Raw genomic sequence first — 52224 nt, forward strand, 5'->3', positions numbered from 1 at the left:
AGGCGTTGAAGTGCGGCACATGGGACTCGTACCCGTGCAGATAGCGCTCGAGGACGACCGCGCCCCGGTGCATCACCAGGACGGCGTCGGTCTGCGCCGCGGCGAACAGGTCGGGCAGCCCGACCGGCCCCCTCGGCGAGGAGAACCGGAAGCCGTCGAGGCCGGTCTCGCGCACCGGCAAGGGCTGGGGCTGGCCGCGGCCGCGCCACACGCGGCGGCTCGGAACGGTCTCGCGCCCGGTGACCGCGTGGACGCGAACCCAGTCCGGATCGGTGTACCCGCGGGCCCAGCCGAGGTCGGCCAGGGACGGAATCGCTGCCATCTGCACCCCTAATTTATCGACAAGGTGAGAGATAACGTACATCGTGTCCGGAAATTGCTCCAGGGGTCCGGGTGGGCGTCGGTGGCGAGGGCGGGGTTGTGCATGTGATCATCTGACGGTCATTCCGAGACGGTGATCCCGTCCCGCGGGTGGTCCCGGACCGGCGGTGTCCGCTCCGGACGCGCGCGAGGGGGGAGTGGCCGTGCCGGGCTTCGAGGGGAGCGTGGGCATGCAGCCGCTGGCAGCGGACGATCCGCGGCAGGTGGGGGAGTACCGGCTGCTGCGGCAGCTCGGAGCGGGCGGGATGGGCCGGGTCTACCTCGGTCGGACCACCGGCGGGCGGACCGTCGCCGTCAAGGTGGTCCGTACCGACCTGGCCGGGGACCCCGAGTTCCGGGCCCGGTTCCGTCAGGAGGTGGCGGCCGCCCGGCGGGTCGGTGGCACCTGGACGCCGCCGGTCCTGGACGCGGACACCGAGGGCGGGCACCCCTGGGTGGCCACCGGTTACGTCGCCGGGCCCGCCCTCACCGCCGCCGTACGGGAGTTCGGGCCGATGCCCGAGCCGGTCGTGCGCACCCTCGGCGTCGGCCTCGCCGAGGCGCTCCGCCATGTGCACGGCCTCGGGCTGGTGCACCGGGACGTCAAGCCGTCGAACGTGCTGCTGACCCTGGACGGGCCGCGGCTGATCGACTTCGGCATCGCCCGCGCGCTGGACACCGGCACCGCGCTCACCCGGTCCGGCCAGGTGTTCGGCTCGCCGGGCTTCATGTCGCCGGAGCAGGCGCACGGTCTGCCCGCCGGGCCCGCCGGCGACGTCTTCTCGCTCGGCGCGGTGCTCGCGTACGCGGCGACCGGCACCATGCCGTTCGGCTCCGGGGTGAGCGCGCCCGTCCTGCTCTACCGGGTGCTGCACGAGGAACCCGACCTCTCCGGGCTGACCGGTCCGCTGCACTCCCTCGTCCGCGCCTGCCTGGCCAAGGACCCCGCCGCCCGCCCGACCCCGGCACAGCTGCGGGCCCTGCTGGACCCCGACGGCGCGGCCGCCGCCCGGCTGGGGCAGGGGGCCTGGCTGCCGCCGGCGCTGGCGGCGGCGGTCGGGCGCAGCGCGGTGCAGCTGTTGGACCTGGAGGGCGAGCGGGGCACCGGGGCGACGGCCCCGCCGGGCTTCGGGCCGCCGCTCCCGACCCCGGTTCCGACTACGCTCCCGACCCCACTCCCGATCCCACTCCCGACCCCGGTTCCGGGCTACGGGCCGTACCCGCCGCCGCAGCCGCACCCCCAGCCGCCGCGCGGCCGGCGGGGGTACGGCGTGCTGGCGGCCGTCCTGGTCGCGGTCCTGCTGCTGGGCGGCGGCGGATACCTGCTGGTCGAGCGGCTGCGGGAGAACGACCGCGAGGATTCCGGCCCCGCCGTCGCCGCCCCGTTCCTCGGGAAGTGGGTCGGCGAGGTCACGGCCGACAACGGGGACGTCACCACCGTCACCGTCACCATCGAGCAGTCGGCGCGGGACGAGGAGCGGAGCCGGATCCGCGCCGACACCCCGAGTACCGGCATCTGGTGCGAAGGCGCGTGGAAGCTCAGCTCGGTCGGGGAGAACCAGCTCTCCTACACGGCCCGGCAGACCGACTCCTCGCCCGGAGCGACCTGCATCACCGACCGGACGACCTACCGGCTGATCGTCATGCAGCCGGACGGCACCCTCCACTACAGCCCGGACCAGCTCAAGCCCGACAAATACGTCGTGCTGCGGAAGCTGGGCTGAGGCGCGCGGGCGATCCGGAACCGCCGGCCCCGTAGGCCCGTCATCCCCACGGGGGCCGTCCCAGCGTCGACACCCCTTTCGCCCTTCCCTCCGAGGTCCGAGGAGATCCATGGTCGACACCGTCAACTCACTGACCACCCGGCTTCACGACGTGCTGGTGGACCTCCTGACCAGGGGAGCCCCCGCGGCCGGCACCCGGGGCCTCCACGACGTCATCGCGCGCGCCGGGGCGCTCGGCCCCGACGGCGCCTGGCTCGCCGCCTCCGGCCGCGCGAGCCTCAGTGGGCTGGCGCTCGCGCAGGGGCAGACGGACCTCGCCCTGCTCCACCTCGAAGCCGCGGTCGCGGACGGCTTCAACGACTGCGTGGCGCTCCACATGCCCCTCATGCTCCCGCTGCACCGCGACCCCCGCTTCCAGGCCCTGTACCAGCGGCTGCGGATCACCCAGGCCGACCTCGACGAGTTCCACTGGCTGCACCAGGAGATACAGACCATGTCGCGGGAGGCCCAGAACGCGACCGTCGACAACATCGGCCGCCTCGACACCGGGGTGTCCATGCTCCCCAAGGCCCCCCTGCCCACCCGCGAACCGAACACCCCCGGCGTCCTGATCACCCGCCTCGACCTCGCCGCGATCCAGACCGCGCTCCAACAGGCGGCCATCAAGGCCGAGTTCCAGCGCAGCGCCGGCAACACCGCCCTCGACCTCATCGACGGCACCTGGGACCACCCCCGCGCCATGCGCGACGCCTGGTACGCCGACGACCTCGACACCCGCCGCCAACGAGCCGCCGAAGCCCGCGCCTTCATCCCCCACCCCGCCGCCACCACCCACCTCACCCCCTCCCCACCCCTCGGCTCCCTCCGCTACCCGGCCTGACCACCCCGGACACCCGCCCTCGCCGGCCGGGGGTGTCCAGGAGTGTCCGGGGGTGTCCGGGGTGGGGCTCGACCGGTTGTTCCCCGTTGTGGGGGGTGGTGGGGTTCGGGGGGTTCCCGGGGTCGGACCGGGGGCGGAGTCGAGTCTTTGGAGGACCACCATGCGATTCACCAGGACCGGGATGCGTGTCGCCGCCGCCGCGGTCGCCACGGTGGCGATGGGTGTGATCGGGATCGGGAACGCGTCGGCGGCTCAGACCGCCGAGGGGCAGTTCGTGTTCGGCACCGGCGGGTGTGTGGCGGTGGAGGACGTCCAGCTCATGAGCGACCACCACGACTACATGCGGGTCATCCCGACCGCCAACCCCGGCCACTGTCTGTTCGGCGTCTTCGACCGCAACGGCTGGCGGTGGCTGGGCGCGGCCGGCGCGACCCCCAGCAGCAACCCGTCGCAGTGGTACTACGACGGACCGGGCCAGAGCCTGGAGGCGTGTCTGATCGACACGGCCAACAACAACACCTGGGCCTGCGGTCCGATCAACTGAGCGAGGCGCGGTGCGGGCGGTGGGAGAGGGCCCTCGCGGGCCGCTCCCACCGCTCCGCCGCCGTCCACGGAGGAGGAGCACGGTGCGATCGACCAGGACCGCCCAGCGCGCGGCGGCCGTCACCCTCGCCGCGGCCGCCATCGGCCTGGGCGCCACGACCTCGGCCCAGGCCGTTCCGATCGGCGAGACGACCATCACCAACGGCGGCTGCGTGGTGCACACGACCGTCGTGAACGCCCAGCTGACCGTCCGGGCGGCCGTCGGCAACGACACCTGCGCCCTGGTCGTCAGCGACTCGGCCAGGACGACCTGGCTCACCTTCCCGGGTTCCGCCGGCGAGACCACGTGGTGGGTGCTCGCCGTGAACCCGAACGACAAGGTGACCGGCTGCCTGCTGAGCGGCTCGACCGGCCGTCAGGTGTGCGCCCCGCTCACCTGAGCAGCGAGTCGAGCAGGGCCCGGGCCTCGGCCGCCTCCGGGACGTTCAGCGCGGTGTGGATCCCGGCGGCCTGTTCGGCGTGGGTCCGGGCGGTGCCGGGCTCTCCCAGGCGCTGGTGGGTGCGCGCCAGCCCGATGTGGATGCGCCCGAGGTTGTACCGCTCACCGGTGTGCGGCAGGTACTCGAGCGCGGCCCGGTAGTGCCGCAGGGCGCTCGCCGGAGCGTCCATGGCCAGCAGGGCGTCGCCGAGCAGGGTGTGCGACTCGGCCTGGCCGAAGGTGTCACCGAGGTCCCGGTGCAGGTCCAGGGCCTCCTGGTACAGGTCGAGGGCCTCCGGATGGCGCCCCAGCCGCTGCTGGTGCTCGCCGTACTGGTTGAGCGCGATGGCCTGGCCGAGCCGGTTGCCGCCGCGCCGGTGGAACTCCAGCGCCTCGCGGTGGAAGTCCAGGGCCTCCGGGAGCTGTCCGAGCCTGGTGAGCGTCGGGCCCAGATTGATCAGCGCGATCGCCTCGACCGCCGGCTCGGGGATGTCCCGGCTGAGCCGCAGCGCCCTGCGCTGGTGGTCGAGGGCCTCCTCCAGACGCCCCATCCGGGTCAGGGTGAGGCCCAGGTTGGCCAGCACATGGGCCTCACCGCCGCGGTTGCCGGTGCCGCGCTGGAGCGCCAGGGCCCGGTGGAGGAGGTCGAGCGCCTGCGGGAAGTCGCCCAGCTGGTACTGGACCAGCCCCAGGTGCCGCAGCGCCGACGCCTCCCCGGCGGGGTCGCCGAGCCGCCGGGTGGCGTCCAGGGCGCGCAGGCCCAGCCCGAGCGCCTCATGGGCGGGCAGGTGGCGCTTGAGGTGGCGCCAGAGGATCGCCGGCAGGTCGGCCGCGTACTCCGGCAGGTCGGCGTCGGCGGCGTGGCGGACGAGGGCCGGCAGGTTGGCGTGCTCGCGGGCCAGCCAGTCCGCCGCGTCCGCCCGGTCGGCGAACACCACCGGGGTGGCGGCGGGCGCGGGCGGGCGCGGCCGGTGCCGCCGTTCCAGCGGGGCCAGCAGGTCCATCGCCGAGGCGGCGCCGTGCCGGTAGTGGTCGAACAGCCGCAGGAGCGCGGCCCGCCGCAGGGGTTCCGGCTCCTCCCGGGTGAGCAGTGCGCCGGCGAAGGTGCGCAGCAGGTCGTGGAAGGTGTACCGGAAGGCGGTGTGCTCGATCAGCAGGTGGTGGTCGTGCAGCGCCTCCAGGAGCTCCTCGGCCTCGTCCAGCGGCGCGTCGACCAGGGCGGCGAGGGCGTGCGGGGTGAGGTCCTCGCCGGGGTGCAGCACGGCCAGCCGGAACGCGCGCCGCCGCGCCGGGGTGAGGGAGTGGTAGGACTCCACGAAGGCCGCCGCGACGCTCCGGTCGTGGTGGGAGAGCTCGGTCCATAACCTCTGCGGACGCCGGATCCGCTGCAGCAGCTCGACGGGCGTCCAGGCGGGGTGGTGGGCCAGCCGGGCGGCGGCGATCCGCAGCGCCAGCGGCAGCCGTCCGCACCGGGCGACGATCTCGTCCACGGCGGCGGCATGGCCCGCGACCCGGTCCGGACCGGCGACCCGGGCGAACAGCTCCACGGCCTCGCCGTGGTCCAGCACGTCCAGGGAGACGCCGACCGCCCCGTCCAGTCCGGCCAGCCGGCGCCGGGACGTCACCAGCACCAGGCAGCGCGGGCCGCCGGGGATCAGCGGGCGGACCTGCCCGGCGTCGACGGCGTTGTCCAGTACCACCAGGTACCGTTTGCCCGCCGCCCGGCTGCGCCACAGCTGGGCGCGCTCCTCGGTGCGCGAGGGCAGCGCGCTCTCGCTGACGCCGACCGCCCGGAGCAGGTTCGCCAGTGCCGCGCCCGGTTCGAGCGGCCGCTGGCCCGGGGTGAAGCCGCGCAGGTCCACGAAGAGCTGCCCGTCGGGGAACCGGGCGGCGAGGGTGTGTCCGACGTGCACGGCGAGGGCGGTCTTGCCGACCCCGGCCATGCCGTCGATCGCCGAGATCACCAGCGGACGGGCCCGGGCGCCGCCCGGTCCGGCGGCCAGGGCCAGCAGCCGGTCCACCTCGCCGCGCCGTCCGGTGAAGTCCGGGACGGCGTACGGCAGCAGCCGGGGCACCACGGGGTCGGCCGGCTCGCCGCCGGGCCGCGGCTCCGGCTCCCCGCGCGCCGCGGAGAGCAGCCGGTCACGGTCGGCCGGGTCCAGCCCCAGGGCCGTGGCCAGCCGCGCCACCGACGACAGCCGGGGCCGGCGCCGCCCCGACTCCAGCACGCTGATCGCGTGCGCCGAGATGCCCGACCGTTCCGCGAGCTCCTCCTGCGTCCAGCCGGTCGAGTGCCGGTACTGGCGCAGCAGCGTTCCGAAGTCCCCCACCATGATCGCCTCCGGCGGTTGGTCATCCACGGCGCCCTCTGACCCTGGCGGGTCCCTGACAACAGATCATCCTAGAACGCCAAGCGAACGCCATGGAGTGATCAGTTGGTGTTGGTCAGGATGGTCCACGGCGAACGCGCCGCGATCGGCCGATCGAACCGTTCGGCCACATCGGCCGTATCGGCCACATCGGCCAAGGGGGGCACATGACCGAGCGACACCTGGGCGGGGAGCCGGACCGGTTACCGGCGAGGGGGGTTCCGGAGGCGCCGGAGGCGATGCCCGATCCGGGCGGAGCGACCACACCGCAGGAGTTCGTGGGCCGGCTCCGGGCGGTCAAGGCGTGGTGCGGCGATCCGTCGCTGCGCGAACTGGAGCGCCGCACCGGCCTGCCGCGCAGCACCCTCTCGGGGGACCTGAGCCCTCGCCGGAGCCGTCTGCCGCCGTTGGAACGGGTGCTGGCGCTCACCACCGCCCTCGGCGTGCCCGCCGAGGAACTCGCGCGCTGGCAGTCCGCCTGGCAGCGCATCCAGGTCCGACAGCGGTCCACCGAGCCGGCGGAACCGGCGCCGGCCGCCCCGCCGCCCGCCCCGCCCGCCGTCGAGCCGCCCGCACCCGAGGCGGCACCGCGGCCGTCCCGGGAACCGGAGCGGACGGGACGCCACCGGTTGGCGCGCCGGCGCCTGGTGCGGCCCGTCCTGTCGGCCGGCGGCGTGCTCGCCGGCGTCCTGCTGGCCCTGCCGCTGACCGCCACCCCGGTCCCCGGCGACCAGCCGCTCGTCCCGGCCGGCGCCCGGATCCCGGACGGGTGCGGCTACCTCGGCCGGATCAGCGACCATCTGGCCGCCGCCCCGCCGGACGCGGCCGCCACCACCGGCGAGTCGCTGCCGGTCAGGAGCCCGGTCGCCAAGGGGGACACCCTGATCGTCACGCTGGTCCTCGCCGGCGCCGGCGCCGGACCGATCACCGTGCGGGACACGGCCGGGAACCGCTACCGGGCCATCCGCGACGAGACCGCCGACGACACCCGGGTGACCGTCTTCGCGCTGTTCGACGCCAGGCCCCTGGACGCCCTGGACCAGATCACCTTCCTCTGGCCGAGTTCCAAGCACGACTACACCGCGGTCGACGACTTCCGCAGCGACCGCGCCGCCGCGCCGGCGAGCGGCCCGGGCACACCGGGCGACCGGCCGACCGGCGCGAGGGGAGGTGCGAAGCAGTGCTAGTTCCGGCGCCGTCCGGGTGGGCATCGGTCGGGCTCGCCCGCCGGGGCCGGCTGGGCGAACTCGCAGCGGACGGACCGGTTCAGGCCGAGCAGCCGCAGCACCCTGGCGGGCTGGCGGGGGACGCCGCGCAGGGACAGCCGGTTGCCCTTCGACAGCCGCCGGTTCACCTGGAGGAAGGCGTCGGCCCCGGTGCTGTCGCAGAAATCGACGCCGGACAGGTCCAGGACGAGCTCCCGGTCTCCGTCGTCCGCCAGCCCCAGGAGCTCCGGGACGAGGTCGGGCGCGGTGAGCATGTCCAGTTCGCCGCTCAGCCGTACCACCGTGGTGCGGGCCCGCCGGTCGCGGGTGACCGATCGGACCACGCCGTGCCCGACCGCGTCGGCGGCTGCGCCCACCACAACCTCCTGGGAGTCCCGTCGTCTCGTGCCGTACGGAATCGGAGTCAACCAACCGCCGGGCCGTCCGGGCGAGAACCGATGGGCCCCGGTCATGGGGCCGGTGGTCCCGTGATGGACGCCCCGGGACCATCGGGCGGGGGAACGGGACCGTTGGCCCCTGGGGCGGGCCGCGCGCCGATCCGAGGATCTTCTACGACGGGGTCAGGTGACCCGCCGACACGCGCTCCACGGTCCGACCCTCAGGAAGGGACCCACGATGAACCGACTGCAGACCCGGCCCGCCCCCGCCGTCACGGTGACGACCCGCGGTGAGGTGACGTCGGCCGCGCCCGACTACGCCCGGGCCAAGCTGCTCGCCGTCCTGGCGAAGCTCGACGAACCGGTCCTCGCCGTCCGGGTGAAGCTCACCCAGGAGCCCAACCACGCCGTGGCCAAGCCCTCGACGGCCCAGGCCACGCTCGACCTGAACGGCCGGCCGGTGCGGGCCCACGTCGCGGCCGCCACCATGCAGGAGGCCGTCGACCTGCTCCAGGACCGGCTGAACGCCAGGATCGCCCGAGTCCGGGCCCACCACCGGCACCACCGCCACGACGCCGAGCGGTCGGCCGCCGGGCGGGACCACCGGCCGCAGCGCCGCGACCTGGACGTGGAGGAGCGCCGCATCGTGCGGCACAAGAGCTACAGCCTCGCCCGGCAGACCACCTGGGCGGCGGTGTTCGAACTGGAGGCGATGGACTACGACTTCCACCTCTACACCGACACGGAGACGGGCTGCGACAGTGTCGTCCACCATGACGGGGCGACCGGGGCGTACCGGATCGCCTCGGCCGGAGCCGCGCCCGAGGCCGAGCCCGGCATCGAGGTGAGCGCCCACGCCGCGCCCGGACTGACCGTCGCCGACGCCGTCGCGCGGCTCGACCTGGGCGGCCTGCCGTTCGTCTTCTTCACCAACGCCGAGACCGGACGCGGCAACGTCCTGTACCACCGCTACGACGGTCACTACGGCGTCATCACGCCCGCCGACCAGTGACACCCGGGCCGGCGTTCGGGAACCTCCGCCGCGACGCGCCGCGAAGTGGGATGCTGTCCGAGGCCCGTGACGGTCGATCAGGTCGACGCGGCGGAGGCTGACGCCGGCGCCCCCGGCCGGGGGAGCCGGGGGAGCCGGGGGAGCCGGGGCGGTGGAAGGTGGGGGCGGACTCGATGGGCGCTCGTACGGGACCCGGGCCGGACGGACGCGGCACGGTGCTGCCCCCGTCGCCGCGGGTGTGGCTCGGGCTGACGGCGGCCCTCGGGGCGCTGGGGGTCCTGCTGCTCGCGCTCCGGTACGGCGGCGAGGGCGAGCCCGGCGCGGTGGACGCGCGGATCGGGTCGGTGGTGGACGGCGTGGGGACGCCGTGGCGGTACGCCGCGCTGGCCCTCGACGCCCTGGGCGAGCCGGTGGGGGCCGTGCTGCTGGTCTCGGCCCTGGTGACGGGCTGCCTGCTGCTGCGGCGGCCGCGCGCGGCGGTGTTCCTGCTCGCCGCCGTCGGCCTGACCGTGGGGACGGCGACGCTGCTCAAGCACCTGGTCGGGCGCACCATCCACGGTGACGGGAACCTGTCCTACCCGAGCGGGCACACCGCCTTCCTCACCGCGATCGCCCTGGTGGTGGCGATGGTCGCGGTCCGCCGTCGGAGGGGCGGCCGGCCGCTGGTGCTCGGCTCGGCGCTGCTGGCCGGCGGCCTGATGGGCTGGGCGGAGGTCGCCCTCGGCGCGCACTACCCGACCGACACCCTCGGTGGCTGGTGCACCGCGCTGGCGGTGACACCGGCCACCGGGTGGCTGGTCGACCGGACGTCCGGTCGGCAGGGGGCGCACTGACCCCGGGTCAGGCCGGACCGTCGGGCAGGACCGTCAGGCAGGACCGTCATGCCGGACCGTCAGGCCGGACCGTCAGGCAGGACCAGGCCGGACCGCTGAGCCGGACCGCTCACGCCAGGCGGCGGAAGACCGGCTTCACCGGCCGGCCGCCCAGCCAGGGGGTGGGGTCGCCGGCGTCCAGTGCCTTCCGGTACACCGCGCACGCCTGGGCCACCACGGCGACGGTGCGGTCGATGTCGGCGTCGTCGAGCGCGCTGCTCACCACGAACGACGGGGCCAGCACCCCGCCCATCAGGAGCTGGCGGAGGAACAGGGTGCGGTAGGGCTGCGACGGCTGCCGCTCCTCGTCGAGGGTGGCGAAGACCAGGTTGCTGGCCCGGCCCCGGACGACGACGTGGTCGCCGACACCCGCGGCGGCGGCGACCTCGCGGACACCGCCGGCCAGCCGCTCGCCGAGGGCGTGCAGCCGGGCGGTGACGCCCTCCTCGACGTAGGTGGTCTGCACGGCCATCGCGGCGGCCAGCGCGTGGGTCTCCGCGCCGTGGGTGGTGGAGAGCAGGAACACCCGGTCGCCGGAGTGGCGCAGCCCGCCGGGTTCCATCAGGTCCCGGCGCCCGGCCAGCGCGGAGACGGCGAACCCGTTGCCCAGCGCCTTGCCGAAGGTGGAGAGGTCGGGGACGACGCCGTACAGGCCCTGGGCGCCCGCCTCGGACCAGCGGAGGCCGGTGATCATCTCGTCGAAGACCAGGAGGCAGCCGTGCCGGTCGGCCAGCTCGCGCAGGCCGGCGAGGTAGCCGGGCGGCGGCTCGGTGTGGCCGGCGGGTTCGAGGATCAGGCAGGCGACCTCGCCCCGGTACCGGGTGAGCAGTTCCTCGGTGGCGGCCAGGTCGCCGAAGGGGAACGTCACGGTGAGCTCGGCGGTCGGGTCGGGGATGCCGGCGGACATCGGCGTGGTGACGATGAACCAGTCGTCGACGGAGAAGAACGGCTGGTCGTGGCAGACGGCCACCCGCGGGCGCCCGGTGACGGCACGGGCGAGGCGGACGGCGGCGGTGGTGACGTCGGAGCCGTTCTTCGCGAACTTCACCATCTCGGCGGTCGGGACCGTGGCCAGGAAGCGCTCCGCGGCCTCGATCTCCAGGACGGAGGGCCGGACGAAGTTGCTGCCGCGGTCGAGTTCCCGCCGCACCGCCTCGACCACGCGCGGGTGGGCGTGGCCGAGGCTGACCGACCGCAGGCCGGAGCCGTACTCGATGTACCGGTTGCCGTCGACGTCCCACACATGGGCGCCGCGGCCGTGGCTGATGACCGGGGCCAGGTTCTCGGGGTACTGGTCGTCGCCCTTGGCGTAGGTGTGGGCGCCGCCGGGGATCAGGGCGTGCAGCCGCTCGTTCGCCCGCCGCGACCGGGGAAGGGCGAACTCCTCGGTGCCCGGGGTGTCCGGGATGACCTGAGGGTCCGCGGGGACCTGGGTGTCCGGGGTGTCCGGGGTGTCCTGGTTCTCCTGGGTGTTCACGCCGGCCTCAGCTCTCCTCGGACCGGAGGACCTCGGCGAGGCTCGGCGCCTCCCGGTCCCGCTTGGACACCGACACGGCCGGCAGCGGCCAGGGGATGGCGAGTTCCGGGTCGTCGAAGGCGATCGTCACGTCCTCGGACGGGTCGTGCGGGCGGTCGATCCGGTAGGAGACGTCGGCGGTCCCGGTCAGCGCCTGGAAGCCGTGCGCGCACCCCGCCGGGATGTAGACGCTCACCTGGGTCTCGCCGGACAGCTCGAAGAAGGCCCGGCCGAGGTAGGTCGGCGAGTCCGGCCGCAGGTCCACGACGACGTCGAAGACCTCCCCGGAGGAGCAGCGCACCAGCTTGGCCTCGCCGGCGCCGGAGCGCAGGTGCAGGCCGCGCAGCACGCCCCGGACCGAGCGGGACACGCTGTGCTGGACGAAGGCGTTCGGGTCGAGGCCCACCGAGCGGATCACGTCGGCGTCGAAGGTGCGGCAGAAGAAGCCGCGTTCGTCGGCGTACGGTGTCGGTTCGAACAGGTATGCGCCGGCGATCGCCGGGACGTCGGTCACCTTCACGGGGCCTCCTAGGGGGCGTGGTCGTGGTTGCGGTCGTGGGAATGGTCGCGGCCGTGGCCGGTCGTCGGGAAGAGGGCCGCCGTCAGGGCGCTGAACTGTCCCTCCAGCTCCCGGCGGGCGGTCAGGTTCCGTTCGGCGAGGATCCGCCGCAGCTCCGCCGACTCCTTCTCCAGCGCCCGGAAGCGCTCGATCAGCAGGTCGGCGTCGACCTCGCGGGCCGGGTGGCAGTAGGCGCCCAGCCCCATCCGGGCCATCAGCGCCTCGCTCTTGGCCGCGTAGCTCAGGGCGAGCGTCGGCGTGCCGACCGTCAGCGCGCAGATCAGGTTGTGGTACCGGGTCGCCACCACGGTGTCGGCGGCCGCGGTCTCCTTCATCAGGTCGTCCAGCGAGGCCGGCGAGGCCGCGGTGAGCAGCGGCGAGTCCACGGCGTCGAGGATCGCGGTGACCACCGGCTCGTCGACGTCGTCGCCCCAGAGCAGCCGGACCGGTCGGCCCTCCTCGACCAGCGCGCGGACGAAGCGGGTCGTGCCGTCGAGGTAGCGCCGGTGGATCTCCGCCGCCCGGGCGCGGTCGTCGTTCCCGCCGTGGAAGGCCATCACGCCGACGCAGACCGACCCCGGCGCACCGCCTGGCCCGCCGGCCGGCGGCGTCGGCAGGGAGAAGGCGAGGTCCGGGTAGACCTCGTCCCGCCGGGTGTCCACGCCCATCGCCCGCATCGCGTCGCGGGACGGGGCGTCCCGGTACGACCGGTACGCGGCCAGCCGCGCCGACCAGCGCACCAGGGCCCGGGTGGGCCGGCTGCCGATCGTGGCGGCGCCGACGCTGACCAGCGCCACCTTGGTGCCGAACAGCCGGCCGGACGCGCAGAGCAGGAACAGCGCGTAGGGGAAGCCCCACGGCCGCAGCGGCAGGGTGGCCTCCAGGACGCCCATGCCCGGCACGATCACCACGTCGTGCCGGCGCACCCAGGCGGCGGTGCGGACGGCGTCGACGAGCTTGCCCAGCCCCTTCGTCGCGATCGCGCCCGTCCGCGAGGCGGTCCGGTACTCCCCGCGGTTCCAGTGCAGCCGGGTCGCGGGGATCCGGAACCGGCTGGTGACGGCCTCGGGTCCGCCGCACAGCGCGTCCACCACCGCCTCCGGGTGCTCGGCGCGCAGGTAGCGGAGCAGGGCCTCCAGCGAGCCGTCGTTGCCGAGGTTGCCGGAGCCGAGCAGGCCGAACACCCCGACCCGCGGCGGGGTTTCTCCGGATCTCATGCCCGCCTCCCCTCGCGGCCGGCGACCAGGTCGTCCACCGAGACGGCGAACCGGTCCGGGTCGACCGGGGCCCGGTCCTCGACCCGCTCGCCGCTGCCCGGCCGTACCCGGCTGGCCGCCCAGGCGGCGAGGTGGCGGTAGCACTCGCGCCGGTCGGCGGGGGAGAGCGGCACCCGCTGGATGGTCGCGACGAAGCCCCAGACGTACTCGGCGAGCAGCCGGGGCGTCGGGTGCAGCGGGCCCGCCCGGCGCGGGTCCAGGTTGACGCACCGGGAGCGCTTGGAGGGGTTCGCCCGCTCGGCGCGGGTGGGGTGGTCGCGGCGGAAGTACAGCAGCTCCGGCACCTGGTGGAAGCGCCCGCGCAGGCCGATCTCGGCGACGAAGGTGCGGTCCGCGTGGTGGTAGCTGTCCAGCGGCTTCACCCGGCGCAGCACCTCGGCCCGGATCACCCCGTAGAAGTCGTCGCCGCCGGGCTCGAACAGCATGCTGCGGAAGCGCTCCGGCGCGTGCGGGGAGGCGGTGGCGAGCCCGTACTCGTAGGGGACCTTCACCCGGCCGTCGCCGTCGACGACCGCCTGGTCGGCGTGCGCGAGGATGACGTCCGGCCGCTCGTCCAGCGCCTCCACGCAGCGCAGCAGCAGGTCCCGGGCGTACAGGTCGTCGTGCGAGGCCCACTTGAACAGCTCGCCCCGGCACTCGGTGAAGACGCGGTTGTGGTTCGGCGAGGCACCGATGTTCCGCGGCAGCCGCAGATAGCGGATGCGGGAGTCCCGCGCGGCGTAGCGGCGGCAGATGGACTCGGTCGCGTCGGTCGAGGCGTTGTCGGAGATGACCAGCTCGAAGTCCTCGAAGGTCTGGCCGAGCAGGGCGTCGAGCGATTCGGCGAGGTACTCCTCGCCGTTGTAGACGGGCAGCCCGATGCTCAACCGGGGTACGGCGGTCATGTCGTCCTCACTTCGGGGGTGTCGTCCTCGGTCTCGGGGACGGGATTCCGGTGGTGCTCGCGCAGGGCGGCCCGCAGTTGCTGCCACCACACGGCCGAGCCGCAGGCGGTGGCGGCGGCGACGCCCCAGGCGGAGCCGGCCGTGCCGGCCAGGGCGGCTCCGCCGAGCCCGCCGCCCAGGTAGCAGGCGGAGGCGAAGAGCTGGCAGCGCAGGCTGCGCCGGGCCGCGGCGAGGGCCCGCAGTCCGGCCGCCGCGCCGCTGCCGAGTCCGGCGCCGGCGACGCCGAGGGTGGCCGGCACGATCAGTTCCTTGGAGGAGTGCCAGACGTCGCCGAGCACGAGCTCGCCGAGCCGGTCCGGCATCAGCAGCAGCGCGCCGCCCCACAGCAGCGCGGCGACGGCCTGCCCGCCGCCCAGCCGCAGGCAGAACCGGCCGAGCCGGCGCGACGCCTGCCGCAGTACCCGGGCCGCCTCCGCCACGGTGACCAGGGACAGCCCCATCAGCAGGGCCAGGAAGGGGCCGAGCAGCAGTTCGGCGCCCCGGACCGTGCCCACCGCGCCGACCCCGACGATCGCGCCGAGCCCGTACGCCCGGAGCTGGCCGGCGCCGCTGAGGCTGACGTTCTCGGCCAGGTACCGGCTCCCGAGGTCGCGCTGCTCGCGCAGCCAGCCGCGGGCCGCGCTCACCCGGGGGCGGATGCCGGACTGGAGGAAGCCGTAGCCGGCGGCCACCGCCGCGGCGGCGCCCCAGGCCAGCAGGAAGGCGGCCACGCTGTTCACCCGGGCCGCCACCACCATGGCCGGGACGAGCGCGACGCCCTGCACCAGGTCGTTGGTGAACGCCTTGCGCCCGGCGCCGGCGGCGAAGAACGCGAACCGCCGGGAGTCCTGCAGCAGCAGCGCCGGCAGGGCCAGGCCGAGGCAGGCGAACGCGGGCCCGATCCGCCCGCCGAGGCCGAGTCCGACCAGCACGCAGCCGGCGCCGAGGGAGGAGCCGATGGCGAGCGCGGTCCCCGACGACCGGGCCGCCGCCGCCCGCCAGAGCGGCTCCGGCACACCGCTGAACCGCACCATCAGCGGGTCGGTGGCCAGTCCGCGGGCGATGTTGAGCACCAGGCCGTAGGTCAGCCAGGCCAGGCTGAACACGCCGAACGCGGTCACCCCCAGCGAGCGGGCCACGAAGGCGCCGACCGCGAAGTTGGTCATGCTGGAGACCGCCTGGTCGGCCAGTCCCCAGGACAGCCGGCCGGCGACGGCCCGGCCGGCGGACCGCCGGGGCCCGCCGGGCGGGTCCGCCGGTGTCGTGGTGCTCTCCTCCTCGGTGGTCATCGGCGTCAGGCCTTGATCAGTCCGGCGCCGTGCAGGGCGTCGGCCGCGACGGCGACGGTGTCGAACGGCAGCCCGGACCGCTCGGCGACGTCCAGCAGGCTGTGCTCGCCGTCGGAGAGGCTGAGCACCCAGAGCATGGCCAGCTGCGCCTGCTTGGCGTCGCTGCGCCCGCCCAGCGAGTCGTACAGCCCGCGCCGGCCCAGCTGCGGCTCGCCGTAGGGGCTGAGGTTGACGTACCGCCGGTTGCGGTCGAGCACCGCGAACGCCTCGCGGCAGACCGCGAGCGTGTCCGTCATCGCCTCCGGGGAGACGAAGTCCGGGTTGTCCGCCGAGGTGTGGTACTCGGGGTACCCGGCGTACGGCGTCCGGCTGAGCGAGCCGACGCCGAGGTCGAACCCGGGCGAGCAGTACTGCCGCTCGTCGTAGCCGTACGGCGTGAACTCGGTGATGTGGTGCGGCCGTTCGGAGCTGCGCAGGACGTGCCGCAGCACCCGGTCGATCTCCGCGTCGCCGCGCCGGCTCTGCTTGTACGTCAGCTCGCCCCGGTCGCCGGCGCAGGCCAGCACCAGCCCGTGCTTCACCCGCGCGACCCGGTCCGCGTTGCGGGCCAGCCAGGTGATCGCCCCGATGGTGCCGGGCGCGAAGATGAACCGGTAGGTGTAGTACGGCGTGCGCTCCGCCAGCTCCCGGGCCAGGAAGGTCGCCACGGCGACGCCGGCCAGGTTGTCGTTGGCCAGCGACGGGTGGCAGACGTGGCAGGAGACGATCACCTCGTCGGAGACCTGTCCGGGGACGACGTGCTCGGCGTAGGTGAGGTGGCCGTCGGCGAGCGTGGAGTCGATGCGCACCTCGTACTCGCCGTCCGGCATCGCGTCCAGGGTCTCCTGGGACAGGCAGAACCCCCATCGCGGCTGGTAGTAGCTGGTGCGGTACGGCACCCAGGTCGGGTGGTCGGGCAGGGTGTGCAGGTGCTCGCGCAGCTCGGCCAGCGGCATGGTCGCCGCCACCGGCACGCTGTAGCCGAGCACGTGCAGACTGGAGGCGGCGAAGTCGACGACCCGGTGGCCCGCGGCGTCGGCGATGTACGCGTCCCGGATGTTCCACTCCTGCGGCACCGTCCAGTCGAGCACCTGGGTCCCGGTCGGCACCTCGTGCACCCGCAGCGGGACGTACTCGTCGATGACGTCCAGGGTGGCCCGCACGCCGTCGCCGGTGATGCTCCGGCAGAGCGGGTACAGCCGCTCCACCAGCGCGTGCATCCGGTCGCCGACCGCGGTCATCGGCGCCACCGCAGGGTGTCGTCGACGGTGCCGGCCGCGGACGCCGAGCGCAGCACCGCCAGCCGGGTGAAGCGCTGCTCGAAGCCCTCCCGGGTGAGGCCGAACTCGCGGTAGGCGTCGGCGAGTTCGATCGCGCCGCGCTTCACCGTCCAGTCGCACTCGAAGCCGGGCAGCGCGGCGCGGAACCGGGAGAAGTCCACCCGGTAGGAGCGCGGGTCACTGCCGTTCTCCCCGGTGATCCGCACCTTCGCGCCGGACACCGCCTCGGCGACCTGCTCGGCGATCTCGGCGACGGTGACGTTGTTGGTCTCGCTGCCGATGTTGAACGCCCGGTCGTGCACCGCCTCGCGGGGCGCGGCCAGCGCGGCCGCGAAGGCCCGGGCGATGTCGGCGGCGTGCACCAGCGGGCGCCAGGGGGTGCCGTCGGAGAGCACCAGCACCTCGCCGGAGAGCAGCGCGTGGCCCACCAGGTTGTTCAGCACGATGTCGGCGCGCAGCCGGGGCGAGTAGCCGAAGGCGGTGGCGTTGCGCATGTACACCGGGCTGAAGTCGTCGTCGGACAGCTCGTGCAGGTCGTCCTCCACCCGTACCTTGGACTCCGCGTACGGCGTCACCGGGCGCAGCGGGGCGTCCTCGGCCACCAGCTCGTCGCCGCCGGCGGCGCCGTAGACGGAGCAGGTCGACGCGTACAGGAAGCGCCGTACCCCCGCCTCGCGGGCCAGCCGGGCCAGCCGCACGGAGGCGTGGTGGTTGATGTCGTAGGTGAGGTCCGGTGCCAGCGAGCCGAGCGGGTCGTTGGACAGCGCGGCCAGGTGGATCACCGCGTCGGCCCCGGCCACGTGCTCGGCCGTGACGTCGCGCAGGTCCACCCGGTGCCCGGCCGGGTCGGCGGGCACCGGGCCGAGGACGCAGTCCGCGAACAGGCCGGAGTCCAGCCCGACGACCTCGTGCCCGGCGGCCGCGAGGACCGGGGCCATCACGGTGCCCAGATAGCCCTGGTGCCCGGTCAGCAGTACGCGCAAGGTTCAACCCTCCAGATCGAGAACGAGTTTGGTGACGGCGAACGCCTCGGCGTAGCGCGCGTGGCATTCGATGCCGCGGATCCGGGCCAGCCCGAGGAAGGCCTCCCGGTCGTACCAGGGCCGGTGCCGCTGCGAGGGGTAGTGCTCCTGCAGCAGCCGCACCTTGCGCTCGGCGACCTCCTCGGACAGCGGCTGGTACGCCGTCGGACGGCCGAGGTCGGCGTCCCACTTGACGATCTCGTAGCCGAGCACCAGGTGGTCGCGGAACGCGGTGGTCACCAGCCGCGCCAGGCCGCGGTGGTCCTGGTGCGCGTCCTCGGTGCGCGGCGCGAGGACCAGTTGCGGCTCGGTGCGCCCGCGCAGCTCCTCGACCGCGGCCTTGGCCTCCTCCCAGTGCGCGGGCAGCCGGCCGTCCGGCAGCTTGAGCACCGTCAGGCGCAGGTCGGCGCCGGGGCAGAAGGCGGCGAGCGCGTCCCGCTCCTCCTGCTCCCGCTCGCCGCCGCCGCCGGAGAGCACCAGCGCGTCGACCCGCAGGCCCGGGCGGGCGAGGCACATGGTCAGCAGCGTGCCGCCGGCACCGATCGCGATGTCGTCGCAGTGCGCGCCCAGCGCGACGATCCGCTCCGGGCGCCCCGCCCCGAGCCGGATCACCCGGTCACCGTCCCGCCGCCGGCCGCGCCGTCCCGCTCCCAGACGGCCCACGGGCGGTCGCCCCGGGCGTAGGCCTCGTCCAGCGCGGCCCGTTCCTTCACGGTGTCGGTCGGCTTCCAGAAGCCGCGGTGCTGGTACGCCACCAGCCGCCCGCGCTTGGCCAGTTGGGTGCAGCCGTCGGCGACCAGGTCCCCGTTCTCCGGGATGTGGTCGAAGACCTCCTGGCGGAGCACGAAGTAGCCGCCGTTCTCCCACAGCGGCAGTTCGCTCACCGCGGTGATGCCCCCCACCAGGTTGTCCTGGCCCAGCTCCACGCAGTGGAACGAGGACTGCGGCGGCACCACCATCATCGACGCGCCGGCGTCGCGCCCGGCGAACGCGTCGATCATCGCCGGCAGCGGGGCGTCGGTCAGCACGTCGGCGTAGTTGGCGAGGAACATCTCGTCGCCGTCCAGGTGGTGGCGCACCCGGCGCAGCCGCTCGCCGATCGGCGACTCGATGCCGGTCTGGGCGAAGGTGATCGTCCAGGAGGCGATGTCGGTGGAGAGCAGTTCGGTCTTCCCGCCCCGCAGCACGAAGTCGTTGGACGTGGTCTCCTCGTAGTTGAGGAAGAAGTCCTTGATGTGGTGGGCCCCGTACCCGAGGCAGAGGATGAACTCGGTGTGCCCGAAGGACGCGTAGTAGCGCATCACGTGCCAGATCAGCGGCCGGGGGCCGACCATCGCCATCGGCTTGGGCACGTCGTCGGAGGCCCCGCTGCGCATCCGCAGCCCGTAACCGCCGCAGAACAGGACGACCTTCACGGCTTCACCTCGACGATGGTCAGTTCCGGGACGGGGAAGACCAGCCGGCCGCCCCACTCGTGGACGTAGGACAGCTGCTCGGTCAGCTCGGCCCGCAGGTTCCACGGCAGGACGAGGACGTAGTCCGGCCGGTCGGTGGCGATCTGCTCGGGCGGCAGGATCGGGATGCGGGTGCCGGGGGTGAACCTGCCGTGCTTGTAGGGGTTCCGGTCGACCGTGTACGGGAGCAGGTCGGGCCGGATGCCGCAGTGGTTGAGCAGGGTGTTGCCCTTGCCCGGGGCGCCGTAGCCGACCACCGTCTCGCCGCGCTCGGCCGCCTCGACCAGGAAGCGCAGCAGGTCCCGGCGCACCTTGGCGACGCGGGCGGAGAACTCGGTGTACCCGGACAGCTCCCGCAGCCCGGCGGCCTTCTCCCGGTCCAGCACCTCGGCCACCCGCCGGCTCGGCTCGCCGGCCGCCTCGGCGGGCCGGGCCCACAGCCGGATGGAACCGCCGTGGGTGGGCAGCAGTTCGACGTCCACGAGCACGAGTCCGCCGCTCTCCAGCGCCCGGGCGGCGGAGGCGACCGTGTAGTACTGGAAGTGCTCGTGGTAGATCGTGTCGTACTGGTTCTCCTCGATCAGGGTCAGCAGGTGCTGCACCTCGATGGAGACCCAGCCGTCGTCGGCCACCAGGGCGCGCAGCCCCCGGGTGAAGCCGATGACATCGGGGATGTGGGCGTACACGTTGTTGGCCACGACCAGGTCCGCCGGGCCGTGCTCGGCGCGGACGGCCGCGCCGGTGGCCGGGTCCAGGAACTCGGTGAGCGTGGGCACGCCCGCCTCCCGCGCGGCGGCGCCGACGTTCACCGACGGCTCGATGCCCAGGCAGCGGATGCCCCGGTCCACCACGTGCCGGAGCAGGTAGCCGTCGTTGCTCGCGACCTCGACCACGAAGGAGTCGGCCCCGAGGCCCGCCTTCGGCACGGCGTCGGCGACGAAGGCGCGCGCGTGCTCCACCCAGGAGGTCGAGTACGAGGAGAAGTACGCGTACTGGGTGAACGTCTCCTCCGGCGTGATCAGCGGCGGGATCTGCGCGAGCCAGCAGTCGGTGCAGACCCGCAGGTGCAGCGGGTACGTCGGCTCCGGCAGGTCCAGCTGGTCCGCGGCGAGGAAGCTCTCGCACGGCGGGGTCGCCCCCAGGTCGACGACGCTCCCCAGCGCCGTCGAGCCGCACAGTCGGCATCGTGTCATCTACTGCCCCCATTTCCTGCCCGCGCCGGTGTCCCGGCGCGGGCCAGCGTTGGTGTTCCCCACCGGCGGAGCGCCGTCGGCGCCGCCGGACCGACCCGCGATCGCGGTGCGGTACCCCTCCACCAGGCGTTCCAGCCCGACCGCCGGGCTGAAGGACTGGTCGTAACGGTGGCGGGCCGTGCGGCCCATCTCCCGGTTGGCGGCCGGATCGGCGGTGATCCGGCGCAGGCAGGACGCGAGCGAGTCCGCGTCGCCCGGCCGGTGCAGCAGGCCGCTCACCCCGTCCTCGACGAGCTCGACGAAGGCGCCGTGCCCGGCGGCGACCGCCGGGACCCCGGCCGCCATCGCCTCCGCGACCACCAGGCCGAAGGTCTCCTGGGACATCGAGGGGGCCACCACCGCGATCGAGCGCGCCACGGCCCGCCGGCACTCGGCCGGGTCGTACAGGCCGGCGTAGCGCACGTCGTCCCGGCCCGCCGCCCAGGCGGCCACCTCGGCCTCCATCGGCCCCGCGCCGGCGAGCACCAGCGGCACCCCCGGCCCGCCGTCCGCCGCGAGCGCGTCCCACGCGGCCATCAGCAGCCGCACGCCCTTGGACTCGGTGAGCCGGCCGAGGAAGAGCAGCTGCTCGCCGGCGCCCTCCCGGCGGGCACCCGGGTCCGGCACGAAGTTGTGCTTCACCAGCAGCCGTTCGGCCGGCATGCCGGAGCGCACCAGGATGTCGCGCTGGGTCGCGGAGATGCAGAAGAACCGCTCCACGCCGGACCACCACCGCCGCCGGTTGACCGTCATGCTGACCGCGAGCGGCACCGTCGCGAGCCGCGAGCCGCGGTAGCAGCCGTGCCGCACGGCGGGCAGCGCCGCCACCGTGCCGACGCACTCCTCGCACGGCCGGCCGTCCCGGTGCAGGGTGCCGGGCGGGCAGACCTGGGTGTAGTTGTGCAGCGTGGCGACGACCGGCACCCCGGCGTCGGCGCAGCCGGCGAGCACCGCCGGCGACAGCAGCGGGAAGACGTTGTGGACGTGCACCACGTCCGGGCGCTCGGCGCGCAGCCGGGCGGCGAGCTCGGTACGGACGGCCGGGTTCCACGGCACCAGCAGCGGCACCGCGACCTTGCCGGGCAGCGACCGGGCGGCGATGTCGTCGCTGCGCCGTTCGAACAGGTCGACCCGGTGGCCGGCCGCGCGCAGCAGCTCCACCTCCTCGTCGACGACCCTGTTCTCCCCGCTCGGCTGCGCCGAGGAGTAGCGGTTGTGCACCACGAGTACGTGCATGGTCAGGTCACCTCCCGGTTCCGGTCCCAGCGAGGGATGCGCCGGCGCAGGACCGCGGGCGTCCTCACGTGCGTCGTCGGCGTCGTCGGATGCGCCGACGGGGTCAGCAGGGGCGCCGTCGCGGGCGCGGGTGTGGCGAGCAGCGAGGCGGCCAGCGCCAGGTGCAGCAGGTACGGCGAGGCGTCGCCGAGCCCGGCCTCGGTGTACGAGGAGATCGCGACATAGCTGATCAGGAAGATCGCGCAGGCCCTCGGCAGCGAGGGCGGGCGCAGCAGCGCGATGCCGCCGAGCGCGAGGAGGACGGCCGCCACGAGCACGATGCCCAGCTGCCCCTGCTCGTTGTAGACGGCCAGCCAGCTGTTGTCGATCGGCAGCCCGCCGAACGACTTGTCGCCCAGACCCACCCCGAACACCCTCTCCGGGAGCGTGCGGGGCGCCGTCAGCAGGGCGTCCCAGACCTTGGCCCGGCCGGTGAGGTTGGAGAAGTTCTCCTTGCTCTGCCCGCGCATGAACCAGGCCTGCAGCGCGGAGGAGAACGCCACCGCGGCCACCGTGGCGCAGACCACCGCCCAGGCGAAGAACCGGCGGGCGGCGGCGCTGGTCAGCAGCAGCGAGCCGATCGCCAGCACCAGTCCGGCGAGCAGGCCGACCGTGGCCGTGCGGGTGTGGGTCATCGCGAGCAGCACGAGCGTCGGCACGATGATCACCGCCGCGCTGGTCCCGGTGGTCCGGCGGTCCAGCAGGAGCAGCACGGTCAGGCCGATGATCACCGCGGAGTACTGGCCGATCTGCGGCGGGGTGAGCGGCCACAGCGCGCCGACCAGGCGCCCGCCGTAGTACTCGGGCATCGCGGTGCCCGGGGAGATGACCAGGCCGGCGGCCACCAGCACCAGCACCCCGAAGTACATCCGGATGTGGATCCGGACGAACAGCAGGCTGCCGGTCCACCAGCGGCTGAGCAGCCACAGCGTGGCGATGAAGATCGTCAGCCGGGCGCAGCGGAACAGCGCGCCGACCCCGACCTCCAGGTGCAGGCTGGAGATCAGGCTGGGCACCAGCAGCAGGGTGAGCAGGAACAGGAAGGCGCTGGCCCGCACCCGCAGCCGCAGGTTGAGCAGGAGCGCCAGCGCGAACGCGGAGACCAGCGCGCCCATGGTGGCCATCTGGATGAGCGAGCGGGGCAGCCGGACGATGGTCTTCGCCCCGGCCGAGCCGAGCGTGTTGAGGCCCAGCAGCGCCCAGACGATCCAGACGGCCTTCGGCGTGCCGCGCACCGTGTCCGCGTCCATCTCAACCACCCGCCTGGGGGGCGAAGGTGCTGCCGGCGTCCTGGCCGTACGGCGGGCCCTGCCAGCGCACGGGGTCGAGCGGCCGGTCCGGGTCGTCGGCGATGAAGCTCCAGGGGCCGCGGTAGACGTTGTCGTGCCAGCGGTTGTCCTGCCGCAGGGTCAGCGCCTCGGCCACCAGCTTGCCCTTGTACGGCGACCAGTCCGGATAGGTGCCGTAGTTGGAGAGCACCGCCATCCGGCCGCACTCCACCGTGCAGCCGACCACGGCGGCGTCGAGGGCGAAGCGGTTGTCGTGGATGTCCACCCGCTGGGTCTTCCAGCGGCAGTCGGCGTAGAGCGGCGCGGTGTCGATCGCCGGCTTGGCGCAGCGCGCGGTGTCCTTCACCAGCGGCGTGCAGTAGCCGGTCGAGGTGTTGGCCGGGCTGTTGCAGAACCGGTCGGCGTTCTCCCACAGGGTGATCCCGGACCAGTTGTCCTCCAGCACGTTCCGGTAGATCTCGATCCGGTCGGTGCGGGCCGGGATCCGCGGCTCCCCGCCGGCCTCCGACAGGTAGACCGCCGCGTACGGGAAGTTGTCGCCGTCGGCGGCGTGCCGGCGGCCCTCGACCCAGGTGTTGCGCCGGATGGTGTTGTCCCGGACGACCGCGTTGTAACTGGTCTCGTACACCAGCGCGGCACCGTCGTTGGCCTCCAGCAGGTTGTTCTCGATGCGGAAGTCGTTGTTGTTGTTGTCCGCCCACAACCCGGGTCCGCGGTTGTCGTGCACCCAGTTGCCGCGGATGTCGGCGCCGTCGACGGCCCAGAACTTGATGCCGCCGCTGCAGCCGCAGCCCGGCCGGCGCCGCTCCCAGTCGTCGGTGTTGTTGCCGGTGATCTCGTTGCCCTCGACCAGCAGGCCCTTGATGGAGTCACCGGTCTGGTACGCGTTCATCCCGTACTGCCCGTTGCGGCGCAGGCAGCTGGCCCGCAGCTGCTGGTGGGCGCCGGCCATCAGCCCCGCGCCGGAGTTGTCCTGGATGGTGCTGTGCTCGATCACCCATCCGTCGGCCATGTCGTGGTTGACCACGCCCTCGTCGTGCGGCGCGGCGAAGCCCTGCACGGTCAGATGGCGGATGGTGACGTGCGGTGCGGTGCCGCTGAACGCGTAGTTGTTGGTCTTCCGGCCGTCGAGCACCGCGCCCGGCGCGCCGAGGAAGGTGTCCCCCTCCTTGGCCTCGACCTGGGCGTACCGGTCCGGTTCGAGGGTGTGGGTGCCCGGGAGGAGCCAGAAGGTGGTGTTCGGGGGGCTGTTCCTGGTCTTCGCGGCCAGGTCGCCGACCACCGCCGGGTCCACCGTGACCGCGCCCGCCGGAGCCGTCGCCGGCCCCGCCGCGGGATCGGCGCACACCCGGGCCACGGCGGCGGACGGCGTGGCGGTCGGCCTCGCCGGGGCGTCCGGCGTGCCCGTGCAGCCGGCCGCCACCAGCAGGGCCAGCGCCGGCGCCGCCAGCGCCGACGCGCCCCGGCGCCACCTCCTGATCCCCACGCCCGCCCCCCTAACCGTGGAAGCCGAGGACGGTGGTGAACCCCCGCGCGCCGTCGGCGAAGCCGGTGCCGACCAGTGTGGTGGCGGGTTCCTTGCGTCCGAAGCCGGGGGAGTACCAGCCGAGCGGCGGGTCGCTCTCGCCCCGGTGCGCCCGCCAGGACAGCTCCGCGGGCAGGTCGAGCACCGCCGAGCGGTCCTCGCCGTCCCGGGTCCAGCGCAGCTCCGCCCGGTTGCCCGTCAGGTCCGCGCCGATCGCCGGGCCGAGGTGGAACGCCAGGCGCACGGCCCGGCGCGGGCCGCTCACCTCGTCGGTGATCCGCAGTTCCCGGCTCGCGGCGGTCAGCTCCACCCGGCGGCGGTGCACCGCGTCCTGGTAGCCGTCGTGCTCGGCGCACCAGCGGGCCACCTCCCCGGAGGTGTCCGCGGCCAGGACCCGGGTGCGGGCGTGCCGGGTCCACAGGAACGGGCCGCCGGAGACGGACTGGTCGGCGTCGTCCAGCTGCAGGGTGTTGTGGCCCAGCGTCGAGCGGAAGTACCGCCGCCACTCGGGCTCCCCGTGGTAGCAGAACGTCCCCGGGTCGGCGAGCACGTCGACCCCGTCGTGCCGGACCTCCACGGACAGCGCGTCCGCGTGGGCGTGCGCGGCGATCGACAGGAAGCCGTGCGGACCGCCATCGCAGCGGCACCAGATCTCCTCCGGGCCCCGCAGGACGGTCAGGCCCGCGTCGGCGAAGTGGCCCGGCCGGGCGGCCGGGCGGCGCACCGTCCCGTCCTTCCCGTACGGCCGCAGCAGCGCGGCCAGCAGCGGGGTGCGCACATCGCCGCCGGTCACCGCCGGCCACCAGGCGAGCCGGCCGAACACGGCCTCCCCGGTGGCCAGCAGCGAGCCCCAGCGGTCGGTGCCGGCGCCGTCCAGCACCAGGCCGTGCCCGTCGTCCGCGTCCCCCTGGCGCGGCGGCCGCAGCCGGTTGTCCACGACGGCCGCGAGCGCGTCGGTCATCCGCAGCAGGACGAGCCGCACGGTGGTGGGGACCGGCACGGCGGCGGCGTCCGCCTCGGCCACCGCGGCCAGGCCGAGCTCCAGGACGAGTCCGTGGTACTCGGTGGCCAGCTCGCGGTTGAGGCCGGACGGGAAGGTGTTGGCGCGCAGGTGCCGCTCCAGCGACCGCAGCGCGGCCGTCCGCCAGCGCGGCGAGGAGGCGAACCAGTCGAACGCGCAGGCCGCGGCGAACTGCCCGGCGGCCTCGGCGATGACGTGGTTGTTCGCCGAGGACCCCCGGCTGGGGAAGGCGGCCAGCCAGCGCTGGTGGTGCCAGATCTGCTTCAGCGCCACCGGGTTGTCCTCGAACAGCCCGGCCGCGCCCGGCCAGCCGTCGAGCAGCCGGCGCACCCACACCCAGGACAGCAGCCGGATGCCCAGCTCGATGCCGCTGATCCAGTGCACGCCCTCCAGCGGCGGGTTGGCCGCCCACCAGGACCGCAGGTGCCCGGCCACCCGCTCGGCGTACCGCTCGTCCCCGGTGAGCGCGTAGGCGGCGGCGAGCACCGTCAGGTACTGGTGCCGGGACGGCTCCCAGATCTGCTTGATGTCCCCGACCGCCTCCTCGTCCCGGTACGGCACGTCGAAGGCGTAGCCGGCCGGCGCCCGGCGCCCGGTCTTCGGGTCGCGCCACCAGTCGGGGTCGGCCAGGTCGTCGCGCACCACCCCGAAGAACTCGGCGTGACCGTCCATCAGCCGGTCCGCCTCGGCGACCAGGCGCTTCACGGCGTCCGCCGGCACCGCGGCGAGGGCCCCGGCGGGCAGCACCGCGGTGAACCGGCCGCCGGCCGCGGGCGGGCAGTGCGGCGGCGCGGTGCGCCACCGCCGCCGGCGCACCGTGTCGCCCGCCCGGCCGGCGACCTCCTGCGGCCCCATCCGGGACAGCCGCCGCAGGTACCAGCCCGCGCTCATGGTCATCGCGCCCTCGCCAGCGTCACCGGCGCGCCGCCGGCCAGGGCGCTCTGCACGGCGAGGGTGGCCGCCGTGGTGGCGACCAGCGACTCCAGCGGCACCGGCATCGGCCCGCCGGTCCGCACCGCCTTGACGAACGCCGCCAGCTCGTTGGACTGGCCCTTGTCCCGGGCCTTGGGCAGCCGCGAGCTGACCCACCGCTTGCGGCCGTACACCGAGGCGCGGACGAAGTCGTCGAGTTTCAGCACCTTGCCGTCCGCGACCAGGTCCAGCGTCTCCTTGGGGAAGCCGGGCGCGCCGGTGGTGACGTACGCGAGGGTCGCGGTGGAGCCGTCCGGGTAGCGCAGCACGACCTGGAGGTCCTCGTTGCCGGCCGGGGCGACCGCGTACACCGAGACCGGGTCGGCCTCCAGCAGCCAGCTCGCCGTGTCGATGAAGTGCCCGCCCTCGCCCGCGAACCGGGAGCCCTCGGCGCCCTGCTGGAGGTACCAGCTGCCCTGCTGAAGCCGGCCCGCGTTGACCAGGTAGCGCAGGCTCGCCGGACCGGTCCGGGCGCCGAACCGCTTCCTGGCCTCCCGCAGCAGCGGCGCGAACCGGCGGTTGAAGCCCACCTGGAGCCGGTCGTTGCCGGACTCCTCCACCGCCGCGAGCACACCGGCCAGTTCGTCCTCGCCGAGGGCCAGCGGCTTCTCCACGAACACCGCCTTGCCGGCGAGCAGCGCCCGGCGGGTCAGGTCGGCGTGCGAGCTGTGCCGGGTGACCACGAACACCGCGTCGACCGACGGGTCCCCGAGCACGGCGTCGAGATCGGTGGTGGCCTGCGCGAAGCCGAACTTCCGCTGCGCGTTGGCGGCGGACAGCGCCGTCGTGGTGACGACCGTGGACAGCGTGACGCCCTCGCGCTGCGCCAGGTGCGGCAGCAGCATCGACGTCGCGTAGTTCCCGGCGCCGACGAACGCCAGCCGCACCGGCGCGCCGGCGGACCGCGCCGGGGCGGACGCCCGCGCGCCGTTCCGTGCCGCCGGAACGGCGGGCAGCGCGATGGACGGCGCCTGCGGCGCCTCGTCCGCCGGGGCCTCCGGGTAGCGGAACAGCACGGCCACGGCCTTCAGTTCGCCGTCCTTCAGCCGCCGGTACGTCTCGACGGCGTCGTCGAAGTCGGCGACGTGGGAGACCAGCGGCTCCACGTCGACGCGGCCGCGGGCGAGGAGGTCGAGGAAGCACGCCAGGTTGCGGCGCTCGGTCCAGCGCACATAGCCGATCGGGTAGTCCCGGCCCTCCAGCTCGTACTCCGGGTCGTAGCGCCCGGGGCCGTAGGAGCGGGAGAACCGGACGTCCAGCTCCTTCTCGTAGTACGCGTTCCACGGCAGGTCGAGGCGGCACTTGCCGATGTCGACCACCCGGCCGCGGTCCCGCGCCAGCTTGGCGGCCAGCTCGACGGGCTGGTTGCTGCCGCCGCCGGCGGCCAGGAAGACCTGGTCCACGCCATGGCCGCCGGTGAGTTCGGCGACGGCGGCCTCCACCGCCGAGGAGCCGGGATCGCCGCAGGCCGCGGCGCCCAGGCGCTCGGCGAGCTCGCAGCGCGCCGGGTCGGGGTCGGCCCCGACCACGCGCACCCCCGCCGCGGTGAGGAGCTGCACCACCAGCTGCCCGATCAGCCCGAGGCCGATGACCAGCGCCACCTCGCCGAGCTGCGGCTCGCCCTGGCGCACGCCCTGCAGCGCGATGGACCCGACGGTGCCGAAGGCCGCGTGCTGCGGCGCGAGGCCGTCCGGCACCGGGGTGTAGAGGTTCCTGGGCACCCAGTTCAGCTCGGCGTGCAGCGCGTGCTCGTTGCCGGCGCAGGCCACCAGGTCGCCGACCTTCACGTCGTCGATCCCGGCCCCGACCTGCTCGACCACCCCGCACAGCGAGTAGCCCAACGGCGTGTAGGAGTCCAGCTTGCCCATCACCTTGCGGTAGGTGGCGGGCAACCCGTTGACCGCCACGCTCTGCATGACCTTGGCCACCTGGTCCGGACGGGAGCGGGCCTTGCCCACCATCGACATGCCGGCCTCGGACACCTTCATGAGCTCGGTCCCGGTGGAGATCAGCGAGAAGGCGCTGCGGACCAGCACACCGCCCGGCTTGCACCCCGGCACCGGCACGTCGAGCACCGACAGCTCGCCGCTCTTGTAGTTCTGCACAACCTGTTTCACCGGAGAATCCCCTTGTTTCTATGCCGTCAGGTGAGCTCTGCGCCTGGTCACTGCGCCGTCGAGTGCGTGCTGTGGCCGGAGCGGGCGGTCGCGCCGCGGTACCAGTACTCGAGCGTCAGCACGTGCCACAGGTGCTTGGAGAAGTCCCGCTGCCCGGCGGCGTCCTCGGCGACCAGCCGGGCCAGCGCGTCGCGGCGCAGGAACCCGGAGCGGACCAGCTCGCCCTCGTTCACCACCTCGCGCACCAGCGGCGCCAGGTCCCGGCTCATCCAGGCCCGCAGCGGGGCGCTGAACAGGCCCTTGGGCCGGTACACGATCTCCCGTGGCAGGACCGAGGCGGCCGCCTCCTTGAGGACGGCCTTGCCCTGGCGTCCGACGATCTTGCGGTCACCGGGCACGGCGAACGCCGCCCGGACCACCTCGACGTCCACGTAGGGCACCCGCACCTCGGTCGAGGCGGCCATGCTCGACCGGTCGGTGTACGCGAGGTTCAGGCCCGGCAGGAACATCCGGGCGTCGCCCAGGCACATCCGGTTGACGAAGTCGTCGAGGTCGTTGTCCTGGTAGACGTCCGCGTGCTCGGTCAGCACGTCGTCGACGGTCCCCGCCAGGTCCGGATCGACCAGGCCGAGCAGCTCCTCCCGGTCGTACATGGTGTAGCTGCGCCGGAACGCGGTCTCCTCCGGCAGCTCGGCGAAGGAGAGGAACCGCTTGGCGAACCGCACCGAGCGGAAGCCCCGGCGGGCGGTGGCGACCGGAAGCCGGTCCACCGCCAGCGACAGGCCGCGCCGCAGCGGGCGCGGAACGCGCTGGTAGCGCAGCGCCAGCTGGTTGGCCAGGTGCTTGCGGTAGCCGGCGAACAGCTCGTCGGCCCCCATCCCGGAGAGCATCACCTTGACCCCGGCCTCCCGGGCGGCCGAGCAGATCAGGAAGGTGTTGATCGCGGCGGGGTCGCCGATCGGCTCGTCCAGGTGGTACGTCATCCGCGGCAGCAGGTCGAGCACGTCCGGGGCGATCTCGATCTCGTGCAGGTCGACGCCGAAGCGCTCGGCCACCTGCCGGGCGTAGCGCAGGTCGTCCGGCATCGCCTCGAACCGGGCGTCCTCGGGGCGGAACCCGATCGTGTAGGCCGAGATCCCGGGGTTGTCGCGGGCCGCCAGCGCGGTCAGGTAGCTGGAGTCCAGCCCGCCGGAGAGGAAGGTCGCCACCGGGACGTCGGACAGCAGGTGACGCCGGGTCGACTCCTCGACGATGGCCGCGAGATCCGGCAGCTCGCCGCTGCGGGCCCGCTCCCGGCCCTCGGCGGCGACCTCCCGCAGGTGCCAGAACCGGCCGCGCTCCACCCGGCCGTCGGGCCGGCAGCGCAGCCAGCTGCCCGGCGGCAGCTTCTCCGCCTCGCGGAACGCGCACCGCGAGTCCGGCACCCAGTAGTACAGCAGCGAGGCCACCAGCGCCGCCGGGTCCACCTCCAGCGACCCGCCGGTGGCGGCGGCCAGCGCCTTGAGCTCGGAGGCGAAGACCAGGCCCTCGCCGCGCCGGACCAGGAACAGCGGCTTGATGCCGAGCTGGTCGCGGACGAGCACCAGCTCGCCGGTCCGCTCGTCGAAGACCCCGAACGCGAACATCCCGCGCAGCCGGGGCAGGCAGTCCGTGCCCCAGCGCCGCCAGGCCTCCAGCAGCACCTCGGTGTCGGAGGTGCCGCGGAAGCGCACCCCGGCGGCGGCCAGTTCGGCGCGCAGCTCGGGCGCGTTGTACAGCTCGCCGTTGTACGTCAGGACCAGGCCGTCGGAGACCATCGGCTGGGCGCCGGTCTCCGACAGGTCGACGATGGCGAGCCGGCGGTGCCCCAGGTGCACCTCGCCGTCACCGACGGGATGGCTGTACCGGCCCGCGCCGTCCGGACCGCGGTGGGCGAGGGTGTCGGTGAGCAGGTCGGTCACGACCTTCCCGTCCGGCCACCGGTACGTGCCCGCGATGCCACACATGTGCTACCGCACCTCCTGGTCGCTGTCCGGGACCCGGGTGGTCCACGTCGTCGTCCGTCCCGTCCGTCCCGCCCGCCCCCGGCCCGCCCCGTTCGGCGGGGCCGGCCGCTGGTACCGCCCGCGCGTCACGGTGTGCGGCCGGTCCCACAGCGTGCCGTCGGTGCGGTCGCGCGGATCGGGGTCGATGAGCACCACACCGATCACCGGGATGCGCTGGTCGGCGAGCTGCCGCGCCACGGTGTGCAGCCACGCGGCGCTGCCGTGCCCGGCCCGCACCACGAGCACGGTCCGGGCGCCGAGGTGGCGCAGATCGGTCCACGCCGTGCCGGGCGCCACCGAGCCGACGCCGATCCGGCGTTCCCCGGGCGGTGCCTCCTCGGCCCGCTCGCCGCGCACCACGGTCGGGCCGCCCGGCGCCGGGCGGCGCTTGGCGAGCTGCCGGCCGGGCAGACCGTCGACGACGACCACCGGGCCGTCCTCCGCCAGCGCCGCCGCGAGGTCCAGGGCGATCGCGCCCGTGCTGCGGGCCGAACCCAGGTCCAGCAGCGACACCGGATCGGCCGAACCGCGCACGGCGCGCGCCAGGGTGGTGGTGAGTCTGGTCCGGGCCGTCCTGGTCCGGGGCAGCTGCCACCGCCCGGCCCGCCGGCGGGGCACCCGGCGCAGCTCCGCGAGGACCGAGGCGCCGAGGTGCGCCGCGATGTCCCGGCGCAGCACCGGGCGGTCCGCCACCACCGCGCCGACCGCGGAGACCGTCAGCCCGACGACCAGCCCGAGGACCAGCCCGATCGCGGCGTCGGTGGCGGCCGTCCGGGCCGGCGACTGCGGCACCGCGTGCGGGGCGTCCACGATCTGGGTGCCGGCCACCAGCCGGGGCGTGCCGACGTGCGCCTCCGCGGCGCGCCGGCCGAAGTCGGCGATCCGCGAGGTGAGTTCGGCCCGGCTGGCGAACAGCGCCTCCAGCCTGGCGGAGGCCTGCGCGCCGCTCTGCTGCGGGGTGCTGCCGATGTCCTTGTTGACCTGGTCGAGTTCCTTCTGCAGCCGGTCGCGCTGCTCCAGCAGGGACTTGGCCTCGGCGTCCGCGGTCTCGTTGATCCGCCGCACGTGGTCCGCGACGAACGCGTCGGCCAGGGCCTTGGCCCGGGCCACCGCGTCCGCCTCGGTGCGCGCCTTCACGGTGATCTGCAGCAGGTTGTTGGTCAGGCCGAGGCTCCCGTAGTCCTGCAGGAAGTCCGTCGGCTTCTCCGCGGACCCGACGGCCTTCAGGGCCGCGCCCGCGATCCCCACGGTCTGCAGCAGGGCGGCGTCGGTGCGGATCAGCGTGCCGGGATCGTTCGGCGAGTCCGCCTGGTGGGCGACCAGCACCGTGGTCACCGCGCTAGGCGGCGCCGGCCGCAGCACCGCCGCCGCCGCTCCGGCCAGCAGCCCGAGCAGCGCCAGGCAGCACCAGAAGCGCCGCCGCCGGCGCACCGCGACCACCAGTGCCTGCAGGTCCACCAGCGGAGCCGCGGCCGGCGACTCCGCCGTCGTACTCGTCGTCACCCCGAGCCTCTCCCCGTGTCTTCGCCGACCGTCAGCGCCGGCGTGGCGCCTTTCCCGAGCTCCGGCACGGCGCCCCCCGCGAGCGCCGGCGTGCTCTCCTCCGTGAGCGCCGGTGCGGCGTCGTCCGCACGGCGGCCGGCGGACCGCTTCGCGCGGACCGCCGCCGCGACGACCACGCCGACGACCTCGTGCCCGGCGTCCGCGCACGCCCCGGCGATGCCGGCGAGCTCCACCTCCGTCCAGTGGCCCGCGCTCAGCACCACCAGCACACCGGACTCGTCCTCCCGGTCCGGCACCAGCGGCCGGGCGACCGCGACCTCCGCCACCCGCAGCAGCAGCGGATCGCTGCCCGCCTCGGCGGCGAGCCGCCCGGCGGCCCGCAGGGCCGTCCCGTCGCCGTCCGGGACGACGACCAGCAGCCTTCGCGGGGACGGCAGTTGCTCCCGAAGCCGGGCGCACACCCGCCGGTGGCGGATCCGCCGGCCGGCCTCGTCGCCCGAGGCGTGCGGGGTCGGCAGGTCCCACCGGACGTCCGTGCCCAGCAGCCGGCGGACCCAGGCCTTCGGGCCGCCGCCCGGCCGCCGCGCCGGCCGCACACCGGGCACGTCGACGGTGCCGAGCAGCGTCGAGCCCAGCGCCGAGGCGATCTCCGCCTCGGTGCGCAGCCGCCGGCTCGCCCGGGCGGCGGCGAGATGGCCGATGACCGCGACCAGGAAGAACAGCAGCGCCCCGCCGGCGACGAGTTGCACCGTCGTCGGCGCGACCTCGGCGGACGGCCGGGCGGCCGACCCCATGACCACCATGGTGGCCCGGCCGGCGCCCGGGTCGACCTGCTCCAGCTTGTTGACCGCCTCCTCCAGCGCGGTGCGCAGCTTGGCCAGCTCGGTGCGGGTCTGCACGCTCTCCACGGTCTGCCCCGGGGCGGCCGCGTCGGCCAGTTCGCCGATCCGGCGGCTGGTCTGCGCCACCAGTTGCCGCAGCGCCTGGGGCTGCGACGTCGCGGCGTCGGTGCCGTCACCCGCGATCCGGGTGGCGAACGCGACGAACTGCTGGGCCACCTGGTCGGCGAGCTGCTGCGCCTGCTCCGGGGTGTCGGCGGTGCCCGAGATCTTGATGATGTTCCCGTCCGCGGCGGTGGCGCTCACCCGGTCCCGCAGCCCGACGCCGTCGACCCCGGGCCGGCCGAGGGCGGCGGCCGTGCGGTCGAGCACCACCGAACTGGTCGCGATCTGTGCCTGGGTCATCAGCTCGCGCTCCTGCCACGCCCCCGGCAGCAGGATCGAGGCCGAGGTCGTGTACCGGGGCGGGAACAGCAGGGAGGTGCCGTAGCCGACGAGCGCGCCCACCACGGCGAGGACCGTGAGCAGCCGCCAGCGCCGGCGCAGGATCCGACCGACCGTGACCAGGCGTATCGCTTCGTCGCTCAACGGCGCGGCCTCTTCCCGGGCCGGCCCCGGCCGCCCGCCGGCAGCGGGACGCGGTCCGCGCAGGCGGCGGCGTACGCCGCGAGCAGCGAACGCTGGGAGTTCCGCCAGGCGAGCGGCCCGTTGATCCGCTCCTGGCCGAGCTTGCCCATCCAGGCGCGCCGGTCCGGGTCGTCCAGCAGCTCCGCGACGAGTTCGGCGAACCGGCTCTCGTCGTTGGCGGGCGCGTAGACGGCCGCCTCACCGGCGGAGACCCGCGCCTCCCGGAGGTCGAAGGAGACGATCGGCCGGCCCATGACCATGTACTCCAGGACCTTGTTCATGGTCGACACGTCGTTGAGCGCATTGCGCGGGTCGGGGGAGAGGCACACGTCCGCGGTGGACAGGTAGCGCACCAGGTCGGCGTCCGGGACGCGCCCGGTGAACTCCACCTGGTCCGCGAGCCCGAGCCGCCGGGACAGCTCCACCATCGCGTCGAAGGTGTCGCCGCCGCCGACGAACACCGCGTGCCAGTCGGTCCGCCCGACCTCGTCGCGCAGCTTGGCGAGCGCCCGCAGGGCGTAGTCGACGCCGTCCTGCGGCCCCATCACGCCCAGGTAGCACAGCAGATGGGGCTTGCCGCGCTTCAGCTCCGGCTCGGGCGGCACCGGCCGGAACCGGTCGGTGTCGGGTGCGCTGCGCACCACGAACACGTCTTCCGCCCGCCGCCCGCCGCGGCGCAGCGCGACGTCCCGGTAGCTCTCGTTGGTGGCGAGCACGATGTCCGCGGCCCGGTAGGTCAGCCGCTCCAGCGCGCACACGCCGCGGTAGAGCAGGTCCTCGCCGCGGTCGAACCGGGACAGGTACAGCTCGGGCACCAGGTCGTGCTGGTCGAACACGAACCGGGCGCCGCGCCGCTTCAGCCACAGGGCCGGCAGGAACAGCAGGTCGGGCGGGTTGCAGGCGTGGACGACGTCGACCGGGCCGACCTTGCGGGCCAGCCGGACGGTGTGCCACAGCGCCGATCCGTACTCCCGCAGGTAGCCGGCCGGACCTCCGGTGGCCGCCTGCAGCGGGTACCGGTGGATCCGCACGCCGTCGATCACCGCCTCCGCCTCGGTGTCCCGCTTGCTGCCCTGCGGACAGATGACGTCCACCGTCCAGCCCGCGTCGCGGAGCGTCGTGCACTCCTGCCAGACCCGCCGGTCGAACGGCACCGACAGGTTCTCCACCAGGACCAGCGCGCGACGGCCGCGGCCGCCGGCGATCGCGTCACCAGGCAAGGCCCACGTACCCCGGCTCGGCCCGGCGCGCCTCGGCGTCGGGGAGGTGGACGAGGTCGACGATCACCGGGCGGGCGCCGTGCGGCAGCGCCGCCAGCACGGCCGGGTCCTTCGTCCCGACCACGCACACCTCGGCGTGCTCCAGCACCTCGTCGACGGAGTCGGTGAGCAGCTGCGCGAGGTGCGGCAGCCGGGTCTCGATGTACTCGCGGTTCGCCCCGAGCAGCCGGGAGAGGTTCACATTGGGGTCGTGGATCCGCAGGTCGTAGCCCTTGCCGAAGAGCCGCTCCGCCAGCTCGACGAGCGGGCTCTCGCGCAGGTCGTCGGTACCGGGCTTGAAGGACAGGCCGAACAGGCCCACCCGCCGGCTGCCGGTGCGCTCCACCAACTCCACCGCGCGCCGCAGGTGTTCGGCGTTGGAGGGCAGCACATGGGAGAGGATGGGCACCGAGACGTCGGCCCGCTGCGCCGCGTGGACCAGGCTGCGCAGGTCCTTGGGCAGGCAGGAGCCGCCGAAGGCGAAGCCGGGCCGCAGGTAGGCGGGGCTGATGTTCAGCTTGTGGTCGGCCAGGAACACGTCGATCACCTGGTGCGAGTCCACCCCGAGCGCCCGGCACACCGCGCCCAGCTCGTTCGCGAAGCCGATCTTGAGGCCGTGGAACGCGTTGTCCGCGTACTTGATCGCCTCGGCGGTCGGGACCGGCACCCGGAAGACCTCGCCGGGCAGTCCCTCGTACAGCGCCGCGACGACGTCGCCGCTGGCCGGGTCGAGCTCGCCGATGACGGTCTTCGGGGGGTCGAAGAAGTCCCGCACGCTGGTGCCCTCGCGCAGGAACTCCGGGTTGACCGCGACCCCGAAGTCCACCCCGGCCGTGCCGGCGTACTTCTCCAGGATCGGCACCAGCAGGTCCAGGCAGGTGCCCGGGAGCATGGTGCTGCGGAAGACGACGGTCTGCCGCCCGCCCCGCTCGGCCACCGCGGCACCGATCTGTTCGGTGACCCGCTCCAGGTAGGTGGTGCAGAGGCTGCCGTTGGGCTCCGAGGGCGTGCCCACGCAGACCAGCGACACCTCGCTGCCCATGATCGCCTCGCGGACGTCCGTGGTGGCGCGCAGCCTGCCGGTCCCCACGACCTCGGCGATCATCTCGCCGATCCGCTCCTCGACCACCGGGGCCTTGCCGTCGTTGACCAGGTCGACCTTCACCTGGTTGACGTCCACCCCGATGACCTCGTGGCCCAGGCTGGCCAGGCACGCGGCCGACACGCAGCCCACGTAGCCGAGCCCCAGGACACTGACCCTCATGATCCGTTCCTCCCCTCGGGCAGGCCCTTGTGGCCGGCCATCCGCGCGTCGATCGGACGACGCCCCCCACGCATCCCGTACACCCCGTGCGCCCCGCACACCCCGCGCGTCCCGTACATCCCGCGCGTCCCGCGCATCAGTAGGCCCCCTGCCCCTGGAGCACCGCGCGCAGCGTCTTCCAGAGGATCACCGCGTCCAGGGCGAGCGACCAGTCCTCCACGTACCGCAGGTCCAGCCGCACCGCCTCGTCCCACGGCAGGTCGCTGCGCCCGCTGATCTGCCACAGGCCGGTGAGCCCGGGCTTGACGAGCAGCCGTCGCCGGATGTCCGGCCCGTACGCGGCGGTCTCCTCCGGCAGCGGAGGCCGGGGGCCGACCAGCGACATCGAGCCGGCGAGCACATTGAAGAGCTGCGGGAGCTCGTCGATCGAGTACCGGCGCAGCACTCCGCCCACCCTGGTCACCCGGGGATCGCGGCGGAGCTTGAACAGCAGCCCGGCGCCCTCGTTGTGCACGGCCAGCTCGGCCCGTGCCCGGTCGGCCCCCGCGGTCATGGTGCGGAACTTGACCAGGGTGAACTGGCGTCCGTCCTTGCCGACCCTGGGCTGCCGGTAGAACGCCCCGCCCTGACTGTCCATCATGACGAGCAGCCCGACGAACAGCATCAGCGGCGCGAACAGGATCAGCAGGATCACCGCGCCCAGCCGGTCGACGACCTCCTTGACCGCGCGCGGCCCCCCGGTGAAGGTCGGCATGCTGACCCGCAGCATCGGGATGCCGAGCACCGCGTCCACGTGCAGCCGCGGGCCGGCGACCTCCATCAGCACCGGGGCCACGACCATCTCGGCGTCGCCGCCCTCCAGGTTCCAGGCCAGCCGTTGCAGCCGGTCCGGGGTCCAGTACGGGTCCGGGGTGATCGCCACCACGCGGAACCCGTCGCGGCGGACGTGGTTGGCGACGTCCGCCAGCCGGCCGACCACCGGCACCCCGTCCAGCCGGTCACTGCCCCGCCCGAGCGCGTACGGCGTGCACACCGCCTCCACCTTCCAGCCCAGGTGGGGGAACTTGCGGGTCCGGTCGATCAGGTCGCGCACGGTCGCCGGGCTCCCGGCGGCGAGCACCGGGCGCAGGCACCGGCCCTCGCTGCGCTTGCGGTGCAGCCAGAGCCGCAGCAGGTAGCGCTCGGTCATGGTGACGGCCGTGATCGCCGGGATCGCGACGAAGATCCAGAGCTTGATGTTGTGCGAGGTGAGCGCGATCCCGCCGAGCGCCAGGACGACGGCCGCCGTGAACAGCGCGCGTCCGAGCCGGCGGAACTCCTCGGCGCCCTGGCCGAGCACGGCCGGAGCCCAGGACCGGGTCACCCCCAGCGCGCCCAGCACCAGCAGTTCGGTGCCGAAGGCGAGAATTCCCCATTTCTCGTGCCAGTTCGCGGCGTCCCGGACCCCGAAGAAGCCGCCTATCGCGGCGACCACGAATGCGGTGGCCACCGTATCGCTGGTGATCACCGTTCGGCGGTACTGTTGCTCCCAGTCGAGGCGAGGACGGCTGATTTTCCCCCTTGCCGGACGCGGTCGCCCCGAATTCGTCGATGGTGTCGCTTGTGTCGATTGCGTCGATGCCGATGGAAACGGGCGGACCGATTCCCCTTTCCCCTGCTCCGCGGTCCGTCCCAGGTCACCTGTGGGTTCGACGTGCTCGCTCCACACGATTCCTCCCCCCGGGAGGCATGCGCCTCCCGTGCTGCTCCTCCCTTGGGGAGCCCCCGCCCTCCCGTCGTGCCGCGCTGTTCCTGCCCACGGGAGGCCCCACTCCCGCGCATGCCGAAATCCGCTGTTGCAGCGCTGGTTGAGCATCCCGCCGGGACACCGGCGGTCTCGCTCGCCTGCCGGAGTCCCGAGGTGAGCGGGACTGCCGACGGTCACACCGTGCGATCGGCGCCCATGCTCGGGCACCGCGAATCGTTCACCCCCATGCCGCAGCCGGGGACGCGACTGATCGTCGTCCGCGGCGCCGGACCTGCGGATCTTCACGAATCGCCCAGGTCCCGCCGGGTGCAGCGAAATCAATCTAGAGCATCCGGGCACTCCAAAGAGGGGGATATGTGAAACGTCCACTCGAAATTTGACGTTTGCCCTGCCGGACGGCGCCCGAAGACAGCGGCCCGAAGGCGATGGGATACGCGGTGACCTGCGAGGACAAAGGTGCTGGAGATCGTCTTGAAAAGGTCGGCGCCGGGGCCGGACCGCGGTGGGCGGACCGGACCGCCGCACCGCCGGTCAGCGGGTCCCGGTGGCTCCGGGCGGGGCCACGGGCGGCGCCGATCTCCACCAGCTCGCGGGCGTCCTCCTCCCGCCCGGAGTCGCGGGCCAGGATCAGCAGCGCCGCGGCCCGCAGGCGGGGACCGGTGGCGAGGCCGAGCGCTTCCCGGGCGGCCGCCACGACCGTCGGATCGTCCTCGCCCACCAGCTCGTCGGCGTAGGCGGTGAGCAGGCGGGCGCGCACGTCCGGGGGGAGGCCCCCGCTCCCGCTCCCGTGCCCGCGCCGGTGCCCGCCGTGCGCCGGGCGTAGGGCGCGCGTGCCGGCGGGATCCGCCACCGGCGTACGGAAGTTCGGCAATCTGGAAGAAGCCGTCGCGGGACAGCGAGGCCACAGTGGTCCGGGCGCTCCGCGGGCCAGAACGCCCCGTTCCGGTCGCGTGGCGCCACCCTCACCCACCACGTCCTGCGGAGGTCCCGTGGCGAAGCGCGCCGAGCCGACGGCGGTCGGCCGAACCCTGTACCGGCTCAACCACGCCCACCACCGGATCGCGCTGAACGCGTTCCTGGCCATCGTCCTCGCGCACTGGGCCGAGCACCTCGCGCAGGCCTACCAGATCTGGGCGCTGGGCTGGCCGGTGAAGAAGGCCGGCGGTGCCCTCGGCCTCGCCTACCCCTGGCTCGTCACCACCGAGTGGCTGCACTACGGCTACGCCCTCGTCATGCTCACCGCGCTGTTCCTGCTCCGCCCCGGCTTCACCGGGCGCAGCCGGACGTGGTGGACGATCGCCCTCGGCATCCAGTTCTGGCACCACATCGAGCACCTGCTGCTCTTCGTGCAGGCGCAGAGCCACCACTTCCTGTTCGGCAAGGCCGCGCCGACCAGCATCCTCCAGCTGGTCGTCGCGCGGGTGGAGCTGCACCTCTTCTACAACACCATCGTCTTCATCCCGATGGTCGTCGCCATGTACCTGCACCTGCGGCCGAGCCAGGAGGAGCTGGAGGCGATGACCTGCGACTGCCGCGCCGCCGAGGTGCCCCGGACGGCGGCCGTCTCCGGTGCCTGAGACGGCCCTCCCGGTGGCGGCGGACCCCGGGGCCGCCGGGGCTCGGGGGACCGGGGACCGGGGCGCCGGCCGGACGGGTTCGCCCCGGGTGTTCCAGCGGACGATGGCGATCGGCCTGGGCCTGCTCGCCGTGGTGCTGGCGGCGGTGGGGTGGCTCAGTTCGGCGGAGCCGGTGGAACTCTCCGGGGCCAGCCCGGCGGCCCGCGGCAGGCTGGAGCGGGCGCCCGCCGAGGTGGTCCTGAACTTCTCGGGGCCGGTGCGCTCCTCCTCGCTGATGCTGGCCGTGAACGCCACCGACGGCACCTCGGTGACCGACGGGGCGCCCTCGCTCGACGGGGGCCGGCTGTCGGTGCCGGTCTCGATCACCGAGCCGGGGGCGTACCGGGTCACCTACCGGCTGGCGCTGGACCGGGGGCGGGTGGTCTCCGGGACGACCGACTTCGTGGTCGGCTCCGGGCCGCTGCCCGAGGGCGGCGAGGACGTGGAGGAGGAGGCCGCGGGCGGCCACAGCCACGGCGTGGAGGGGCCGTTCAACATCCTGCTGCTCTGCCTGGACGCGGTGCTGCTCCCGGGCGCCCTGTGGCTGATGGTGCGGCGCCCGCGCGTCCGGCGACGGGCCGGCGCCGCCTGACGCTTCGCGGCCTGCCGTAGGGCCCGTTCCCCCGCCGCGGGGGAGCGGGCCCCACGGCGCCGGGTTCAGGAGACGGCCACCGGGCGGTCCGTGTGCTCGGCCGCCAGCGTGCCGAGCAGCCGCAGCGCCGTCTGCGACGGGGAGCCGGGCTCGACGGTGAAGGCCACCAGCATCAGCTCCGGCTCCTCGGTGCGCAGCACCTCCTGGTGGAGCGTGAGCTCACCCACCTGCGGGTGGCGCAGCACATTGGTGAACGAGTCGCAGTTGGCCACCGAGTGGTCCTCCCAGAGGGCGGCGAACTCGGCGCTGGAGGCGAGCAGTTCATCCACGAATCCGTGCACCCGGCGGTCGGCCGGGAAGCGCGCCGCCACCATCCGCAGATGCGCGACCACGGAGCGGGCCTTGCCCTCCCAGTTGGCGAACAGCGCCCGGGTCGGCGGATCGAGGAAGATCATCCGCGTCATGTTGGGCAGGCCCTCGTGGTGCCCGCCGAACACCGCGCGCGCCAGCGGGTTCCAGGCGAGCACATCGGCCGTCGGCGAGAGCGCCATCACGGGCACGTCGTCCATCATCGCCATCAGCCGCCGCAGACCCGTGGGGAGTTGCCGGACCACCCGCAGGGCGCGGCCGTTCGCCGACCGTCCGGGGCGGGCCAGCGCGACCAGGTGGGCGTGCTCGGCGTCGTCCAGGCGCAGCGCCCGGGCCAGCGCGTCGAGAATGCCGTCGGAGACGTTCTGCCCCAGCCCCTGCTCCAGCCTGGCGTAGTAGGAGACGCTGACACCGGCCAGCTGGGCGAGCTCCTCCCTGCGCAGACCCGGCACCCGCCGGCGTTCTCCGTACTGTCCGAGTCCGACGTCCGCCGGATGGAGCCTGGCCCGACGGGACTTGAGGAATCTCCCGAGCTCATCCATGAGTCTTATTATGCTGAAGGTAGTACTGCGAAGCCTAGCCTTCCCAGTGAGACCACCAGCAGGTGTCTGGCTAGCCGGCGGGTGATCTCCCACCCTTGCTCGCATGACCACGCTTCCCGACTCGCGGAACCGCATGAGTACCCGGCTCCGACTGACCCTGTTCATCCTGCTGGGCGCGCAGTTCATGCTGTCCGTCGACTTCTCGATCCTCAACGTCGCGCTCCCGCAGATCGGTTCCGGGGTCGGGATGTCCTCCGACGACCTGCCGTGGGTGGCGTCGGCGTACGCGCTGCCGGCCGCGGGCTTCACCCTCCTGTTCGGCCGGATCGCCGACCTGTTCGGCCGCCGCCGGCTCTTCCTCGCGGGCATCACGCTGCTCACCGTGGCGTCGGTGCTCGGCGGCATCGCGGACACCGGCGGCCCGCTGCTCACCGCGCGCGTCCTGCAGGGTCTGTCGACCGCGATGGCCGCCCCCGCGGCCCTCTCCCTGCTGACCACCTCGTTCTCCGAGGGCGCGATGCGCGAGCGGGTGCTGGGCCTGAACGGCGCGCTGCTCTCCGGCGGCTTCACCGTGGGCGCCCTGGTGGGCGGCACCCTGGTCGGTCTGCTGAGCTGGCGCTGGGCCTTCCTGATCAACGTCCCGGTGGCCATCGCCATCCTGATCGCCACGCCGCGGCTGATCGCCGACAGCCGGGCCCCGGAGAAGGTCCGGCTCGACGTGCCCGGCGCCGTCTCGGTGACGGCCGGTCTGCTCGCCTTCATCTACGGCATCATCGACAAGAACCTGCTCATCGCCGCCGCCGGCGTGGTGCTGCTCGGCGTCTTCTGGGCGATCGAGCTGCGCGCCCCCGCCCCGCTCGCCTCGGTCCGGATCCTCAAGCGCCCCACCGTCAAGTGGGGGAACTTCGCCGGTCTCGTCGTGTTCGCGATGGAGAGCGCGCTGATCTTCCTGATGACCCTGTACCTGCAGGACGTGCTGGACTTCGCCCCGCTGACCACCGGGCTGATCTTCGGCGTGCCCGGGCTCGCGGCGGTGGCCGCCGGCGTCATCGCGGGCCGGGCGATCGGCCGTTGGGGCACCCGGACCGTCCTGACCGTCGGCCTCTCGGTGCAGGGCCTCGCCACCGCGCCGCTGATCCTGCTCGGCACCGACCGGGTCATGCTGGCGGTGCTGCTCCCGGCCCTGTTCATCAGCTTCTTCGGCCACGTCACCTCCATCGTCGCCTACACCGTCACCGCGACCTCCGGCCTGCCGGACTCCGAGCAGGGGCTGGCGACCGGCCTGGCCGCGCTCAGCCAGCAGGTGGCGGTCACCATCGGCATCCCGATCCTCAGCGCCGTCGCCGCCTCCCGCGCGGTGCAGCTGGACGGCATCCGGCTCGCTCTCGCCGTCGACGTGATCGTCACGCTGCTCGCGGTGGGCCTGGTCTGGTTCGGCCTGCGCGCCCGCTCCGAGGCGCTGCCCGCGGCCGTGACCGACCCGCAGGTCGAGGTCGGCGAGCAGGCGGTGAGCCGCTGAGCGGCCGGCCCGCCGAAGACGGCAGCCACGGAGAAGATGTCCGGGAGCGTCCCCGGGATCATCGAAGAGCGATCGGCGGAGCGAGCCCCGCGGACCTTCCCGCGGGGCTCGCTCCGCCGCCCGCGTTCCCCATCCCGCCGCGAGGAACGGATCCGGCTGTGGCCGTGAAGAGAATCACCGTCAACCACATCGACTTCGCCTACCTGGAGCACGGCGAGGGCCCGCTGGCCCTGCTGATGCACGGCTTCCCCATGTCGCCGGCGACCTACCGGTACCTCATGCCCGCGCTGGCCGAGGCGGGTTACCGCGCCGTCGCCCCCTGGCTGCGCGGCTTCGCGCCCTCCACCCTGCCGCCGGACGGCTCCTTCGCGATCGCCGACCTGGTGGCCGACATCAACGGCCTGCACGAGGCGCTGGGCGGCGACGGCGACGCCGTCCTGGTGGGACACGACTTCAGCGCCCCCGCCGTCTGGGGCGCCGCCCAGGACGCGGACCGCTGGTCGAGCGCCGTCGTCTGCGACGTTCCGCCGCTGGCGGTGTTCGGGCCGATGGTCCTGACGCCCCGCGGCACCGACGCGCTGAGCCACTTCTGGTTCTTCCAGACGGCGGTGGCCGACCAGGTGGTCGCCGCGGACGACCTCGGCTACCTCGACTGGATCTACCGGAAGTTCACGGCCGACGGCTTCGACGCCACCGAGGACCTGAAGCACGCCAAGGACGCCCTGCGGGCGCCGGAGAACCTGGCGGCGGCCCTCGCCCTCTACCGGACGGCCTTCCCCCCGGACCGCTTCGGCACGCCGGAGTGGGCGCAGGAGCACGCCGCCGTCTGGGGCGCCCCGCCGAGCCGGCCCGTGCTCAACCTCTTCGGCTCGGAGGACCCCAGCTTCGCGATCACCGACACGGCGCTGGCGGCCATCGTCGACGCGCTGCCCGAGGGCTCGCACGCCGAGGTCGTCCCGGGGGCGGGCCACATCGGGCTGGTCGAGAAGCCCGCCGAGGTCAACAGCCTGGTCCTGCGCTTCCTTGCCGGGGAGCTCTGAGCGGCGGTACACCGGAACGGCCCGGGCGGCCGGCCCCAGCGGCCGGCCGCCCGGGCCGTTCCCATGTCCTGCCGGACGGTCAGGAGCTGAACTTGTCCTGGCCGTTCCACCAGTTCTCGCCGGGCCCCTTGGCGGTGGCGTCGTCGTAGCGGTCGTGGTGGCGCCACCAGTCCCAGGGGTGCTCCAGGCCCTCCTCCTGCCGGCCCAGCAGCGTCATCTCCAGGTAGTTGTAGGTGTTCAGGGTGACCTCGCTGCCCCGGTCGTACACCGAGTTGGTGTGGAAGACCTCGTCCCCCTCGCGCAGGAAGGAGCTGACGCCGGGGAGTTCGCCCTTGTCGGTGGTGACGTGGAAGTCGCGGTTGAAGTCGGTGCCGTAGGAGGAGACGAAGGGGAGGTCCCAGCCCATCCGGGCGCGGAACGCCTCGATCTTGGCGATCGGGGCCCGGGCCACCATCACGAACGAGGTGTCCCGGTTGTGCAGGTGGGCCAGGTGCCCCACCGAGTCGGCCTGCATCGAGCAGCCGGGGCAGCCCTCCTCCCAGGCCGGGTCGAACATGAAGTGACGGACGACCAGCTGCCGCCGCCCCTGGAAGAGGTCGAGCAGGGTGGGGGAGGCCCCGGGCGCCTCGAAGACGTACTCCTTCTCGACCCGCACCCGCGGCAGCGCGCGGCGGGCCGCCGAGACCGCGTCGCGCAGCCGGGTGAGCTCCTTCTCCTGCTCCAGCAGTTCCTTGCGGGCGGTGAGCCACTCGTCCTTGGTCACGATGGGCGACAGATCCACACTGGCCTCCTGGCTGCGGTGCCGCCGCCGGGCAGCGGCGGGCGGGAACGATGCTGGGATCAGAGTGGCACGCGCGACGGCCCTTTCCTTCCTCGCGATTGCCCACCGGGAATGACCGGCCGCCGGGATCCGGCAATTCAGAAGAGGTCCCGCCGGGCCGGTCGGTGAAATCCTTTCCCGGTGACCGGGTGAATGCGAACTCCGGTCCGGTCGCCCACCCAACCGCACCGTCCAGGAGGAAATGATGCCGTCCACTGGAATACCGACCCGGGAAGAAATCGTCGAGCGGGTCTCCGCGCTGGTGCCGGTCCTCCGGGAGCAGGCGGCCTGGTCCGAGGAGAACCGCCGGCTGAGCGAGGAGACGGTCGCGGCCCTCGCCGAGGCCGGCGTCTTCCGGCTCAGGACGCCGGTGCGCTACGGCGGCTACGAGTGCGACACCAGCACGCTGGTGGAGGTCGCCATGGAGCTCGGCCGCGCCGACGGCGCCATCGCCTGGACCTCCTCGGTCTTCTGGATCCCGACCTGGCTCGCCGGGCTCTTCCCCGACAGCGCCCAGGACGAGGTCTTCACCTCCGAGGCCCCCCGGGTCTGCGGCACCAACAGCCCCACCGGCACGGCCGTCCCGGCCGAGGGCGGCATCGTCGTCAACGGTTCCTGGAAGTTCGTCAGCGGGGCGCTGCACGCGGGCTGGCAGGAGATCGCCGCGATCCTGATCCGCCCGGACGCCGAGCCCGAGCCCATCATGGCGCTGGTCCCGATGACGGAGCTCAGGATCGTCGACGACTGGCACACCGTCGCCCTGCGCGGCAGCGGCAGTGTCACCACGGTGGCCGAGGAGCTCTTCATCCCGGAGCACCGCATCATCCCGATGAGCGCCTCCATGCGGCCGCAGGGCCTCTCCCGGGCCAACGCCGACTCCCCGGTGTGGCGCACCTCCGCCTCCCTGGTCGCGGCGGCCTCCGGCGTCGGCGTGGCGGTCGGCCTGGCCAAGGCGGCCCGCGAGGTGTTCTTCGAGCGGCTGCCCGGCCGGAAGATCACCTACACCGACTACACCGTGCAGAGCGAGGCCCCGATCACCCACCTGCGGGTCGCCGAGGCCGTCAACAGCATCGACCAGGCGGAGTTCCACGCCCGCCGCGCCGCCGCCACCGTGGACGCCAAGGCCGCCTCCGGGGAGGCGTGGAAGCTGGAGGAGCGGGCCCGCGTCCGCAACGACCAGGGCGAGGCGACGCGGCTCGCCAAGCACGCCGTCGACCTGCTGGTGAGCATCAGCGGCGGTACCTCGATCTACCTCGACGTGCCGCTCCAGCGGATCGCCCGGGACATCCAGGCGGTCGGCCTGCACGCCCTGATCAACCCGGACACCAACGCGGAGCTCTACGGCCGGGTGCTGTGCGGGATGGAGCCCAACACGCTGTACATCTGAGCGACCCGGGCGCGGCCGGGCCCGCCGTCCCGTCGAGGGACGCCGGGCCCGGGCGCGCGGCCCGTCCGTCAGTGGCCGACCATGCCGCCCGTCAGGTCGGCCGTCGTCCCCGTGGACACGGCGGCCAGGTCCGAGGCCATGAACGCCGCCATGTTCCCGACGTCCGCCAGCGCGGGCCAACGGCCCAGCAGGTTGCGGGCCGCGGAGCGGTCCTGCCAGCCGGCCATCCGGTCCGGCAGCGCGGGCAGGTCCGTCGCCAGGGTGCTCTCCACGCTCCTCGGCGCCTCCGGCGACCCGGCGGAGTGGAGGCAGAGCACCCGGACGCCCTCCGGTCCCAGCTCGGCCGCGAGCGTGCGGGCGAAGGCCTCCACCGCCGCCCAGGCCGGGCCGAACCCGGCGGTGTACGGGTAGGGGACGCGCGAGGGCGCGGCGGTCATCATCATGATCACGCCCCGTCCCCGCGGCAGCATGCGCGTGGCCGCCGCGTTGGCGGTGACGAACTGCGCCCGGGTGAAGTCGATGATCGGCAGCGAGAAGTCCTCGAAGGACAGCTCGCCCAGAGCCGCGCCCTGCCCGCCGCCCGGCCGCCGGGTGGAGGTCGCGCAGAAGGAGACGTCGAGCCCGCCGGTCCGCTCGACCACGGAGTCCAGGAAGCCCTCGACCGCGTCCCGGTCGAGCGCGTCCACCTGCGCGGTGACCAGCGAGCCGCCCTCGGACTCCACGTCGTGCGCCAACTGCTTGAGCGCGGCCTCGCCGCGCCCCGCCACGAACACCCGGGCGCCCTCCCGGACGAAGGCCCTGGCCACGGCGCCTCCGATCGCGCCGGCGCCGTAGACGACCGCCGTCCTGTCCGTCAGCAGACTCTCCATCGGGTCCCACCTTCCCCTGGGGCGTACCGTGCGGCGCCGGCCCACCGGCGCGTCCGATCCACGCTAAGGAAGCCCCGGCCACCCCGCGACCCGAGCGGGCGCGCCCCCACCCCGGATCCCGCCACCGCCGCAGGTCGGACCCACCGCCCCGGGCCGCCTACCCGAAGGTGTGACCGCCGCACGGGCAGCTGACGAACACCCGTGCGACTCGCGGCGGAACGCGATCCAGCGGCAGTGCACGGATCCGTGTCATGCCGTTCTCGTGACGGACGACGCCGGAGTTGATGTCGATCGGTGCTCCACCGCCCGAATCGCAGGCGATGGTCACGATGTCGCCACCGGGTGAATGGGCAATGCGGCGGGGTGGATCGCGATGGACACGGGTGAGTCCGACGGAGCGGTGGAGCCGGTATTCGCCGGCCGGGGAATCGGCCGTCCGGACGCACACACTCCCGCCGACGTCGGCCGAGGTGACAGGCGATTCCGGAGCCGGCCCGGCCTTCTCCGGCAGTCAGACGTCCCGCCCCTGTCACGGGCCCCGTCCGGGGCCGCGTACGCTGCGTACCGGATCGGGCGACAGCAGGCCGGTCCGGAGGGGACGGGAATGAGCGTGTGCGGGAGGCCGGCGGCCGGGCGGTCCCGTCCGGGGAGGGCCGCGCGGTGACGGGCTTCGTCTTCGAGGCGACCGGGCCCGGGTCCGTCGCCGCCCACCGCATCGGCACCGCGATCACCGGCCCGGTCACCGTCCTGCCGGCCGAGTTGCTGAACTCGGCACGCGAGGTCGAGGCTCCCGCCGGGTTCACCGAACTGCCGGCGCTCCCGCACTGGCTCGGTCGTGAGGACGCGCTGGGCCGGCTGCGCGCCGTGTTCGAGGCGGCGCCCGGGCAGCCGGCCGCCGGAAGCGTCGTCGTCCAGGGCCTCGGCGGCGTCGGGAAGAGCACCCTGGCGCTCGCGTACGCCCACCGGCACCGCCGCGACCACACCGTGGTGTGGTGGGTCGCCGCCGCGTCCCCCGCCCAGATCGAGCAGTCGCTGGCCGATCTCGCCCTGCGGTTGGCCCCCACGTCGGTGGGCGGCGCGTCCACCGAGGAACGCGCCGCCTGGGCGTTGCTGTGGCTGCGGTGGCACCCGGGTTGGCTGCTGGTCTTCGACAACGTCGAGGACCCGGCCGACCTGCGGCCCTTCCTCGGCGCACCGGACGGCTGCGTCCTCGCCACCAGCCGGCGGTCGGCCGGCTGGCCGGGCTCCGTCCCGGCGCTCGTCCTGGACGTCCTCGACCCGGCCGAGGCGAGCGAACTCCTCTGCCGCCATGTGCTCGGCGAGACCCCGCCGACGCCCCGTCAGGCGCAGGAGGCCAGGGCCCTCGCCGCCGACCTGGGGCAGCTTCCGATCGCCCTGGAGCAGGCCGGCGCCTACCTCGCGCAGAACCCGACCATCGGCATCGAGAGCTACCGCCGAAGGCTGACGGCCAAGCTGGACAAGGCCTCGGACGGCGTCGACCCCGAGCGCACCGTCGCCCGGATCTGGCGCCAGACGATCGGCACCCTGACCGAGCGCGACCCGCTGGCGGTCTCCGTCCTGTCCACGCTGGCGTGGCTGGCGCCCGACAGCGTCCCGGTGGCGCTGCTGGCTCCGCTCGCCGACGACCCCGACGACCCCGACGACCTCCACGAGGCGCTCGGGACCCTCCGTGCCTACGGCATGGTCTCCCTCACCCGGGACACCGTCGGCGTCCACCGCCTGGTCCAGGTCACCCTGCGGGGCCGGCCGGCCCCCGGCGGCACGGCTCCCGCCGGCCGCCGGGAGGCCGAGGAACTGCTGTGCGCGGCGGTCCTCCCGCTGGGAGAACCGCCGCGCTCCGGCCGGTCGGCCGCCTGGGAGCGGATCCTGCCGCACCTCGTCGCGCTGGCGGCCACCACACCCGAGGGCCACCCGGACACCTTTCCCGCCGGACGGTACGCCGCCGCCGCGACCTACCTCACCGACCGGGGCCACGACGCCCGTGCCGTTCCGCTGCTCACGGCGGCCCTCGCCCGCTGCGAGGAACTCGCCGGGGCGGAGCACGAGATCACCCTGAGGATCCGCGCCAACCTGGCCCGTGCCCACCACAGCGCCGGGGACTTCGAGCGGTCCATCACGATCCTCGAACCGATGGCGGCTCAGTGCGCCCAGGTTTTCGGCGACATGCACCCGGAGGCGCTCACGATCGACTCCAACCTCGCCAACTCCTACCGTGCTTCCGGCGATCTGCCCCGCGCCGTCGCCCTCCACGAGGCCACCCTGGCCCGGCGTCGGCGGGCGCTCGGCGACGACCACCCCGACACCCTCGTCAGTTACGAGGAACTGGCCGGCACCTATCAGGCCGCCGGTGACCTGGAGCGAGCGATTCCGCTGCACGAAGCGACCCTCGCCCAGTACGAGCGGAGACTCGGCCCGGCCCATCCGCGCACGCTGACCAGCCGCAGCGGCCTGGCTACGGCCCTCCTCGCCGCAGGCGACCTGGACCGCGCCATCCCCTTGTACACCGCGGTCCTCTCCCAGCGGCGGCAGGCGTTCGGCGACAGCGATCCCGGCACGATCACCAGCCGGAACAACCTGGCCTGCGCCTACACCGTCGCCGGGCGTCCCGACCGGGCGGCGCAGCAGCTCGAAGTGGTCCTGGCCCTGAGCGAGGAGGTGCACGGGGAGGCGCATCCGGAGACCATCGCCGTCCGCGCGAACCTCGGCTGCGCCTTCCGGGACGCCGGAGACGTCTCCCGTTCGGTTTCCCTGCTGGAGACGGCGGCGGCCCAGAGCGCCCACCTCCTCGGCGACACCCACCCCCAGACCCTCACCACCCGGAACGGGCTGGCGCAGGCCTACCAGGCAGCCGGCGACCCGGTGCGGGCGATCGACCTGTACGAGACCGTCCTCGACCACCGCACCCGACTGATCGGCGAGTCCCACCCCCACACCCTCGCCACCCGGAGCGGTCTCGCGAAGGCCTGCCTCGCGGCGGACGATCCGGACCGTGCGGTGTCACTGTTCGAGTCGACCGTCGCCCAGTGCGAGCAGGTGTTCGGCGAGTCCCACCCCGACACGCTGGCCAACCTCATCGGCCTGGCCGACGCACTGCAGCTGACTGCCGATCCGGTGCGGGCCGTCCCGCTCATGGAGACGACGCTGGAACGGTGCGTCGGTTCGCTCGGCGAGGACCACCCGCACACCGTGATCTGCCGGATCAACCTGGCCACCATGCTGCTCATGGCCGACGACGCCCGCCGTGCTGTCCAACTCCTCGAAGTCACCATGCCGCACGCCAGCCGGCTCCTCGGAAACCTCCACCCGCGCACCGTCACCGGCTGGACGAACCTGGCCGGCGCGCACCTGGAATGCGGCGACGCGGCACGGGCCGTCGCCGTTCTGGAGGAGCTCTGCTCACGGCTGGAGCCCGAACTCGGCGGCACCCATCCGCAGACACTCGACTGCACCGTCATGCTGGCCCTTGTCCACGGCAGGTCCGGCGGCCTCGCCCGGGCGACCGAACTCCTGGAACGGACCGTGGCGCTCACCGGGGAGGAACTCGGTCCCACCCACGCGGACACTCTCGCGCAGACGCGGTACCTGGCCGAGATGTACCGGGCCGACGGCCGGCCCGACCGGGCCGTGCCGCTGTACGAAGCGGACCTCGCGCACTGGCGGCAGACCTTCGGTGACCATCCGAACGTCCTGATCGCCCAGCTCTCCCTGGCGGACGCCCACCAGGAGGCCGGCGCGCACCGGAAGGCGGTTGCGCTCTACCGGGCCGCCCTCGAACGGATCGAGCCCGGCCTGGGTGCGGAGAACCCCTTCGTCGCGCAGGTCCGAGCCAGGCTCGAAGCGGCCGGACGGGCCGCACGGGAGACTGAGGGGAATGGTGCCGCCGGCACGTCGGCTGCAGGCGGCTAGCGGAGCGGGTGGCCCGAGCCACCGGGCGGGGCGGGCGGGATCGCCGGTCGCCACGCTGGTGGCCACCGGGCCGCCGTCGTGGCCGGCCTTCCCGCCCGTCGCTCCGCCGAGTCGAGGTGTTCGGGGCCGGGGCTCAGCCGCCGAGGCGGGCGAGGAGCAGCCGCGCCCGACGGGACTTGGCCTCGGCGCGGTTCTTCAGGTACAGCGCGTGGGCGAGGCGGTGCTGCTCGGCCTCCCGCATCCGCTCGTTGATGATGGCGCGCGCGGTGTCGAGGTGGTAGTTCATGACGGTGTTCCCCCTACCGGTGGGTAGCCTGCCGACGCCTTTGGCATCAGCCCCAAGGCCGCCCTTCTGCCTATGATTCTACACCCTCATCTGAGTCTCGGCCGCCAATTCGCAGCCATCACGGGTTGTTGTCCTACTGTTTGAAGGCCCGTCGGTTGGTGAGGGGTAGATGTGCCGGACGTGACCGCCCGCCGACCGTCGCCGGTCGCGGCGGTGGGGGGAGCGCCGGCTCCGGTGCCTCGGCAGACAGCGGGGTCTCCGTGGCGCGGCCGCCCCCGGGGGGCGGCTCACTGTCACGGAGACCCCGCTGCTGTGCCTACCGGCTGCGATCAATCGATCTCGGACCTAGTCGGGCGAGATCGGGATCAGTACACGATCCACTTCTGGTCGGCCAGGCCGGCGCAGGTGTACTGGAAGGCGCCGCTGTTGTTCGCGGTGCCCTGCACGACCAGGCACTTGCCGCTGTTCGCGTTCTGGAACTGGTACCGGCCGGAGCTGTCCACCAGGCCGTACCAGAACTGGTCGGCCAGGCCGGCGCAGTCGTACTGGAAGACGCCGCTGTTGTTCGCGGTGCCCTGCACGACCAGGCACTTGCTGCTGTTGTTGTTGACGATCTGGAACGCCGTCCCGGAGGAGTTCCAGCGGATGTTCCACTGCTGGTCGGCGAAGTTGGCGCAGTCGTACTGGAAGGCGCCGCTGTTGTTCGCGGTGCCCTGCACGACCAGGCACTTGCCGCTGTTCGCGTTCTGGTAGTGCTGGGCGGCCGCGGCGAGCCCGGCCAGCTGCGCGCTGCTGCTCTGCGTCGTGACCCGGGTCTGCGTGGACGAGGCCGCCGGAACGGTCTCGGCCGAGGCGGTGCCGGCCGCGCCGAGCATGGTGGCGGCAACGAGCGCCGCCCCTGCCGCGGCGGACCCCCCTGCCTTGAGCGCCTTCTTGGTGACCTGAAGCATTGACCCCTCCATACTTCCGGATTTCCCTTGTCGACCCATGTGGAAGCGACGAGTGGACTCTATGCGAACTAATAGATCGCCAGAAAGGGTCGCCAATGGATTTCGGACGTTTACTTCGTGTCGATACCAATCCATTGACCCGAAGGGGCTTGCATTGCCCTTTTTGGTCGCATATGTGGCGGCATTCCGGAATTGATGCGCCCCGCATGCGACGCCGCGCCGGCCGGAGGGAGCCTCCGGCCGGGCGGCCACCGAAGGGCGGACCGGGTCCGTTGTGCGGGGCCGCCCGCTCGCCTGCCGCGCCGCACCCACCGGCCGCGACCTCGGCAGCCGCCCCGTGTAGGTCGCGGGCCCGTAGCCGAACCTGCGGTAGATCACGGCCTCGGAGGCCAGCAGCACCGAGAGGTACTCCC

Annotated in this window: 43 protein-coding genes (1 of these 43 only partly in view); 13 read left to right on the forward strand and 30 right to left on the reverse strand. The window is 73.9% G+C overall.

Annotated elements, in window-relative coordinates; genetic code table 11:
* Window positions 1-322, reverse strand: the beginning of a protein-coding gene (locus ABTX81_RS26265) for a serine hydrolase domain-containing protein (protein ID WP_350550031.1). 866 nt of this gene lie to the left of the window's left edge; only the first 322 of its 1188 coding nucleotides appear in the window; it begins with the start codon at window positions 320-322; its stop codon lies beyond the left edge, outside the window.
* Between the two features lie 229 nt (window positions 323-551).
* On the opposite strand from ABTX81_RS26265, the gene ABTX81_RS26270 reads away from it, so the two are divergent.
* The 4 genes from ABTX81_RS26270 to ABTX81_RS26285 all read left to right on the forward strand — a co-directional run bounded on the left by ABTX81_RS26270 (window position 552) and on the right by ABTX81_RS26285 (window position 3947).
* Complete coding sequence (locus ABTX81_RS26270; protein ID WP_350550034.1) at window positions 552-2084, forward strand: serine/threonine-protein kinase; 1533 nt, start codon at window positions 552-554, stop codon at window positions 2082-2084.
* Window positions 2085-2193: 109 nt separating this feature from the next.
* Window positions 2194-2964: a hypothetical protein gene (locus ABTX81_RS26275; protein WP_350550037.1), complete on the forward strand. Its 771-nt coding sequence runs from the start codon at window positions 2194-2196 to the stop codon at window positions 2962-2964.
* Between the two features lie 160 nt (window positions 2965-3124).
* Complete coding sequence (locus tag ABTX81_RS26280; protein WP_350550039.1) at window positions 3125-3508, forward strand: hypothetical protein; 384 nt, start codon at window positions 3125-3127, stop codon at window positions 3506-3508.
* Window positions 3509-3590: 82 nt separating this feature from the next.
* Window positions 3591-3947: a hypothetical protein gene (locus ABTX81_RS26285; protein ID WP_350550041.1), complete on the forward strand. Its 357-nt coding sequence runs from the start codon at window positions 3591-3593 to the stop codon at window positions 3945-3947.
* Here the strand turns inward: ABTX81_RS26285 and ABTX81_RS26290 are convergent.
* Window positions 3940-6345: an ATP-binding protein gene (locus ABTX81_RS26290; protein ID WP_350550043.1), complete on the reverse strand. Its 2406-nt coding sequence runs from the start codon at window positions 6343-6345 to the stop codon at window positions 3940-3942. The genes ABTX81_RS26285 and ABTX81_RS26290 overlap by 8 nt on opposite strands.
* Window positions 6346-6521: 176 nt before the next feature.
* Here ABTX81_RS26290 and ABTX81_RS26295 point away from each other — a divergent pair, with 176 nt between their 5' ends.
* Window positions 6522-7541 (forward strand): helix-turn-helix domain-containing protein, encoded by a 1020-nt coding sequence (locus ABTX81_RS26295; protein ID WP_350550045.1) that lies wholly within the window; start codon window positions 6522-6524, stop codon window positions 7539-7541.
* Here ABTX81_RS26295 and ABTX81_RS26300 read toward each other — a convergent pair.
* Window positions 7538-7936: an STAS domain-containing protein gene (locus tag ABTX81_RS26300; RefSeq protein ID WP_350550048.1), complete on the reverse strand. Its 399-nt coding sequence runs from the start codon at window positions 7934-7936 to the stop codon at window positions 7538-7540. The two genes, ABTX81_RS26295 and ABTX81_RS26300, sit on opposite strands and share 4 nt — an antisense overlap.
* 259 nt (window positions 7937-8195) lie before the next feature.
* On the opposite strand from ABTX81_RS26300, the gene ABTX81_RS26305 reads away from it, so the two are divergent.
* Together ABTX81_RS26305 and ABTX81_RS26310 are read left to right on the forward strand one after the other, a co-directional pair.
* A complete protein-coding gene (locus ABTX81_RS26305) occupies window positions 8196-8969 on the forward strand; it encodes a ribosome hibernation promotion factor (protein WP_350550051.1) in 774 nt (257 codons plus the stop codon).
* Window positions 8970-9142: 173 nt separating this feature from the next.
* Window positions 9143-9802, forward strand: coding sequence for a phosphatase PAP2 family protein (locus ABTX81_RS26310; RefSeq protein ID WP_350550054.1), 660 nt, complete (start codon window positions 9143-9145; stop codon window positions 9800-9802).
* 109 nt (window positions 9803-9911) lie between these two features.
* Here ABTX81_RS26310 and ABTX81_RS26315 read toward each other — a convergent pair whose 3' ends face one another.
* The 22 genes from ABTX81_RS26315 to ABTX81_RS26420 all read right to left on the reverse strand — a co-directional run bounded on the left by ABTX81_RS26315 (window position 9912) and on the right by ABTX81_RS26420 (window position 38651).
* Window positions 9912-11249, reverse strand: a complete 1338-nt coding sequence (locus ABTX81_RS26315; protein WP_350550136.1) for a glutamate-1-semialdehyde 2,1-aminomutase — start codon at window positions 11247-11249, stop codon at window positions 9912-9914.
* A gap of 76 nt (window positions 11250-11325) precedes the next feature.
* A complete protein-coding gene (locus tag ABTX81_RS26320) occupies window positions 11326-11877 on the reverse strand; it encodes a dTDP-4-dehydrorhamnose 3,5-epimerase family protein (protein WP_350550057.1) in 552 nt (183 codons plus the stop codon).
* An 8-nt stretch (window positions 11878-11885) separates the two neighbouring features.
* A complete protein-coding gene (locus ABTX81_RS26325; protein ID WP_350550060.1) occupies window positions 11886-13133 on the reverse strand; it encodes a polysaccharide pyruvyl transferase family protein in 1248 nt (415 codons plus the stop codon).
* Window positions 13130-14077: a glycosyltransferase family 2 protein gene (locus tag ABTX81_RS26330; RefSeq protein ID WP_350550063.1), complete on the reverse strand. Its 948-nt coding sequence runs from the start codon at window positions 14075-14077 to the stop codon at window positions 13130-13132. The genes ABTX81_RS26325 and ABTX81_RS26330 overlap by 4 nt, the downstream gene beginning before the upstream one ends.
* Window positions 14074-15405, reverse strand: coding sequence for an MATE family efflux transporter (locus tag ABTX81_RS26335; RefSeq protein ID WP_350550066.1), 1332 nt, complete (start codon window positions 15403-15405; stop codon window positions 14074-14076). Before ABTX81_RS26335 ends, ABTX81_RS26330 begins: the two co-directional genes overlap by 4 nt.
* Window positions 15406-15410: 5 nt before the next feature.
* A complete protein-coding gene (locus ABTX81_RS26340) occupies window positions 15411-16685 on the reverse strand; it encodes a DUF4910 domain-containing protein (protein ID WP_350550068.1) in 1275 nt (424 codons plus the stop codon).
* A complete protein-coding gene (locus ABTX81_RS26345; RefSeq protein WP_350550071.1) occupies window positions 16682-17707 on the reverse strand; it encodes an NAD-dependent epimerase/dehydratase family protein in 1026 nt (341 codons plus the stop codon). The genes ABTX81_RS26340 and ABTX81_RS26345 overlap by 4 nt, the downstream gene beginning before the upstream one ends.
* Before the next feature lie 3 nt (window positions 17708-17710).
* Complete coding sequence (locus ABTX81_RS26350; RefSeq protein ID WP_350550074.1) at window positions 17711-18358, reverse strand: PIG-L deacetylase family protein; 648 nt, start codon at window positions 18356-18358, stop codon at window positions 17711-17713.
* Window positions 18355-19161 carry a glycosyltransferase family protein gene (locus ABTX81_RS26355; RefSeq protein WP_350550077.1) on the reverse strand — a complete coding sequence of 269 codons (807 nt, stop codon included), beginning with the start codon at window positions 19159-19161 and terminating at the stop codon, window positions 18355-18357. The genes ABTX81_RS26350 and ABTX81_RS26355 overlap by 4 nt, the downstream gene beginning before the upstream one ends.
* Window positions 19158-20393 (reverse strand): class I SAM-dependent methyltransferase, encoded by a 1236-nt coding sequence (locus ABTX81_RS26360; RefSeq protein ID WP_350550079.1) that lies wholly within the window; start codon window positions 20391-20393, stop codon window positions 19158-19160. Before ABTX81_RS26360 ends, ABTX81_RS26355 begins: the two co-directional genes overlap by 4 nt.
* Complete coding sequence (locus tag ABTX81_RS26365) at window positions 20394-21668, reverse strand: glycosyltransferase (protein WP_350550082.1); 1275 nt, start codon at window positions 21666-21668, stop codon at window positions 20394-20396. It lies immediately after the preceding gene.
* Window positions 21669-21670: 2 nt separating this feature from the next.
* Window positions 21671-22957, reverse strand: a complete 1287-nt coding sequence (locus ABTX81_RS26370; protein WP_350550084.1) for an O-antigen ligase domain-containing protein — start codon at window positions 22955-22957, stop codon at window positions 21671-21673.
* Between the two features lies 1 nt (window position 22958).
* Entirely contained in the window at window positions 22959-24476 is a 1518-nt protein-coding gene (locus ABTX81_RS26375; RefSeq protein WP_350550139.1) for a right-handed parallel beta-helix repeat-containing protein, read from the reverse strand.
* A gap of 16 nt (window positions 24477-24492) precedes the next feature.
* Window positions 24493-26439: an alginate lyase family protein gene (locus tag ABTX81_RS26380; protein WP_350550086.1), complete on the reverse strand. Its 1947-nt coding sequence runs from the start codon at window positions 26437-26439 to the stop codon at window positions 24493-24495.
* Window positions 26436-28631 carry a bi-domain-containing oxidoreductase gene (locus ABTX81_RS26385; protein WP_350550088.1) on the reverse strand — a complete coding sequence of 732 codons (2196 nt, stop codon included), beginning with the start codon at window positions 28629-28631 and terminating at the stop codon, window positions 26436-26438. Before ABTX81_RS26385 ends, ABTX81_RS26380 begins: the two co-directional genes overlap by 4 nt.
* A 47-nt stretch (window positions 28632-28678) precedes the next feature.
* Window positions 28679-30616, reverse strand: coding sequence for an asparagine synthase (glutamine-hydrolyzing) (gene asnB, locus ABTX81_RS26390; RefSeq protein WP_350550091.1), 1938 nt, complete (start codon window positions 30614-30616; stop codon window positions 28679-28681).
* Window positions 30617-30619: 3 nt separating this feature from the next.
* Window positions 30620-32158: a Wzz/FepE/Etk N-terminal domain-containing protein gene (locus ABTX81_RS26395; protein ID WP_350550093.1), complete on the reverse strand. Its 1539-nt coding sequence runs from the start codon at window positions 32156-32158 to the stop codon at window positions 30620-30622.
* The gene (locus ABTX81_RS26400; protein ID WP_350550096.1) at window positions 32155-33585 is read right to left on the reverse strand and encodes a Wzz/FepE/Etk N-terminal domain-containing protein; all 1431 of its coding nucleotides are present in this window, start codon (window positions 33583-33585) and stop codon (window positions 32155-32157) included. Before ABTX81_RS26400 ends, ABTX81_RS26395 begins: the two co-directional genes overlap by 4 nt.
* The gene (locus tag ABTX81_RS26405) at window positions 33582-34844 is read right to left on the reverse strand and encodes a glycosyltransferase family 4 protein (protein ID WP_350550099.1); all 1263 of its coding nucleotides are present in this window, start codon (window positions 34842-34844) and stop codon (window positions 33582-33584) included. Before ABTX81_RS26405 ends, ABTX81_RS26400 begins: the two co-directional genes overlap by 4 nt.
* Window positions 34834-36147, reverse strand: coding sequence for a nucleotide sugar dehydrogenase (locus ABTX81_RS26410; RefSeq protein ID WP_350550100.1), 1314 nt, complete (start codon window positions 36145-36147; stop codon window positions 34834-34836). Before ABTX81_RS26410 ends, ABTX81_RS26405 begins: the two co-directional genes overlap by 11 nt.
* Window positions 36148-36283: 136 nt before the next feature.
* Window positions 36284-37699 carry a sugar transferase gene (locus tag ABTX81_RS26415; RefSeq protein ID WP_350550142.1) on the reverse strand — a complete coding sequence of 472 codons (1416 nt, stop codon included), beginning with the start codon at window positions 37697-37699 and terminating at the stop codon, window positions 36284-36286.
* A gap of 517 nt (window positions 37700-38216) precedes the next feature.
* Window positions 38217-38651 carry a hypothetical protein gene (locus tag ABTX81_RS26420; protein ID WP_350550102.1) on the reverse strand — a complete coding sequence of 145 codons (435 nt, stop codon included), beginning with the start codon at window positions 38649-38651 and terminating at the stop codon, window positions 38217-38219.
* A 232-nt stretch (window positions 38652-38883) separates the two neighbouring features.
* On the opposite strand from ABTX81_RS26420, the gene ABTX81_RS26425 reads away from it, so the two are divergent.
* Window positions 38884-39471: a hypothetical protein gene (locus ABTX81_RS26425; RefSeq protein WP_350550105.1), complete on the forward strand. Its 588-nt coding sequence runs from the start codon at window positions 38884-38886 to the stop codon at window positions 39469-39471.
* An 88-nt stretch (window positions 39472-39559) separates the two neighbouring features.
* A complete protein-coding gene (locus tag ABTX81_RS26430) occupies window positions 39560-40102 on the forward strand; it encodes a copper resistance CopC family protein (protein WP_350550107.1) in 543 nt (180 codons plus the stop codon).
* 65 nt (window positions 40103-40167) lie between these two features.
* Here the strand turns inward: ABTX81_RS26430 and ABTX81_RS26435 are convergent, their stop codons facing one another.
* A complete protein-coding gene (locus tag ABTX81_RS26435; RefSeq protein WP_350550109.1) occupies window positions 40168-41013 on the reverse strand; it encodes a helix-turn-helix transcriptional regulator in 846 nt (281 codons plus the stop codon).
* A gap of 133 nt (window positions 41014-41146) precedes the next feature.
* Here ABTX81_RS26435 and ABTX81_RS26440 point away from each other — a divergent pair, with 133 nt between their 5' ends.
* Complete coding sequence (locus ABTX81_RS26440; RefSeq protein WP_350550112.1) at window positions 41147-42532, forward strand: MFS transporter; 1386 nt, start codon at window positions 41147-41149, stop codon at window positions 42530-42532.
* A gap of 158 nt (window positions 42533-42690) precedes the next feature.
* A complete protein-coding gene (locus ABTX81_RS26445; protein ID WP_350550114.1) occupies window positions 42691-43572 on the forward strand; it encodes an alpha/beta fold hydrolase in 882 nt (293 codons plus the stop codon).
* Window positions 43573-43651: 79 nt separating this feature from the next.
* On the opposite strand, the gene ABTX81_RS26450 is transcribed toward ABTX81_RS26445, so the two are convergent.
* The gene (locus tag ABTX81_RS26450) at window positions 43652-44353 is read right to left on the reverse strand and encodes a DUF899 domain-containing protein (protein WP_350550116.1); all 702 of its coding nucleotides are present in this window, start codon (window positions 44351-44353) and stop codon (window positions 43652-43654) included.
* A gap of 244 nt (window positions 44354-44597) precedes the next feature.
* On the opposite strand from ABTX81_RS26450, the gene ABTX81_RS26455 reads away from it, so the two are divergent.
* The gene (locus tag ABTX81_RS26455) at window positions 44598-45779 is read left to right on the forward strand and encodes an acyl-CoA dehydrogenase family protein (protein ID WP_350550118.1); all 1182 of its coding nucleotides are present in this window, start codon (window positions 44598-44600) and stop codon (window positions 45777-45779) included.
* A 68-nt stretch (window positions 45780-45847) separates the two neighbouring features.
* Here the strand turns inward: ABTX81_RS26455 and ABTX81_RS26460 are convergent, their stop codons facing one another.
* Window positions 45848-46648 carry an SDR family NAD(P)-dependent oxidoreductase gene (locus ABTX81_RS26460; RefSeq protein WP_350550120.1) on the reverse strand — a complete coding sequence of 267 codons (801 nt, stop codon included), beginning with the start codon at window positions 46646-46648 and terminating at the stop codon, window positions 45848-45850.
* Window positions 46649-47308: 660 nt separating this feature from the next.
* On the opposite strand from ABTX81_RS26460, the gene ABTX81_RS26465 reads away from it, so the two are divergent.
* Entirely contained in the window at window positions 47309-50575 is a 3267-nt protein-coding gene (locus ABTX81_RS26465) for a tetratricopeptide repeat protein (RefSeq protein WP_350550123.1), read from the forward strand.
* Between the two features lie 133 nt (window positions 50576-50708).
* Here ABTX81_RS26465 and ABTX81_RS26470 read toward each other — a convergent pair whose 3' ends face one another.
* A complete protein-coding gene (locus ABTX81_RS26470) occupies window positions 50709-50861 on the reverse strand; it encodes a hypothetical protein (protein ID WP_350550125.1) in 153 nt (50 codons plus the stop codon).
* A 365-nt stretch (window positions 50862-51226) separates the two neighbouring features.
* Window positions 51227-51811 carry an RICIN domain-containing protein gene (locus ABTX81_RS26475; RefSeq protein WP_350550128.1) on the reverse strand — a complete coding sequence of 195 codons (585 nt, stop codon included), beginning with the start codon at window positions 51809-51811 and terminating at the stop codon, window positions 51227-51229.
* Window positions 51812-52224: the final 413 nt, after the last annotated feature.

The organism is Kitasatospora sp. NPDC097605 (genome assembly GCF_040302725.1).
Lineage (GTDB): Bacteria > Actinomycetota > Actinomycetes > Streptomycetales > Streptomycetaceae > Kitasatospora.

Excerpts from the sequence above, each read along its gene's own strand:
- ABTX81_RS26270 (WP_350550034.1), top strand. The coding sequence starts at position 552 with ATGCAGCCGCTGGCAGCGGACGATCCGCGGCAGGTGGGGGAGTACCGG.
- ABTX81_RS26275 (WP_350550037.1), top strand. The coding sequence starts at position 2,194 with ATGGTCGACACCGTCAACTCACTGACCACCCGGCTTCACGACGTGCTG.
- ABTX81_RS26280 (WP_350550039.1), top strand. The coding sequence starts at position 3,125 with ATGCGATTCACCAGGACCGGGATGCGTGTCGCCGCCGCCGCGGTCGCC.
- ABTX81_RS26295 (WP_350550045.1), top strand. The coding sequence starts at position 6,522 with ATGACCGAGCGACACCTGGGCGGGGAGCCGGACCGGTTACCGGCGAGG.
- ABTX81_RS26305 (WP_350550051.1), top strand. The coding sequence starts at position 8,196 with ATGAACCGACTGCAGACCCGGCCCGCCCCCGCCGTCACGGTGACGACC.
- ABTX81_RS26310 (WP_350550054.1), top strand. The coding sequence starts at position 9,143 with ATGGGCGCTCGTACGGGACCCGGGCCGGACGGACGCGGCACGGTGCTG.
- ABTX81_RS26325 (WP_350550060.1), bottom strand. The coding sequence starts at position 13,133 with ATGAGATCCGGAGAAACCCCGCCGCGGGTCGGGGTGTTCGGCCTGCTC.
- ABTX81_RS26330 (WP_350550063.1), bottom strand. The coding sequence starts at position 14,077 with ATGACCGCCGTACCCCGGTTGAGCATCGGGCTGCCCGTCTACAACGGC.
- ABTX81_RS26335 (WP_350550066.1), bottom strand. The coding sequence starts at position 15,405 with ATGACCACCGAGGAGGAGAGCACCACGACACCGGCGGACCCGCCCGGC.
- ABTX81_RS26340 (WP_350550068.1), bottom strand. The coding sequence starts at position 16,685 with ATGACCGCGGTCGGCGACCGGATGCACGCGCTGGTGGAGCGGCTGTAC.
- ABTX81_RS26360 (WP_350550079.1), bottom strand. The coding sequence starts at position 20,393 with ATGACACGATGCCGACTGTGCGGCTCGACGGCGCTGGGGAGCGTCGTC.
- ABTX81_RS26365 (WP_350550082.1), bottom strand. The coding sequence starts at position 21,668 with ATGCACGTACTCGTGGTGCACAACCGCTACTCCTCGGCGCAGCCGAGC.
- ABTX81_RS26370 (WP_350550084.1), bottom strand. The coding sequence starts at position 22,957 with ATGGACGCGGACACGGTGCGCGGCACGCCGAAGGCCGTCTGGATCGTC.
- ABTX81_RS26380 (WP_350550086.1), bottom strand. The coding sequence starts at position 26,439 with ATGACCATGAGCGCGGGCTGGTACCTGCGGCGGCTGTCCCGGATGGGG.
- asnB (WP_350550091.1), bottom strand. The coding sequence starts at position 30,616 with ATGTGTGGCATCGCGGGCACGTACCGGTGGCCGGACGGGAAGGTCGTG.
- ABTX81_RS26410 (WP_350550100.1), bottom strand. The coding sequence starts at position 36,147 with ATGAGGGTCAGTGTCCTGGGGCTCGGCTACGTGGGCTGCGTGTCGGCC.
- ABTX81_RS26435 (WP_350550109.1), bottom strand. The coding sequence starts at position 41,013 with ATGGATGAGCTCGGGAGATTCCTCAAGTCCCGTCGGGCCAGGCTCCAT.
- ABTX81_RS26440 (WP_350550112.1), top strand. The coding sequence starts at position 41,147 with ATGAGTACCCGGCTCCGACTGACCCTGTTCATCCTGCTGGGCGCGCAG.
- ABTX81_RS26455 (WP_350550118.1), top strand. The coding sequence starts at position 44,598 with ATGCCGTCCACTGGAATACCGACCCGGGAAGAAATCGTCGAGCGGGTC.
- ABTX81_RS26460 (WP_350550120.1), bottom strand. The coding sequence starts at position 46,648 with ATGGAGAGTCTGCTGACGGACAGGACGGCGGTCGTCTACGGCGCCGGC.
- ABTX81_RS26470 (WP_350550125.1), bottom strand. The coding sequence starts at position 50,861 with ATGAACTACCACCTCGACACCGCGCGCGCCATCATCAACGAGCGGATG.
- ABTX81_RS26475 (WP_350550128.1), bottom strand. The coding sequence starts at position 51,811 with ATGCTTCAGGTCACCAAGAAGGCGCTCAAGGCAGGGGGGTCCGCCGCG.